52 protein-coding genes and 1 riboswitch (2 of these 53 only partly in view) are annotated in these 55813 nt (G+C 67.7%); of the genes, 8 read left to right on the top strand and 44 right to left on the bottom strand.

The annotated features are described in order from the left end of the window. The 21 genes from HPS01S_RS12820 to HPS01S_RS12720 form a co-directional block, all read right to left on the bottom strand. Nucleotides 1-138, bottom strand: the 5' portion of a protein-coding gene (locus HPS01S_RS12820) for a methylated-DNA--[protein]-cysteine S-methyltransferase (protein ID WP_066156519.1). Its footprint begins 414 nt before the window's first position; 138 of the gene's 552 nt are visible here — the first part of the coding sequence; its start codon is at nt 136-138; its stop codon lies beyond the left edge, outside the window. 8 nt (nt 139-146) lie between these two features. Then, nucleotides 147-1052 carry an SDR family oxidoreductase gene (locus tag HPS01S_RS12815; RefSeq protein WP_066156515.1) on the bottom strand — a complete coding sequence of 302 codons (906 nt, stop codon included), beginning with the start codon at nt 1050-1052 and terminating at the stop codon, nt 147-149. A 25-nt stretch (nt 1053-1077) separates the two neighbouring features. After that, nucleotides 1078-1569 carry a GNAT family N-acetyltransferase gene (locus HPS01S_RS12810; protein WP_066156513.1) on the bottom strand — a complete coding sequence of 164 codons (492 nt, stop codon included), beginning with the start codon at nt 1567-1569 and terminating at the stop codon, nt 1078-1080. Next, nucleotides 1566-2501, bottom strand: coding sequence for a glutathione S-transferase family protein (locus HPS01S_RS12805; protein WP_066156510.1), 936 nt, complete (start codon nt 2499-2501; stop codon nt 1566-1568). The genes HPS01S_RS12810 and HPS01S_RS12805 overlap by 4 nt, the downstream gene beginning before the upstream one ends. 25 nt (nt 2502-2526) lie before the next feature. After that, a complete protein-coding gene (locus HPS01S_RS12800) occupies nt 2527-4179 on the bottom strand; it encodes an isovaleryl-CoA dehydrogenase (protein ID WP_066156507.1) in 1653 nt (550 codons plus the stop codon). Between the two features lie 111 nt (nt 4180-4290). Further along, nucleotides 4291-5307, bottom strand: coding sequence for an NADP-dependent oxidoreductase (locus HPS01S_RS12795; protein ID WP_066156504.1), 1017 nt, complete (start codon nt 5305-5307; stop codon nt 4291-4293). Between the two features lie 20 nt (nt 5308-5327). Beyond that, a complete protein-coding gene (locus tag HPS01S_RS12790; protein ID WP_066156501.1) occupies nt 5328-6125 on the bottom strand; it encodes an SDR family NAD(P)-dependent oxidoreductase in 798 nt (265 codons plus the stop codon). Beyond that, nucleotides 6125-6550 carry a PaaI family thioesterase gene (locus tag HPS01S_RS12785; protein ID WP_066156499.1) on the bottom strand — a complete coding sequence of 142 codons (426 nt, stop codon included), beginning with the start codon at nt 6548-6550 and terminating at the stop codon, nt 6125-6127. Before HPS01S_RS12785 ends, HPS01S_RS12790 begins: the two co-directional genes overlap by 1 nt. Further along, nucleotides 6551-7342 (bottom strand): SDR family oxidoreductase, encoded by a 792-nt coding sequence (locus HPS01S_RS12780; protein ID WP_066156497.1) that lies wholly within the window; start codon nt 7340-7342, stop codon nt 6551-6553. It lies immediately after the preceding gene. Nucleotides 7343-7367: 25 nt separating this feature from the next. Further along, nucleotides 7368-9191, bottom strand: coding sequence for an acyl-CoA dehydrogenase (locus tag HPS01S_RS12775; protein WP_066156495.1), 1824 nt, complete (start codon nt 9189-9191; stop codon nt 7368-7370). Nucleotides 9192-9216: 25 nt separating this feature from the next. Beyond that, the gene (locus HPS01S_RS12770; RefSeq protein WP_066156493.1) at nt 9217-10182 is read right to left on the bottom strand and encodes a Bug family tripartite tricarboxylate transporter substrate binding protein; all 966 of its coding nucleotides are present in this window, start codon (nt 10180-10182) and stop codon (nt 9217-9219) included. Between the two features lie 31 nt (nt 10183-10213). Next, nucleotides 10214-10537: an AtuA-related protein gene (locus tag HPS01S_RS12765; RefSeq protein ID WP_066156490.1), complete on the bottom strand. Its 324-nt coding sequence runs from the start codon at nt 10535-10537 to the stop codon at nt 10214-10216. Next, complete coding sequence (locus tag HPS01S_RS12760; RefSeq protein ID WP_066156486.1) at nt 10534-11889, bottom strand: acyclic terpene utilization AtuA family protein; 1356 nt, start codon at nt 11887-11889, stop codon at nt 10534-10536. The genes HPS01S_RS12765 and HPS01S_RS12760 overlap by 4 nt, the downstream gene beginning before the upstream one ends. A 35-nt stretch (nt 11890-11924) precedes the next feature. Next, nucleotides 11925-13100 (bottom strand): acetyl-CoA C-acyltransferase, encoded by a 1176-nt coding sequence (locus tag HPS01S_RS12755; protein WP_066156483.1) that lies wholly within the window; start codon nt 13098-13100, stop codon nt 11925-11927. Nucleotides 13101-13133: 33 nt separating this feature from the next. After that, nucleotides 13134-15242 (bottom strand): 3-hydroxyacyl-CoA dehydrogenase NAD-binding domain-containing protein, encoded by a 2109-nt coding sequence (locus HPS01S_RS12750; RefSeq protein ID WP_066156480.1) that lies wholly within the window; start codon nt 15240-15242, stop codon nt 13134-13136. Between the two features lie 103 nt (nt 15243-15345). Next, nucleotides 15346-16041, bottom strand: coding sequence for an ABC transporter ATP-binding protein (locus HPS01S_RS12745; RefSeq protein ID WP_066156477.1), 696 nt, complete (start codon nt 16039-16041; stop codon nt 15346-15348). A gap of 12 nt (nt 16042-16053) precedes the next feature. Further along, entirely contained in the window at nt 16054-16848 is a 795-nt protein-coding gene (locus HPS01S_RS12740; protein WP_066156655.1) for an ABC transporter ATP-binding protein, read from the bottom strand. 41 nt (nt 16849-16889) lie between these two features. After that, on the bottom strand, nt 16890-18182 hold the full coding sequence (locus HPS01S_RS12735; RefSeq protein ID WP_066156470.1) for a branched-chain amino acid ABC transporter permease: 1293 nt from the start codon (nt 18180-18182) through the stop codon (nt 16890-16892). A gap of 6 nt (nt 18183-18188) precedes the next feature. Then, complete coding sequence (locus tag HPS01S_RS12730) at nt 18189-19211, bottom strand: branched-chain amino acid ABC transporter permease (RefSeq protein ID WP_066156467.1); 1023 nt, start codon at nt 19209-19211, stop codon at nt 18189-18191. A gap of 210 nt (nt 19212-19421) precedes the next feature. After that, nucleotides 19422-20654 (bottom strand): branched-chain amino acid ABC transporter substrate-binding protein, encoded by a 1233-nt coding sequence (locus HPS01S_RS12725; RefSeq protein ID WP_066156464.1) that lies wholly within the window; start codon nt 20652-20654, stop codon nt 19422-19424. A gap of 138 nt (nt 20655-20792) precedes the next feature. Beyond that, nucleotides 20793-22436, bottom strand: coding sequence for a 3-(methylthio)propionyl-CoA ligase (locus tag HPS01S_RS12720; RefSeq protein WP_066156462.1), 1644 nt, complete (start codon nt 22434-22436; stop codon nt 20793-20795). Between the two features lie 210 nt (nt 22437-22646). Between HPS01S_RS12720 and HPS01S_RS12715 the strand changes: the two genes are divergently transcribed. The 4 genes from HPS01S_RS12715 (at nt 22647) to HPS01S_RS12700 (ending at nt 25861) form a co-directional block, all read left to right on the top strand. Beyond that, nucleotides 22647-24245 carry an MFS transporter gene (locus HPS01S_RS12715; protein ID WP_066156459.1) on the top strand — a complete coding sequence of 533 codons (1599 nt, stop codon included), beginning with the start codon at nt 22647-22649 and terminating at the stop codon, nt 24243-24245. Nucleotides 24246-24315: 70 nt separating this feature from the next. Further along, entirely contained in the window at nt 24316-24735 is a 420-nt protein-coding gene (gene msrB, locus HPS01S_RS12710; RefSeq protein WP_066156456.1) for a peptide-methionine (R)-S-oxide reductase MsrB, read from the top strand. Then, the gene (gene cysK, locus HPS01S_RS12705; protein WP_066156453.1) at nt 24732-25652 is read left to right on the top strand and encodes a cysteine synthase A; all 921 of its coding nucleotides are present in this window, start codon (nt 24732-24734) and stop codon (nt 25650-25652) included. Before msrB ends, cysK begins: the two co-directional genes overlap by 4 nt. Next, entirely contained in the window at nt 25649-25861 is a 213-nt protein-coding gene (locus tag HPS01S_RS12700) for a SlyX family protein (RefSeq protein ID WP_066156450.1), read from the top strand. Before cysK ends, HPS01S_RS12700 begins: the two co-directional genes overlap by 4 nt. A gap of 72 nt (nt 25862-25933) precedes the next feature. On the opposite strand, the gene HPS01S_RS12695 is transcribed toward HPS01S_RS12700, so the two are convergent. The 4 genes from HPS01S_RS12695 to HPS01S_RS12680 all read right to left on the bottom strand — a co-directional run bounded on the left by HPS01S_RS12695 (nt 25934) and on the right by HPS01S_RS12680 (nt 29194). Continuing rightward, entirely contained in the window at nt 25934-26683 is a 750-nt protein-coding gene (locus HPS01S_RS12695; protein ID WP_066156447.1) for an ABC transporter ATP-binding protein, read from the bottom strand. 3 nt (nt 26684-26686) lie between these two features. After that, a complete protein-coding gene (locus tag HPS01S_RS12690; RefSeq protein WP_066156444.1) occupies nt 26687-27490 on the bottom strand; it encodes an ABC transporter permease in 804 nt (267 codons plus the stop codon). A gap of 93 nt (nt 27491-27583) precedes the next feature. After that, on the bottom strand, nt 27584-28162 hold the full coding sequence (locus tag HPS01S_RS12685) for a TMEM165/GDT1 family protein (RefSeq protein WP_066156441.1): 579 nt from the start codon (nt 28160-28162) through the stop codon (nt 27584-27586). A 17-nt stretch (nt 28163-28179) separates the two neighbouring features. Further along, nucleotides 28180-28347: riboswitch (yybP-ykoY riboswitch) on the bottom strand. A gap of 25 nt (nt 28348-28372) precedes the next feature. Further along, complete coding sequence (locus HPS01S_RS12680; RefSeq protein ID WP_066156438.1) at nt 28373-29194, bottom strand: hypothetical protein; 822 nt, start codon at nt 29192-29194, stop codon at nt 28373-28375. 67 nt (nt 29195-29261) lie between these two features. On the opposite strand from HPS01S_RS12680, the gene HPS01S_RS12675 reads away from it, so the two are divergent. Further along, on the top strand, nt 29262-31562 hold the full coding sequence (locus HPS01S_RS12675; protein ID WP_066156435.1) for an ATP-dependent DNA helicase: 2301 nt from the start codon (nt 29262-29264) through the stop codon (nt 31560-31562). 28 nt (nt 31563-31590) lie between these two features. Here HPS01S_RS12675 and HPS01S_RS12670 read toward each other — a convergent pair whose 3' ends face one another. Beyond that, nucleotides 31591-32010 carry an Lrp/AsnC family transcriptional regulator gene (locus tag HPS01S_RS12670; RefSeq protein ID WP_066156652.1) on the bottom strand — a complete coding sequence of 140 codons (420 nt, stop codon included), beginning with the start codon at nt 32008-32010 and terminating at the stop codon, nt 31591-31593. Between the two features lie 128 nt (nt 32011-32138). Here HPS01S_RS12670 and ocd point away from each other — a divergent pair, with 128 nt between their 5' ends. Then, on the top strand, nt 32139-33218 hold the full coding sequence (gene ocd, locus HPS01S_RS12665; RefSeq protein ID WP_066156431.1) for an ornithine cyclodeaminase: 1080 nt from the start codon (nt 32139-32141) through the stop codon (nt 33216-33218). A gap of 10 nt (nt 33219-33228) precedes the next feature. On the opposite strand, the gene HPS01S_RS12660 is transcribed toward ocd, so the two are convergent. From HPS01S_RS12660 to HPS01S_RS12645, 4 genes are read right to left on the bottom strand one after another with little or no spacing between them, the layout of a single operon-like run. Continuing rightward, nucleotides 33229-35586 (bottom strand): nitric oxide reductase activation protein NorD, encoded by a 2358-nt coding sequence (locus HPS01S_RS12660; RefSeq protein ID WP_066156428.1) that lies wholly within the window; start codon nt 35584-35586, stop codon nt 33229-33231. 16 nt (nt 35587-35602) lie between these two features. Further along, the gene (locus HPS01S_RS12655; protein ID WP_066156425.1) at nt 35603-36406 is read right to left on the bottom strand and encodes a CbbQ/NirQ/NorQ/GpvN family protein; all 804 of its coding nucleotides are present in this window, start codon (nt 36404-36406) and stop codon (nt 35603-35605) included. 15 nt (nt 36407-36421) lie between these two features. Then, the gene (locus HPS01S_RS12650) at nt 36422-36775 is read right to left on the bottom strand and encodes a ribulose bisphosphate carboxylase small subunit (RefSeq protein WP_066156649.1); all 354 of its coding nucleotides are present in this window, start codon (nt 36773-36775) and stop codon (nt 36422-36424) included. 32 nt (nt 36776-36807) lie between these two features. Beyond that, a complete protein-coding gene (locus tag HPS01S_RS12645) occupies nt 36808-38229 on the bottom strand; it encodes a form I ribulose bisphosphate carboxylase large subunit (protein WP_066156645.1) in 1422 nt (473 codons plus the stop codon). A gap of 116 nt (nt 38230-38345) precedes the next feature. On the opposite strand from HPS01S_RS12645, the gene HPS01S_RS12640 reads away from it, so the two are divergent. Continuing rightward, nucleotides 38346-39239: a LysR family transcriptional regulator gene (locus HPS01S_RS12640; RefSeq protein ID WP_066156422.1), complete on the top strand. Its 894-nt coding sequence runs from the start codon at nt 38346-38348 to the stop codon at nt 39237-39239. On the opposite strand, the gene HPS01S_RS12635 is transcribed toward HPS01S_RS12640, so the two are convergent. Next, nucleotides 39226-40524, bottom strand: a complete 1299-nt coding sequence (locus HPS01S_RS12635) for a hemolysin family protein (protein WP_066156419.1) — start codon at nt 40522-40524, stop codon at nt 39226-39228. The genes HPS01S_RS12640 and HPS01S_RS12635 overlap by 14 nt on opposite strands. Nucleotides 40525-40533: 9 nt before the next feature. Here HPS01S_RS12635 and HPS01S_RS12630 point away from each other — a divergent pair, with 9 nt between their 5' ends. Continuing rightward, nucleotides 40534-41364 carry a symmetrical bis(5'-nucleosyl)-tetraphosphatase gene (locus HPS01S_RS12630; RefSeq protein WP_066156416.1) on the top strand — a complete coding sequence of 277 codons (831 nt, stop codon included), beginning with the start codon at nt 40534-40536 and terminating at the stop codon, nt 41362-41364. A gap of 11 nt (nt 41365-41375) precedes the next feature. On the opposite strand, the gene HPS01S_RS12625 is transcribed toward HPS01S_RS12630, so the two are convergent. The 13 genes from HPS01S_RS12625 to HPS01S_RS12565 all read right to left on the bottom strand — a co-directional run. Next, a complete protein-coding gene (locus HPS01S_RS12625) occupies nt 41376-42842 on the bottom strand; it encodes a DEAD/DEAH box helicase (protein ID WP_066156413.1) in 1467 nt (488 codons plus the stop codon). 68 nt (nt 42843-42910) lie between these two features. Beyond that, nucleotides 42911-43810, bottom strand: coding sequence for a KPN_02809 family neutral zinc metallopeptidase (gene ypfJ, locus HPS01S_RS12620; protein WP_066156411.1), 900 nt, complete (start codon nt 43808-43810; stop codon nt 42911-42913). Between the two features lie 113 nt (nt 43811-43923). Beyond that, complete coding sequence (locus HPS01S_RS12615) at nt 43924-45027, bottom strand: fatty acid desaturase (RefSeq protein WP_066156408.1); 1104 nt, start codon at nt 45025-45027, stop codon at nt 43924-43926. A gap of 170 nt (nt 45028-45197) precedes the next feature. Continuing rightward, the gene (gene dcd, locus HPS01S_RS12610) at nt 45198-45767 is read right to left on the bottom strand and encodes a dCTP deaminase (protein WP_066156404.1); all 570 of its coding nucleotides are present in this window, start codon (nt 45765-45767) and stop codon (nt 45198-45200) included. Nucleotides 45768-45804: 37 nt separating this feature from the next. Beyond that, the gene (gene guaD / locus HPS01S_RS12605) at nt 45805-47079 is read right to left on the bottom strand and encodes a guanine deaminase (RefSeq protein ID WP_066156401.1); all 1275 of its coding nucleotides are present in this window, start codon (nt 47077-47079) and stop codon (nt 45805-45807) included. Nucleotides 47080-47153: 74 nt separating this feature from the next. Further along, on the bottom strand, nt 47154-48227 hold the full coding sequence (locus HPS01S_RS12600) for a BMP family ABC transporter substrate-binding protein (protein ID WP_066156396.1): 1074 nt from the start codon (nt 48225-48227) through the stop codon (nt 47154-47156). A gap of 73 nt (nt 48228-48300) precedes the next feature. Further along, nucleotides 48301-49845 carry a glycosyltransferase family protein gene (locus HPS01S_RS12595; protein ID WP_066156393.1) on the bottom strand — a complete coding sequence of 515 codons (1545 nt, stop codon included), beginning with the start codon at nt 49843-49845 and terminating at the stop codon, nt 48301-48303. A 71-nt stretch (nt 49846-49916) separates the two neighbouring features. Then, a complete protein-coding gene (locus HPS01S_RS12590) occupies nt 49917-50924 on the bottom strand; it encodes an adenosine deaminase (RefSeq protein ID WP_066156390.1) in 1008 nt (335 codons plus the stop codon). Between the two features lie 14 nt (nt 50925-50938). Then, on the bottom strand, nt 50939-52006 hold the full coding sequence (locus tag HPS01S_RS12585; RefSeq protein WP_066156387.1) for a Rieske 2Fe-2S domain-containing protein: 1068 nt from the start codon (nt 52004-52006) through the stop codon (nt 50939-50941). 129 nt (nt 52007-52135) lie between these two features. Then, complete coding sequence (locus HPS01S_RS12580; protein ID WP_066156384.1) at nt 52136-53290, bottom strand: BMP family ABC transporter substrate-binding protein; 1155 nt, start codon at nt 53288-53290, stop codon at nt 52136-52138. A gap of 66 nt (nt 53291-53356) precedes the next feature. Beyond that, nucleotides 53357-54277: an ABC transporter permease gene (locus HPS01S_RS12575; protein ID WP_066156381.1), complete on the bottom strand. Its 921-nt coding sequence runs from the start codon at nt 54275-54277 to the stop codon at nt 53357-53359. 12 nt (nt 54278-54289) lie between these two features. Continuing rightward, complete coding sequence (locus HPS01S_RS12570) at nt 54290-55345, bottom strand: ABC transporter permease (protein WP_066156378.1); 1056 nt, start codon at nt 55343-55345, stop codon at nt 54290-54292. Then, a protein-coding gene (locus HPS01S_RS12565; RefSeq protein ID WP_066156373.1) for an ABC transporter ATP-binding protein crosses the window boundary here: on the bottom strand, nt 55332-55813 show its final stretch. Its footprint extends 1066 nt past the window's final position; the window shows 482 of its 1548 coding nt (coding positions 1067-1548); the start codon falls outside the window, past its right edge; its stop codon occupies nt 55332-55334. Before HPS01S_RS12565 ends, HPS01S_RS12570 begins: the two co-directional genes overlap by 14 nt.

Below are 55813 nucleotides of genomic sequence, written 5' to 3'. Positions count from 1 at the left end.
GCTGCGCAGCAGGCGTCGGCGCGTGCCCTCGGGCGTGGGCTCGGGCAGCTGCACTGCCGTGATGCCCGCCGGTCCCCAGGCCATGCCGCACACGCCAATGGCGGTGTCGAACAGCGTGTGGCCGGTGGCGCTGTCCATGGCCTGTGTCAGCCGGCGCGCAGCGCCTGGCGCAGCCCTTCGCCGATTTCGGGCCGTTCGGCAAACGGGTCGGGCGGGTTGGTGCCTGCCACTATGGCGTCGAAGCGGCTCTGCGCGTTGCCCAGCGCCTTGGGGTGGCTGTAGATGTAGAACTGGTCGTGCCGCATGGCGTGGAACACCATCTCGGCCACCTGGGCGGCGGTGATCTTGCCGGAGCTGACCGCCTTGTCGCTCATGGCCTGGCCGATCAGCTGGCTCTGCGTGGGCTTCTCGTCGGCCAGGCCGGCGGGCTTGTTGCGGTGGCTCTGGCTGATGCCGGTGGGCACGAAGTACGGGCAGAGCACGCTGGCGCCCACCTGGTCCGTCACCAGCTTCAGGTCCTGGTACAGCGTTTCGCTCAGGCTGACCACCGCGTGTTTGCTGACGTTGTAGATGCCCATGTTGGGCGGCGTCAGCAGGCCGGCCATGCTGGCGGTGTTGACGATGTGGCCGCGGTACGCCGGGTCGGCCTTGGCGGCGGCCAGCATCATGGGGGTGAACAGGCGCACGCCGTGGATCACGCCCCAGACGTTGACGCCCAACACCCATTCCCAGTCCTTGACGGAGTTCTCCCAGACCAGGCCGCCCGAACCCACGCCCGCGTTGTTGAAGACGAAGTGCGGCGCGCCAAAGCGTTGCTGCACGGCCTGGGCCAGGGCCTCCATCTGCTCGGCGCTGGACACGTCGACCTTGCGCGCCAGCACCTGTGCCCCGGCGGCTTCGAGTTCGGCCTGGGCCTTGTCGAGCGCGTCGGGCTGCACGTCCACCAATACCAGGTTCATGCCCAGCTTGGCGCCGATGCGGGCGCATTCGAGGCCGAAGCCGGAGCCGGCGCCGGTGAGCACGGCGGTCTTGCCTTGGAAGTCTGAAATCACGTGTTGGTCTCCTGTGTGGTGTGGTTCAGCGACGGACCATCTCGATGTGCGGGATGCCGTCCTCGATGTAGGGCTTGTCGTCCGACACGAAACCGTGGCGGTTGTAGAAAGCTTCCAGGTGCGCCTGCGCGCCGATGCGGATGGGCTGCGGGCCCCAGAGCTGTTCCAGCAGGCGCACCGATTCGGCCATCAGCGCGTGGCCGATGCCGCCACCGCGCGCGGCCGGCGCGGTGACCACGCGGCCGATGCTGGCCTCCGCAAAGGCCACACCCGGGGGAACCAGGCGGGTGCTGGCGTGCAGGCGGGCTGTGCCGTCTGCATCCACCACCTCGCCTAGAACGTGCAGGCACTGCGCGTCCAGCCCGTCCATGTCCAGGAACACGCAGGCCTGTTCCACCACAAACACCTCGCTGCGCAGGCGCAGCAGGCGGTAGAGGGTGTCGGCGCTCAACGCGTGGAACGGCAGGCAGCGCCACTGGAGGTCCGGGGTGCGGGGATAAAGGGTGGTTCCGGTCAAGCTTTCACTTCCTTCAGTACATATCCGATGCGTGGGAAATGTACGTGCAGGCGGCCGGCCCGGTCGTCGGTGCGCGCGAGCGTGTAGTGGGTGCGCGTGGCGGCGACCAGCGTGCCTTCGGTGGTCTCGGTGCCGAAGCTCTGCGCCGCCACCGTCACGCGGCTGCCCAGGGCGATGCCGTGGTCGTCCTGGAAGGCCTCCTGGGGCAGCGGCGCGGGCTCGGCCGCGGCGGCGATGGCAATCGCCTCGGTGGACGTGAGCTTGGCCGGCTGGCCGTGGCCGATGGCGGCCATGCGGTCCATCCAGGCCAGCACGCCGGGCGTGGCGTCCAGGATGCCGGCCATGGCTGGGTTGACCACGCGCGTGAACCACAGCGGGTGGTAGGCCGCAAAGTCGGCGATGCACGGCTTCTCACCCAGCAGGTAGGGTTGCTCGTGCAGCATGTTCGCCAGGCGCCGCAGGTGGCTGCGGTAGGCGCTGGTGGCGTCGCCCGGGCGCAGGCGGGTCATGCCCGCGCTCATCGCACCGCGGTCGGCCGCAAAGGCCTGGGCCGCTTCGGGCGGCTGCTTGGCGAACATGGCGGCCGCGCCCTTGGGACTGAGCGTGTAGCCCATGGCTGGCCAGAACAGGTCCGTGTCGGCCCACTGAGCCACGATGCGGGCAATGCCCTTGAGGTGTTCGGGAAACAGCGCGGGCTCGGGCTTCAGATGCTCCAGCACCGTGGCGATCAGCGACGTGTCGCACCAGATGTCGGCGCCGATCTGCAGCAGCGGCGTGCGGCGGTAGCCGCCGGTCAGCGCCACCACGTCGGGCTTGGGCATGACGCTGGGGATGTACACGCTCTGCCAGGCCAGGCCCTTGAAGCCGAGCATGAGCCGCGCCTTCTCGGCGAAGGGCGACATCGGGTAGTGGTGGAGGATGGGCGTGGTCATGCGGGGCTCCGTCGGTGATGGGGTTTCAGCGCGGCTGCGCGCGGGCGATGATGGTGGCGAAGTCCGTGCCGGCGCCCAGCGAGCCGAAGCTGTGGCCCCAGTGCCCGTCCAGGCGCGAGTCGCAGAAGGCGGCGAACACCGCGGGCGGCGCGGTCTGTGCGAGCAGCGCGGCCTGCACGGCCAGGGCCACGTCCTGTGCGAGCCGGCGGGCTTCGATCTCGGTGGCCATCAGCTCCACGCGCGTGGGCAGGCTGGCGGCGAGCTGGTCGAGTGCGGGGTGCATGCCTTTGGCGGGGGCGAGTTCGTGCGCCAGTGCGGCAGCTGCGTCGGCCTTGCGCAGGGCGCGCAGCAGATCCAGCGCCATGATGTTGCCGGCGCCTTCCCAGATCGAGTTCACCGGCATCTCGCGGTAGATGCGGGCCATGATGCCCTCGCCGCCCTCTTCCACATAGCCGTTGCCGCCCAGGCATTCCATGGCTTCCTGCGCGAAGTGGCTGCCGCGCTTGCAGATCCAGAACTTGGCGACCGGGGTCAGCAGGCGCTGCATCACGCGCTCGTGTTCGTCCGTCGCAGCGCGGTCGAAGCTGCGCGCCAGGCGCAGGGCCAGCGCGGTCGCGGCTTCGGATTCGAGCGCCAGGTCGGCCAGCACGTTCTGCATCAGCGGCTGCTCGATCAACTTCTTGCCGAAGGCGCTGCGCTGGCTCGTGTGGTTGAGTGCGAGCGACAGCGCATGGCGCATGAGCGCGCTGGTGCCCAGGGCGCAATCGAGACGCGTCATCGTGCCCATGGCCAGGATCTGCGGCACACCCCTGCCCTCCTCACCCACCAGCCAGGCGGTGGCGCCCGCGAACTCCACCTCGGCACTCGCGTTGGCCTTGTTGCCCAGCTTGTCCTTCAGGCGCTGGATGAACAGCTGGTTGAGCGAGCCGTCCGGCAGCACGCGCGGCAGGAACAGGCAACTCAGGCCGCTGGGCGTCTGCGCGAGGATCAGGAAGGCGTCGCACATGGGCGCCGAGAAGAACCACTTGTGGCCGGTCACGGTGAAGCGCGGGCCCCAGGCATCCGACCCGTCGGGCACCGCCTGCGTGGTGTTGGCGCGCACGTCCGAGCCGCCCTGCTTCTCGGTCATGCCCATGCCCATGGTCACGCCGGGCTTGTCCTTCCACAGCCTGAGCGCCGGGTCGTAGGCGCGGCTGGTGAGCTGCGGCGCCCAGTCGGCGTAGATGGCCGGGTTGTCCTTGAGCGCGGGCGTGACCGCGTAGGTCATGGAGATCGGGCAGAGGATGGACGGCTCCAGCTCGGTGAAGAGCATGAAGGCTGCCGCCCGGTTCACATGCGCGGTGCCCGAGGCCTGTTCGGCGTCGGAGAACGGCGTACCGTGCAGGCCCGAGGCCGTGGCCGCCGTCATCAGCGCGTGGTAGCTTGGGTGGAACTCCACCTGGTCGATGCGGTGGCCGAAGCGGCTGTGGCTCTTGAGCTGCGGCGTGAACACATTGGCCAGCCGCGCGTGCTGCTGCATCTCGGCGCTGCCCACCTGCTGGCCCAGGGCGCTCAGGTGGGTGGTGACCAGCGCAGGCGCGTTGAACTTCAGCGCGTCCTGCATCGGCCGGTTGCCGTCGAACAGGTTGACGTCGACCAGCGGCTCGGGCTGGTTGAAGACTTCGTGGGTCGTGTTCATGAAGACACCTCCAACAAGAGCGATGACTTCGGTCGAGGCCACCGCGGAACCGGCTTTGCCGGGCCGCCAGTGGCGCCCCCTGGGGGGTGACGCCGCAGGCGGCGCGGGGGGTTACACAAGTTTCACGAGTTGCTTGCCGAAGTTCTTGCCCTTGAGCAGGCCCATGAACGCCTCGGGCGCGTTCTCCAGGCCTTGGGCGATCGTCTCGCGCGGGCGCAGCTTGCCCTGCGCCACCAGCGTGCCCAGTTCGGTCAGCGCCTCGGGCCAGACCTCCATGTGCTCGCTGACGATGAAGCCTTCGACCTTCAGGCGGTTGATCAGGATCAGCGCCGGGTTGGCCAGGGGCAGCGGCTGGCCGTCGTAGCCAGCGATCATTCCGCAGACGGCGATGCGGCCGAAGGCGTTCATGCGCAGCAGCACCGCGTCCAGCACCATGCCGCCCACGTTCTCGAAGTAGCCGTCGATGCCATTCGGGCACTCCTGCTTGAGCGCTTTGGCCAGGCTGTACATGTCCTTGTGCAGCTTGTAGTCGATGCAGGCGTCGAAGCCCAGTTCGTTCACGGCGTAGGCGCACTTGTCGGGCCCGCCCGCGATGCCGACCACGCGGCAGCCGCGCGCCTTGGCCAGCGCACCGAAGGCGCTGCCCACCGCGCCGGTGGCGGCGCTGATGACCATGGTCTCGCCGGCCTTGGGGTTGATGATCTTCACCAGGCCGTACCAGGCCGTCACGCCCGGCATGCCGACCGCGCCGAGGTAGTAGGACAGCGGCACATGCGTGGTGTCGACCTTGCGCAGCGCGCCGGGCTGCAGCGCGTCGACCACGCTGTACTCCTGCCAGCCGCCCATGCCGACCACGCGGTCGCCGGTGAGGAACTTCGGATGGCGCGACTCGACCACCTCGCCGACCGTGCCGCCGATCATCACTTCGCCCAGCGGCTGCGAGGCGGCGTAGCTCTTGCTGTCGTTCATGCGCCCGCGCATGTAGGGGTCCAGGCTCAGGAAATGGTGGCGCACCAGCACCTGCCCGTCCTTGAGCGGCGGGGTTTCGGTGGTGACCAGCTTGAAGTTGTTCACGGTGGCTTCGCCCTCGGGGCGGTTGTCGAGCAGGATCTGGCGGTTGGTGGCCATGGGAAGTCTCCTTGGAATGTTCAGGGGGCGGGGCGGCGCAGTGTGGGCAGGCCGACGCCGGCGGCGTCGAAGCCGCCGTCGACCGCCAGCACCTGGCCGTTGACGTAGCTGGCCTGCGGGCTGCACAGGAAGCCGACCGCGTTGGCGATCTCTTCGAGCGAGCCGTAACGGGCCAGGGGGATGGTGTCGTGGTAGTCCGCGCGGATGGCGGGCGTGTGCACCTTCTTCGCCATCTCGGTTTCCACCGGGCCGGGCGCGATGGCGTTGACGCGGATGCCGGCGTTGCCGTACTCCACCGCCTGCTGGCGCGTGAGGTGGATCAGCGCGGCCTTGGAGGTGCCGTAGGCCACGCGCAGCGTGCTGGCGCGCAGGCCCGAGATGGACGCGATGTTGACCACCGCGCCACCACCGTTCTTCAGCATCAGCGGCGCACAGGCCTGCACGCAGAGGAAGGGGCCGTCGAGGTTGGTCGCCATCACCCAGCGCCATTCGTCGAAGCTGGTCTCGCCAATCGGCTTGAAGGTGGCGACGCCCGCGTTGTTCACCAGGGCGTCGAGCCGGCCGAAGGTCTGTTCGATGCGCTGCACCGCGGCCGCCACCTGCGCCGGGTCGGACACGTCGCCGTGGATCACCAGCAGGTCGCTGGCGCGGGCGCCGAGTTCGGTACGCAGGGTGGCTTCCGTTGCCGTCAGCGTCGGCGCGTCGTTGTCGATCACCGCGACGCGGTAACCCTGGTGGAAGAACCAGCGCGCGATGGCCAGGCCGATGCCGCGGGCGGCACCGGTGACGAAGGCGACGGGTGTGGCGGAATTGCTCATCAGTCGGTCTTGAGGGGGTTCAGTTCGTGGGTGGACTTGCCCACCGGCAGGCGCGGCACGAACTTGAAGGTGCCGGTGGCGTGGGCGCAGAGCTTGCCCGCTGCGTCCACGATGCGCCCCTCGGTGAAGGCCATGGTCGGGGTGCGGTGCAGCAGCGTGCCGTGCGCCGTGAGCGCGCCCTTGGCGGGGCGCATGAAGCTGGTCTTCATCTCCACCGTCACGCAGCCCATGGCCGGCTCCACCGAACGCGCCGCGTGCGCCATCACCACGTCCAGCAGCGTCATGCTGGCGCCGCCGTGCACCACGTTGAACGAGTTCTGGTGTTCGGGCCTGGGGTCGAAGCAGATCGTGGCCTCGCCGCCCTCGAACTTCTGCAGTTCGAAGCCGAGCAGTTCGACGAAGGGGATGTGGACCGAGAACTTCACTCAGCCTCCCGTGATGACCGAGACGCCGCCGTCGACGGCGAGCCACTGGCCGGTGATGTGCTTGCCAGCGTCGGAGGCATACAGCACGGTCAGGCCCTTGAGGTCTTCGTCGTCGCCCAGGCGGCCCAGCGGCGCGTGCGCGGCCAGCTGCTCCTCGCCCATGGCCTTGAGCGTGCCCTGCGTCATCTTGCTGGGGAAGAAGCCCGGGCAGATGGCGTTGACGCGGATGCCGTGCGGACCCCACTCGGCGGCCAGCGCGCGGGTGAAGTTGATGACCGCGCCCTTGGAGGTGTTGTAGGCGATGGTGTTCATGCCGCGCGGGTTGCCACCCAGGCCGGCGATGGACGCGGTGTTGATGATGCTGCCCTTCTTGCGCGGGATCATGCTGCCCTTGGCGATCAGCTGGCTCAGCAGGAAGTAGCTGCGCACGTTGAGGTTCATCACCTTGTCCCAGGCTTCCAGCGGGTGGTCTTCGGCCGGTGCGCCCCAGGCCGCGCCGGCGTTGTTGACCAGGATGTCCACGTCGCCCACGCGCTGCAGGGTTTCGCTGGTCAGGCGGCGGATGTCTTCCTCGTGCTGGCAGTCGGCGGCGATCCAGCGCGCGTCGATGCCGGCGGCCTGCAGTTCGGCCGTGGCCTCTTCGAGGTCGGTCGCCTTGCGCGAGCTGATCACCACGCGCGCGCCGGCCTCGCCCAGGGCGTGGGCCATCTGCAGGCCCAGGCCGCGCGAGCCGCCGGTGATGAGCGCCGTCTGGCCCTTGAGGTCGAACAGTTGCTGGATGTTGCGGGTCATCAAAGTCTCCTTGGAATGGGAAGGTTCAGAAAGCGTCTTCGGCCAGCTCGGCGCAGATCAGGTCGCGCGTGCGCACCACCTGCAGCCAGGCGCCGATCTTGGGCAGTTCGTAGTGGAAGAAAAAGCGTGCGGCGGCCAGGCGGCCGGTGCGCGCCGAGCTGTCGTCGGCGGCGTGCGCGGCCAGGGCCACGTCGAGCCAGATCCAGGCCAGCACCGTGTGGCCGAAGGCTTGCAGATAGGGCACGGCGTTGGCCAGGGCCTCGGTCGGGTTGGCGGTGGCCCAGGCGGCCTTGGTGGTGGCGCCAACATCCTGCAGGGCCTGGCCCAGCGCGTTGGCGTGCGCAGCCAGTTCGGGCACCTGGATCGCGCGTTCGATGGTGGCGTTGATCCGCCCGGCCAGCAGCGCCAGCCCCTTGCCGTTTTCCATCAGCACCTTGCGGCCCAGCAGGTCCATGCCCTGGATGCCGTGCGTGCCCTCATGGATCATGTTCAGCCGGTTGTCGCGCCAGTACTGTTCCACCGGAAAGTCGCGCGTGTAGCCGTAGCCGCCGTGCACCTGGATGGCCAGCGAGTTCGCCTCCAGGCACCACTCGCTGGGCCAGCTCTTGGCGATCGGCGTCAGCACCTCCAGCAGCAGTCGCGCATCATCGGCCGCCTCGGGCGCGCCGGTGTGCTGTTCGTCCACCAGACGGGCGCAATAGAGTTCCAGCGCGAGCGCGCCTTCGGCGTAGCTCTTCTGCGCCAGCAGCATGCGCTTGACGTCGGCGTGTTCGATGATACGGACCTGGGGCGCAGCCGCATCCTTTCCGCCCGCGCCCATGGGCCGCCCTTGCGGCCGGTTCTTCGCATAGTCCAGGCTCGCGTGGTAGCCCGCCATGCCCAGCATGGTGGCCGCCATGCCCACACCGATGCGGGCCTCGTTCATCATGTGGAACATGCACTGCAGGCCCTTGCCGGGCTGGCCGACGAGGTAGCCCACAGCGCCGGATTCACCCCGCACCAGGTACCTGCCTTCGCCGAAGTTCAGCAGCGTGTTGGTGGTGCCGCGCCAACCGCACTTGTGGTTGAGCCCGGCCAGCGCCACGTCGTTGCGCTCGCCGGTCAGGTTGCCGTCGGCGTCCACCAGCTTCTTGGGCACGATGAACAGCGAGATGCCGCGGGTGCCAGGCACCAGCTTGCCGTGCTCGTCGGGGATCTTGGCCAGCACCAGGTGGATGATGTTCTCGGTCAGCTCGTGTTCACCGGCCGAGATCCACATCTTGTTGCCCTTGAGACGGTAGCGCGGGCCGAGCGGATCGCTCTCAAAACCGGCCCCATCGGGCACCGCGCGCGTCGCCACATCGCTCAGCGACGAACCGGCCTGCGGTTCGGACAGGCACATGGTGCCCGACCAGCGGCCCGAGAACTCGTTGAGCGCAAACACCCGCTTCTGCGCTTCGCTGCCGTGCGCCATCAGCAGGTTGGCATTGCCCACGGTGAGCAGGCCACTGCCGATCGAGACCGAGGCCATCGCGAAGAAGGCGTTGGCCGCGGCTTCCACCGTGTAGGGCAGCTGCATGCCGCCGATGTCGTAGTCCTGCGCCGCGCTGAGCATGCCGCTCTCGGCGTAGGCCTTCTGCGCATCGTGCGTGGCCTGCGGCAGGATCACCTTTTCGCCGTCGAAGTGCGGCTCCTGCGTGTCGACCAGGCGGTTGAAGGGCGCGTACTTCTCGCGCGCGATGCGCTCGCAGGTGTCGAGCACGGCGTCGAAGGTCTCGCGGCTGTGGTCGGCAAAGCGCTCGCGCTGGTTCAGGCGCTCGACCGACAGCCAGTCGTTGAGCAGAAAGTCGATGGTGGGGCGCAGGCTCATGGTCGGCGAGAACGGTAGGGTTGGCTTATTGCGGTTCGATCTTGGCGTCCTTGATGGCCTTGGCCCACTTGGCGGTTTCGTTCACACCGCGCTTGGCCAGGTCCTCGGGCGTGCCCGGCTCCACCGCAAAACCGATGCCGGCGAATTTCTCCTGCACCTCCTTGCTGTTGGCCGCGGCGTTGGCCGCCTTGTTGAGCTTGGCGATCACGTCGGCGGGCGTGCCGGCGGGCACATACATGGCGAAGTAGGCGATCAGCTCGTAGTCCTTGAGGCCCAGGGCTTCGTTGACCGTGGGCAGCTCGGGCACGGCCGGCGAGCGCCTGGTGGAGGTGACGGCCAGGCCACGCACCTTGCCGGCCTTGACCTGCGGCAGCATCACCGCGAAGTCGGCGCTGAACATCTGCACCACGCCGCCGATCAGGTCGGTCATCGCGGCAGGGCCGCTCTTGTAGGGCACGTTGGTCAGCTCGATGCCCGCCATGCCGGCGAGCATCTCGGTGGAGACCAGCTGCGAGGTGCTGGCGCTGGCGAAGTTGATGCTCTTGGGCTTGGCCTTGGCCAGGTCGACCAGTTCCTTGAGCGTCTTCGCCGGCACGTCCGGGTTCACCGCGATGATCAGCGGCACCGAGCCCATGTAGGCCACGGGCGCGAAGGCCTTGTCCTGGTCGTAGGGCAACTGCTTCATCAGGCTCTTGAGCGCCGCGTTGGTGCTGTTGGTGCCGATGAGGATGGTGTAGCCGTCGGGCGCGGCCTTGGCCACCGCGTCGGCGCCGAGCATGCCGTTCACGCCGGGCTTGTTATCGATCACGATGGGCTGGCCCAGGGCCTCCTGCATCTTCTGCGCGAAGGCGCGGCCGATCTGGTCGGTGGCGCTGCCGGCGGCAAACGGCACCACGGCCTTGATGGGTTTGTCCGGGTAGGTCTGCGCGAGGGCCGCGGTGCAGGCCAGCGTGGCCGCGGCGGCGGCGATGACTCGGGTCAGGGTTCGCATCGTCTTGTCTCCTTGTGGTGTGAATCGGAACTCAGTCGTCCAGCGGCAGGTCCAGGACCGCCGCGCTCAGGGTCTTGCCGTGGGCGTCCAGCGCCAGCGACCGTGTGACGCCCCCGGCGAGGGCATCATGCATCACGAAGTGCACGGCGTGCAGCTGTGGCAGCACGAAGCGCTGCACCTCGCCGCCCACCACGCCCGCGAAAAACGCCTGCACGCGTTCCGCCGTCAGCAGGCGTTCGAGCAACGGAAAGTCTGCCGGGTCCAGCGCGATCACGCTGAGCGTGGCGCGGTTGCCCTTGTCGCCGGAGCGGGCCAGGGCGATGTCCCTCAGGATGCGGCGAGGTGCGTTGCTCATGCGGCCCACTCCAGCACCTCCACCCGGGTCTGCACCGCCTCGCGCGGGATCAGCGTGGAAGCCACCGCCACCACCTCGCGCACCGACTGTGTGACGCCGCCACCGGCCGCCGGGCCGTTGAGGTAGAGCGCCTCCACCTCCTGGCCCACGCGCTCGGCTTGGGCGCGGGTGTCGCAGCGCACCGCCAGCCGCACCCGCACTTCATACGGCTCGCGGTCGGCACCCAGCCCAGCGCCGTGCATGGCGTTGACGCCGATCAGTTCGGCGCGGTGTTCGCACCCGGCGAGCGAAGGCAGCAGCCCCGTGTCGGCCAGGCGGTGGCGCAGGATGTCCAGCGCCAGCTCGCCGCGCGCGCGGGCGCCCGGCCCGGCATAGGAGATCTGGCCTTCGCCGATGAAGCCGTCGCTGTAGCCCAGGCTGACCTTCAGCTGGTCGGGCCTCGCTCGACCGCTGGCGCCGTCCACGCGCACGCGGTCGTCGCCCAGTTCGGTGAAGCGCACGCCCGAAAAGTCGCCGGTCACATCCGCCTGCAGGTAGGCCGCCGGGTCTTCCACCTCGTACAGCAGCTGCGCCGTGCAGCTGAGCCGGTCCACCCGGCCACCGGTGCCCGGCAGCTTGGTGATCACCACGCCGCCGTCGGCCTCCACCTCGGCGAGCGGAAAGCCCACGCGGTGCAGCTCGGTCACATCCACCCGGCCTGGGTCGGCCAGGTATCCGCCGCTGACCTGGGCCGCGCATTCGAGCAGGTGGCCAACGGCCAGGCCTTTGCCGAGCAGCGGCCAGTCGTCGGCCGCCCAGCCGAAGTGCTGCATCAGCGGCGCGAGAAACAGCGAGGGGTCGGCCACACGGCCGGTGACGACCAAGTCAGCCTTCGCTGCCAGCGCCGGCAGCAGCGCGTCGGCGCCCAGGTAGGCATTGGCCGAGATCAGCCGTCCGTCCAGCGAGCGCACCGTGTCCGCATTGTCGAGCAGCGGCGCGTCGTTTTTCTGGACCCAGTCCAGCACGTCGTCGCCCAGAACCACCGCCACGCGCAGGCGCGGCAGCTGCAGTTCGCGCGCCACCGCCAGCGCAGCATGCCCCGCAGCCAGCGGGTTCGCCGCGCCCATGTTGGTGATGATGGTGGTGCCCTGCTGCAGGCAGGCGGGCAGCACCGCCCGCAGGCGCGCCGCTAGCAGCGGGTCGAAGCCCTGCGCCGGGTCGGCGCGGCGGCGCAGCTGCGCCAGCGCAATCGTGCGCTCGGCCAGGCATTCGAACACCAGGGCGTCCAGCTGCCCTCGCCGGGCCAGATCGACAGCCGGGTCGATGCGGTCCCCGGCGTAGCCTGCGCCTGCGCCGATCCGGTAGGGCCTCATGTGCTGAGTCTCCTGCTCGGACCGGCGGCGCGGGTTTACAGGACTTCGAAGATGCCGGCCGCGCCCATGCCGCCGCCGATGCACATGGTCACGCAGACGCGCTTGGCGCCGCGGCGCTTGCCTTCGATCAGCGCGTGGCCGGTCAGGCGCTGGCCCGACACGCCATAGGGGTGGCCCACGGCGATGGCGCCGCCGTTGACGTTCAGGCGGTCGGCCGGGATGCCCAGCTTGTCGCGGCAGTAAATCACCTGCACCGCGAAGGCTTCGTTGAGTTCCCAGAGGTCGATGTCGCTCATCTTCAGGCCCAGGCGCGAGAGCACCTTGGGAATGGCGAACACCGGGCCGATGCCCATTTCATCGGGCTCGCAACCGGCGACGGCAAAGCCCAGGAAGCGGCCCAGCGGCTTCAGCCCTTTCTTCTCGGCCAGGGTTTCGTCCATCAGCACGCAGGCGCCCGCGCCGTCGCTGAACTGGCTGGCGTTGCCGGCCGAGACCAGACCACCCGGCAGCGCCGAGCGCAGGCCGTGGATGCTGTCGAAGGTGGTGCCGGGGCGGATGCCCTCGTCGTTCTCGACCGTGACCTGCTTGGTCATCAGGCCCATGACCTTGTCGGCGACGCCGGCGGTGACGGTGATGGGGGCGATCTCGGCCTTGAACAGCCCGGCTTCCAGCGCGGCCGCGGCCTTCTGCTGGCTGGCGGCGCCGTACTCGTCCATGGCGTCGCGACCGATGTTGTAGCGCTTGGCCACCTGTTCGGCGGTCTGCAGCATGTTCCAGTAGATCTCGGGCTTCTGTTTTTCCAGCGCCAGGTCCTTGAGCATGTGCTGGTTCATCTCCTGCTGCACGCAGGAGATGCTTTCCACGCCACCGGCCACATAGACCGAGCCTTCGCCCGCGATGATGCGCTGGGCGGCCAGGGCGATGGTCTGCAGGCCGGACGAGCAGAAACGGTTGACGGTCATGCCCGAGACGGTGATGGGCAGGCCGGCCTTGAGGGCGATCTGGCGCGCGATGTTGGCGCCGGTCGCGCCTTCGGGGTTGGCGCAGCCCATGATCACGTCTTCGACTTCGGCGGCGTCGATGCCGGCGCGCTGCACGGCGTGCTGCACCGCGTGGCCACCGAGCGTGGCACCGTGGGTCATGTTGAAGGCGCCCTTCCAGCTCTTGGTCAGGGGCGTGCGGGCGGTGGAAACGATGACGGCGTTGGTCATGATGGGTTCCTCAAATCTTGATTCGTGCGGTCATCAGAAGGTCTTGCCCTCTGCAGCCAGCTTGGCGAGCAGGGGTGCGGGCGTCCAGAACTTCGCGTCGTCCAGCGGGTTCTTCGCAAAGCGCTTCATGGCCTGCACCACGTTGAACAGGCCGACCTCGTTGGCGTAGTTCAGCGGGCCGCCGCGGTGCACCGGGAAGCCGTAGCCGAAGATGTAGACCACGTCGATGTCGCTGGCCTTGTTGGCAATGCCTTCTTCCAGGATATGCGCAGCCTCGTTCACCAGCGAAAACACCAGGCGCTGCACGATCTCTTCGTCGGAGATCTTGCGCGGCGTGATGCCCAGTGCCTTGCGGTGCTCCTCGATCATCTGCACCACCTCGGCGTTCGGGATGGCGTCGCGCTTGCCTTCGACGTAGTCGTACCAGCCCTTGCCCACCTTCTGGCCGAAGCGGCCTTTCTCGCACAGCAGGTCGGCGGTCTTGCTGTACTTCATGTCCGGCTTTTCCAGGTAGCGGCGCTTGCGGATCGCCCAGCCGATGTCGTTGCCGGCCAGATCGCCCATGCGGAACGGCCCCATGGCGAAGCCGAACTTCTCGATCGCCTTGTCCACCTGCTCGGGGGTGCAGCCTTCGTCCAGCAGGAAGCCACCCTGGCGCCCGTACTGCTCGATCATGCGGTTGCCGATGAAGCCGTCGCAGACGCCGGACACCACGGCGGTCTTCTTGATCTTCTTGGAGATGGCCATCACGGTGGCCAGCACGTCCTTGGCGGTCGCGTCACCGCGCACCACTTCCAGCAGCTTCATCACGTTGGCCGGGCTGAAGAAGTGCATGCCCACCACGTCCTGCGGGCGCTTGGTGAAGTTGGCGATCTTGTTGACGTCCAGCGTCGAGGTGTTGGAGGCCAGGATGGCACCGGGCTTCATCACACGGTCGAGTTCCTTGAACACGGCTTCCTTGACACCGATCTCCTCGAACACGGCCTCGATCACCAGGTCGGCCGAACCGATCTCGTCGTAGCTCAGCGTGGTGCTCAGCAGGCTCATGCGCTGCTCGTACTTGTCCTGCTTGAGCTTGCCCTTCTTGACCTGGGCTTCGTAGTTCTTGCGGATGGTCGCGATGCCTCGGTCCAGCGCTTCCTGCTTCATCTCCAGGATCTTCACCGGGATGCCGGCGTTGAGGAAGTTCATGGAAATGCCGCCGCCCATGGTGCCGGCGCCAATGACGGCCACCGACTGGATGTCGCGCTTGGGCGTGTCTTCCGGCACGTCGGGGATTTTGCTGGCGGCGCGCTCGGCGGTGAACAGGTGGCGCAGCGACTTGCACTCGGGCGTCCACATCAGGTTGATGAAGATCTCGCGCTCGAACACCATGCCGTCGTTGAACTTCTTCTTGGTCGCGGCTTCGACGGCGTCCACGCACTTGGCAGGCGCGGGGAAGTTCTTGGCCATGCCCTTGACCATGTTGCGCGCGAACTGGAAGTAGGCGTCGCCGTCCTTGTGCTTGCAGGGCAGGTTGCGCACCAGCGGGAAGGCGGAGCCGTCGGAGTGTTTGGCGGCCATCTCGCGGGCGAAGGCCAGTGCTTCCTCGGCCAGCGACTCGGGCGAAGCGGCCAGCTTGTCGAACAGCTTCTGGCCGGGCAGCTGGGCCAGCATCTCGCTCTTGACGGGCTCGCCGCTGACGATCATGTTCAGCGCGGCTTCCACGCCCAGCACGCGCGGCAGGCGCTGCGTGCCACCCGCGCCGGGGATCAGGCCCAGCTTCACTTCGGGCAGGGCCACGTTGCAGCCGGGGGCGGCGATGCGGTAGTGCGCGCCGAGCGCGAGTTCCAGGCCGCCGCCCATGCACACGCTGTGCACCGCCGCAACCACTGGCTTGGTGGTGTTCTCCACGCGCAGGATGACGGAGAGCAGGTTGGGTTCCTGGATCGCCTTGGGCGAGCCAAACTCGCGGATGTCGGCACCGCCCGAGAAAGCCTTGCCGGCACCGGTCAGCACGATGGCCTTGACCGCTGCGTCGTTCTCGGCCTTCTCCAGCCCTTCGACGATGGCCTGGCGGGTGGACAGGCCCAGGCCGTTGACCGGCGGGTTGTTCAGCGTGATGACGGCGACGTCGCCGTGGACCTGGTACTCAGCGGTCATGGGGTCTCCTCTGGGGTGAAACGGGAAAACAGTTCAAAAACGAACGGTCGTGCGATTTTAGGAAAATTGTGCAGCGCGACAAGCGCCACTTGTCGCTTGCGGGTCAGACCTCAAGCCATTCCTTGCGGGTGTAGGGATCGGCACGGAGCGAATCCGGCGTGCCCTCGAACACGATGCTCCCGTGGCCCATCACCAGCGCCCGGTCCGAGATCGCCATCGCGATGGTCAGCTTCTGTTCGATCAGCAGCACCGAGATGCCGCGCGCCTTGAGCTTCTGCAGGTACTCGCCCACCAGTTCCACGATCTTGGGCGCCAGGCCCTCGGTGGGCTCGTCGATGATGATCAGGTCGGGGTCGCCCATCAGCGTGCGGCACAGGGTCAGCATCTGCTGCTCGCCGCCAGAGAGCACGCCGGCCTCGGTGTGCTGCCGCTCCTTCAGGCGCGGGAACATGGCGTACATGTCGTCGAAGCTCCAGCGCGAGCCCTTGCCGCTGCCCTTCTGGCCCAGCAGCAGGTTCTGGTGCACCGTGAGCTTGGGGAAGATGTCTCGGTTCTCGGGCACGTAGCCGATGCCGCGGTGCGCGATCTCGAAGGGCTTGTGGCCGCGGATGGCCTGGCCTTTCCAGTCGATCGTGCCTTCGCAGTCGACCAGGCCCATGATGGCCTTGGCGGTGGTGGAACGGCCCGAGCCGTTGCGGCCCAGCAGCGCGACGATCTCGCCCTGCCCCACTTCAAAGCCCACGCCGTGCAGCACATGGCTCTTGCCGTAGTAGGCGTGGAGGTTCTGGATCTTCAGCATGGCATCCCTCCTTCAGTGACCGGCCGAGGCGGCCTGCTCGTCGGCCAGCACCGAGCCAAGGTAGGCCTCCTGCACCCTGGGGTTGGCGCGCACCGCCTCGGGCGTGTCGAAGGCAATCACCTCGCCATAGACCACCACCGCGATCTTGTCGGCCAGGCCGAACACCACGCCCATGTCGTGCTCCACCGTCAGCAGGGTCTTGCCCACCGTCACCTCGCGGATCAGCTCGATGAAGCGGCTGGTCTCGCTCTTGCTCATGCCGGCCGTGGGTTCGTCCAGCAGGATCACGTTGGCGCCACCGGCGATGGTGATGCCGATTTCCAGCGCGCGCTGCTCGGCGTAGGTCAGGTTCATCGCCAGGGTGTCGCGCTTCCTGTCCAGCCGGATCATCTTCATCAGCTCTTCGGCCCGGTCGTTGGCGTCGGTCAGGTCGGCCAGGAAGCGGAACAGCGTGTAGCGGTAGCCCAGGCTCCAGAGCACGCTGCAGCGCAGGTTCTCGAACACGCTGAGCTTGGGGAAGATGTTGGTGATCTGGAAGCTGCGCGAGAGGCCCAGGCGGTTGATCTCGAAGGGCTTCTTGCCGTCGATGCGGGTGCCGTTGAGGACCACCTCGCCGCTGCTGGGTGCGAAGCGGCCCGAGATCAGGTTGAACAGCGTGGACTTGCCCGCGCCGTTGGGGCCGATGATGGCCACGCGCTCGCCGGCGCGCACGGCCAGGTTGGCGCCGCGAATGATCTCGGTCTTGCCGAAACTCTTGCGCAGATCGCGCAGTTCCAGCGCATAGCCACCCGAATGCACATGGCTCATGGCCTGCTCGTGCGGCCGCACGGGGGTGTTGGTCGCGGTGCTCATTCCGTCTCCCGGCGCTTGATCTCTTTTTCGATGTCGGTCTGGATGGCCGACCACTGGGCGGCAAACTGGCGCCGGGCAATCTCGAACACGCCCAGGCAGGTCAGCGTGACGAACACCGCGCCGAACCAGGTCGTGCCGGCGCGCGTGTCCAGCTCCACGCCAAGGTACTTCACCGTGTCGCCCAGGGCCGCGTTCAGCTGCAGGTGGTAGATCATCTCGACCATCGAGCCGGCCCCCAGCAGCACCAGCACCGCTGCCACGCCCAGCACTACATAGGACACCCAGATCTCACGCAGCCGGCCAAAGGACGCCACGCGCAGGTTCATCATGATCAGGCTGGCGATGCCGCCCGGCGCGTACATCACCATGAACAGGAAGATCAGGCCCAGGTAGAGCAGCCAGGCCTTGGTCAGCTCCGACAGCAGCACCGCGGCCAGCACCATCAGCACGCCTCCGATGATGGGGCCGAAGAAGAAGGTGGCGCCGCCCAGGAAGGTGAACAGCAGGTAGCCGCCGGAGCGCGCCGCACCCACCACCTCGGCCGTCACGATCTCGAAGTTGATGGCGCCCAGGCCGCCGGCGATGCCGGCGAAGAAGCCCGCGATCATGAAAGCCAGGTAGCGCACCTTCTGCGTGTTGTAGCCGATGAACTCGACCCGCTCCGGGTTGTCGCGCACGGCGTTCAGGATGCGGCCCAGCGGCGTGCGCGTGAAGGCGAACATGAGCGCCACACAGACGAAGGTGTAGACCGCGATCAGGTAGTACACCTGCACCGGCGGGCCGAACGTGATGCCCATGAAGGGTTCACCCACCACACGGTTGCCCGAGACGCCGGCCTCGCCGCCGAAGAAGTCGGAAAACATCAGCGACATCGCGAACACCAGTTCGGCCATGCCCAGCGTGATCATGGCGAACGGCGTGCCCGCCTTCTTGGTCGTCACGTAGCCGAACAGGACGGCAAAGAACAGGCCGGCGAAACCGCCCACCACCGGTATCAGGCTGACCGGGATCGGCCACTGCCCGTCCGACACCGCGTTGAGCGCATGGATCGCGACATAGCTGCCCAGGCCGGTGTAGACCGCATGGCCGAAGCTGAGCATGCCGCCCTGCCCGAGCAGGATGTTGTAGGACAGGCAGGCGATGATGGCGATGCCCATCTGCGTGAGCATGGTGACCGACAGGTTGCTGGTGAACAGCAGCGGTGCCACAGCCAGCACGATGGCGAACAGCGACCAGACGATCCAGCGGCCGACGTTCCAGGGTTTGAATTCGTAGTGCGTCTTGCTCATGGTCGTTCAACCCTCCCGGGTGCCCAGAAGACCCTTGGGCCGGAAGATCAGGATCAGCACCAGGAACAGGTAGGGCAGGATCGGCGCCACCTGCGACAGCGTGAGCTTGAGCACCGCGTTGTTCAACGCTGCGTCGGACAGCTGCATGCCCAGCTGCTGCGCCACGCTCACGAAGGAATGGTCCATGCCCACCGCGAAGGTCTGGATGACGCCGATCAGCAGCGAAGCCAGGAACGCGCCCGACAGCGAGCCCATGCCGCCCACCACCACCACCACGAAGATCACCGAGCCCACCGAGGCGGCCATGGCCGGCTCGGTCACGAAGGTGCTGCCACCGATCACGCCCGCAAGACCGGCCAGCCCCGTTCCGGCGCCGAACACCAGCATGAACACCCGCGGCACGTTGTGGCCCAGGGATTCGACCATTTCGGGGTGCGTCAGCGCCGCCTGGATCACCAGGCCGATGCGTGTGCGCGTGAGCAGCAGCCACAGCGACACCAGCATCAGCACCGCGATGCCCATCATGAGAGCCCGTGTGGCCGGGAACGGCGTGCAGATCACGCCCTCGGCGCTGCAGACCGCCTGACCCGCGGCGCCAAGCATCATGCCCAGGCTGTCATCGGCGTGGTGCACCAGCGTGAACGCCGGCCCACGCAGCACATCGGGCGGCACGAACTCGACCGCCGTGCGGCCCCAGACCAGCTGCACCAGCTCCAGGACGATGTAGGACAGGCCGAAGGTGACCAGCAGTTCGGGCACATGACCGAACTTGTGCACCTTGCGCAGCGACAAGCGCTCGAACAGCGCCCCCAGCAGGCCCACCGCCAGCGGCGCGACCACCAGCGCCGGCCAGAAGCCGATCAGCCCCGAGAGCGTGTAGCCGATGTAGGCGCCGACCATGTAGAAGCTGGCGTGCGCAAAGTTGAGCACGCCCATCATGCTGAAGATGAGCGTCAGCCCCGAGCTCAACATGAACAGCAGCAAGCCGTAGCTCACGCCGTTGAGCATGGAGATGATGAAGAACTCCATGAAACAGGCCTTTCGAGGGCGAAGCGGTTGGGAGAGGGGAAACGGAAGCGGACCGAGTATGGCCGCTCAGGCCACCGGTTTCACGCCGTCCACACGACACTCGACGGCGGAGCGAGGTGCCTGCTTCCAGAACGCGGCGGAACCGGCTCCGCCGGGCCGCTCGCGTTGCCCCCTGGAGGGGGTGACGCGAAGCGGCGCGGGGGTGTCAGCTCAACCCGGCCGCTTCATCTGGCAGCTGGTCGGCGTGCTGGACACGTAGGACGGGAACTCCTTGACCGGGGCCAGCGTCATGCCCGTGTTTTCCGGGCTGTAGGGGTACTTTTTGTCGGCCTTCTGCCAGACCGTCAGGTACAGCGGCTGCTGCAGCTGGTGGTCAACCTTGCGCATCTCGACTTCACCGTTGTAGTTAGCGACCTTCAGGCCTTCCATCACAGGCGCGACCTTCACCGGATCGGTGGACTTGGCCTTGGCGATCGCCTGACTCAGCACGTTCAGCGCGCTCGGGATCGCGCCAGTGAACATGTCGTCGTTGTACTTGGCCTTGAAGTCGGCCATCCACTGGCCCATCTGCCCGCCCATGTTGTAGTGCGAGTAGGCCACCTGGAACACCCGGCCCTCGCCACCCTGGCCGAGCGCCGTGGGCGTGCCGGTCACACCGGTGTAGTAGGTGTAGAACTTGCCGGTGTAGCCGCCTTCGTTGGCCGCCTTGACCAGCAGTGCGAGATCGGAACCCCAGTTGCCCGTGATCACCGTGTCCGCGCCCGAGGCCTTGATCTTGGCGATGTAGGGCGCGAAATCGCGCACCTGGGCCAGCGGGTGAAGGTCCTCGCCGACGACCTTCACATCCGGGCGCTTGCGTGCCAGGTTTTCCTTGGCGAACTTGGCGACCTGCTGGCCGTGCGAGTAGTTCTGGTTGAGCAGGTAGACATTCTTGACGTCCTTCTGGTCCTTCATGAAGGTCGTCATGGCCTCCATCTTCATGGAGGTGTCGGCGTCGAAACGGAAATGCCAGTAGCTGCACTTGCTGTTGGTGAAGTCCGGATCGACCGCGGCGTAGTTGAGGAGGATCACCTCTTTGCCGGGGTTGCGCTCGTTGTGCTTGTTGATCGCATCGATCAGCGCGCCGGCCACCGAGGAGCCGTTGCCCTGGGTGATGTAGCGCACGCCCTGGTCCAGCGCGGCCTTGAGAGCATTCAGGCTCTCGGCCGGGCTGAGCTTGTTGTCGAAGGCCACGATCTCGTACTTCACGCCGGCCGGGTTGTTGGCGCTGAACTTCTCGGCAAAGAACTGCCAGCTGCGCATCTGGTTCAGGCCCAGCGGGCCCATCAGGCCCGTCTGAGGATCGATCAGCGCGATCTTGACCGTCTCGCCCTTCTGGGCGTGGGCGGCTCCGAGTGCCAGAAGGAGGACGGCGGCGGCGACGGTCTGCTGTGCGAACTTCACGTGAGGTCTCCTTGAGATGGTGAAAACCGCAGCGTAGCGCCGTACCTCTGCACGCCGCTCAGGGAATGCCCTATGCGCTATCGCACAGGCGACTCTGCTTGCACTTCCGTAGCGCAGCAGGTCGCCTGCGCGACGTTTTCAGAGGCCCGGCAACTTGTAACCGGCGAGCTGCTGGCGCAGCGTCATCTTCTGCATCTTGCCGGTCGCACCCAGCGGGATCGCGTCGACAAAGACCACGTCGTCGGGCACCTGCCACTTGGCGATCTTGCCTTCGTAGAAGGCCAGCAGCTCGTCGCGCGTGACCTCGGTGCCGGGCTTCTTCACCACCACCACGATGGGCCGCTCGTCCCACTTGGGGTGCTTCATGCCGATGCAGGCGGCCATGGCCACGGCGGGGTGCGCCATGGCGATGTTCTCGACGTCGATGGAGCTGATCCACTCGCCGCCGGACTTGATCACGTCCTTGCTGCGGTCGGTGATCTGCATGAAACCGTCGGCATCGATGGTGGCCACGTCACCGGTGGGGAACCAGCCCCGGCCGGCCGCGTCGTACTGCAGCGGGTCACCGCCCTCGCCCTTGAAGTAGCTGGCGATGATCCAGGGGCCGCGCACCAGCAGGTCGCCGTAGGCCTTGCCGTCCCAGGGCTGCTCTTCGCCCAGCTCGTTGACGATCTTCATGTCCACGCCGAAAACGCTGCGGCCCTGCTTGAGGCGCACCTTCATCTTCTCGTCGGCCGGCAGCGCGACCTGCGCGTTCTTGAGCGTGCAGACCGTGCCCAGCGGGCTCATCTCGGTCATGCCCCAGGCGTGCAGCACCTCGACACCGTACTGGTCGTTGAAGGCCGCGATCATGGCCGGCGGGCAGGCCGATCCACCGATGACGGTGCGCTTGAGCGTGCTGAACTTGACGCCGTTCTGCTGCATGTGGCCCAGCAGCATCTGCCACACCGTGGGCACGCCCGCAGCCATGGTGACCTGCTCGCCTTCGATCAGTTCGTAGACCGACTTGCCGTCCAGCGCGGGGCCGGGGAAGACCAGCTTGCAGCCCACGGCCGCGGCCGAATACGGCAGGCCCCAGGCGTTGACGTGGAACATGGGCACCACGGGCAGGATGGCATCGCGCGCCGAGCAGCCCAGCGCATCGGGCAGCGCAGCGCCGTAGGCGTGCAGCAGCGTGGAGCGGTGCGAGTACACGGCGCCCTTGGGGTTGCCGGTGGTGCCGCTGGTGTAGCACATGCTCGATGCGCAGTTCTCGTCGAACTCGGGCCAGGTGTAGGTGTCGGCTGCCCCGCCGATCCAGGCCTCGTAGCTGAGCAGGCCGGGGATACCGGTGTCGGCCGGCAGCTTGTCGGCGTCGCACAGTGCAATCCAGTGCTTGACGCCCGGGCACTTGGCGTGCACGGCCTGCACCAGGGGCATGAAGCTCATGTCGAAGCACAGGGCGCGGTCATCGGCGTGGTTGACGATCCAGACCAGCTGCTCGGGGTGCAGGCGCGGGTTGAGCGTGTGCAGCACACGGCCCGAGCCGCTGACGCCAAAGTACAGCTCCAGATGGCGGTAGCCGTTCCAGGCCAGGGTGCCCACGCGGTCACCGAACGACAGGTGCAAGCTGTCCAGCGCGTTGGCCACGCGGCGGGCTCGGGCAGCGACCTGGCCCCAGGTGGTGCGGTGGATGTCGCCCTCGACCCGCCGCGAGACGATTTCGGTGCTGTGGTGGTGGCGGTCCGCATGGACGATGAGGTTGGAAATCAGCAGCGGTTGGCTTTGCATCTGGCCCAGCATGGGGTATCTCCTGTGTGTGCCGCCCAAAAAAGAACGGTCGTTCGTTTTGAAACCCCACATCATGCCCGAAACCGGGCGGGCTTCCCAGCATGGACGGGCGGTCTGTGCGTCTTCCGCGGGACTCCGCGAGGGCGCTTCTGCGTACTTCCACGTAGGCCTGGCGCCGCGTCCTGTGACAGAGTCGAAGCCTGCCACTCTTTCCTCCTGCGCATGCCCGACTCCCCTCCCGACACCTCGCCGGTGGCACCGCTGAAGCATCTGGACTTCCGCATGCTGTGGTTCGCCTGGCTGTTTGCCAACGTCTGCATGTGGATGAACGATGTGGCGGCGGCCTGGATGATGACGTCCCTGACCGAAAAGCCCATCTGGGTGGCCCTGGTCCAGACCGCGTCGACCCTGCCGGTCTTCCTGCTGGGTCTGCCCAGCGGCGCACTGGCCGACGGACTGGACCGCAAGCGTTACTTCCTCGTCACACAGCTCTGGGTCGCGACCGTCGCTTCGGTGCTGAGCGTGCTCGTGTTCCTGGACATGGTCACGCCCGTGGTGCTGCTGGCCCTGACCTTCGCCAACGGCGTCGGTCTGGCCATGCGCTGGCCGGTGTTCGCCGCCATCGTTCCCGAACTTGTACCGCGCCAGCAGCTGCCGGCGGCCCTGGCCCTGAACGGGGTGTCGATGAACGCGTCCCGCATCCTCGGACCGCTGCTGGCCGGCGCCCTGATCGCCAGTGCCGGCAGCGCCTGGGTTTTCCTGCTGAACGCCGTGCTGTCCCTCGGGGCCGCGGTGATCATCAGCCGCTGGCAGCGCGAGCACGTGCCCAACCCGCTCGGCCGTGAGCGCCTGTTGTCCGCCATGCGGGTGGGCCTGCAGCATGTGCTGCAGTCCGAGACGCTCAAGGGCGCGCTGCTGCGCATTGCCATCTTCTTCTTCCATTCCACCGCGCTGATGGCCCTTCTGCCCCTGCTGGCCAGGGGCATGGACGGCGGTGGCGCGGGCATGTTCACCCTGCTGCTGGCCTCCATGGGCGCCGGCGCCATCGCCTCCACCGCGTTTCTGCCGCGGCTGCGCAAGCGCTACAGCCGCGACGGCCTGGTCTTCCGCGGCGCCGCGCTGCAGGCCGCCTCGATGGCGGTGATGGCGGTGGTCACCTCGCCCTGGCTCGCGGTGCCGGCCATGTTCCTGGGCGGCGCGGCCTGGATCACCACCGCCAACACCCTGAGCGTGACCATGCAGATGAACCTGCCGGACTGGGTCCGCGCGCGGGGCATGTCCATCTACCAGATGGCCATCATGGGCGCCAGCGCCGCGGGCGCCGCGCTGTGGGGCCAGATCGCCACCGCCACGGACGTGCGCACCTGCCTGGCCATCGCCGCGGTGTCGGGCCTGCTGGTCATGTGGGGGGTCAACCGCTTCCGGCCGGACACCAGCCAGCCCGCGGACCTCACACCCAGAAGGGTTTTTTCGCTGCCGACCAACGACGCGCCGCCCTCGGACGGGCGGGTGCTGATCACCATCGAGTACCAGATCGATCCGGCCAGGATCGCCGAATTCCGGGAGCTCATGCTCACCGAAGGCCGCAGCGGCCGGCTGCGCCATGGCGCCCTGTCCTGGGAACTGCTGCACGACCTCAACGACCCGGGGCGCTTTGTCGAAATGATCGTGGACGAATCCTGGACCGACCACCTGCGGCGTTTCGAACGCGTCACCGCCGCGGACGAGGCGCTGCGGCTGCGCAAGCTGGCCTTCCACATCGGCGAGGCGCCGCCGCTGGTGCGCCGCAGCCTGATGGAAACAACGGTGGATCAGGGCTGAAGCCTGCACGCTCGCGGCCCTGCAGGCACAATGCCCGCTCCACCCCATCCAGTGGTTCCGGAGCACCGCCATGAGCAACTTCCCGATCCAGAAAACCGAGGCCGAGTGGCGCGAGCTGCTTGCCGAGAAAGGCGCCGAACCCGCGGCCTTCCAGGTCACGCGGCACGCCTACACCGAGCGCCCGTTCACGGGCAAGTACGAGCAGGTCTGGGCCGACGGCAGCTACCACTGCGTCTGTTGCGGCAACCACCTGTTCGACTCGGGCACCAAGTTCGACGCCGGCTGCGGCTGGCCCAGCTTCTGGAAGGCCATTCCCGGCGCCATCACCGAGATCACCGACCGCAGCCACGGCATGGTGCGCACCGAAACCGTCTGCAGCCAGTGCGGCGCCCACCTGGGCCACGTGTTCGAGGACGGCCCCGCGCCCACCGGCCTGCGCTACTGCATGAACTCCGCCTCCATCGACCTGCAACCCAAGGACCCGACATGAAAGCCCAGAACATCCTCCAGACCATCGGCGGCACGCCGCACATCCGCATCAACCGCCTGTTCGCCGGTGCCAGCCAGAGCGTGTGGATCAAGTCCGAGCGCAGCAACCCGGGTGGTTCGATCAAGGACCGCATTGCCCTGTCCATGGTCGAAGACGCCGAGGCCTCGGGTGCGCTCAAACCGGGCGGCACCATCGTCGAGCCCACGTCGGGCAACACCGGCATCGGCCTGGCCATGGTGGCCGCGGTCAAGGGCTACAAGCTCATCCTCGTCATGCCCGACAGCATGAGCATCGAGCGCCGCCGCCTGATGCTGGCCTACGGTGCCAGCTTCGACCTGACGCCGCGCGAAAAGGGCATGAAGGGGTCGATCGCCCGCGCGCAGGAAATCGTGGCCAGCACGCCCGGCGCCTGGATGCCGATGCAGTTCGACAATCCGGCCAACATCGAGGTGCATGCCCGAACCACGGCGCAGGAAATCCTGGCCGACTTCCCCGACGGGCTGGACGTGCTGATCACCGGCGTCGGCACCGGCGGCCACCTCAGCGGCTGCGCCCAGGTGCTCAAGGCGGCTTGGCCCCAGCTCAAGGTGTTCGCGGTGGAGCCCGTGGCCTCGCCGGTGATCTCCGGCGGCAGCCCGGCGCCCCACCCGATCCAGGGCATCGGCGCCGGTTTCATCCCGACCAACCTCAAGACCGAGCTGCTCGACGGCGTGATCCAGGTCGACGCGGAACCGGCGCGCGAGATGGCGCGCCGCTGCGCGCGCGAGGAAGGCATGCTGGTCGGCATCTCCTCGGGCGCCACGCTCCAGGCGATCGCGCAGAAGTTGCCCGAGTTGGCGGCCGGTGCGAAGGTGCTCGGCTTCAACTACGACACCGGCGAGCGCTACCTCTCGGTCGACGGCTTCCTGCCGGCATGAACACGGCCGACAGCGAGCGGCTGACGCAGCTGGAAATCAAGATCAGCTACCTGGACGATCTGGTCGAGACGCTCAACACCATGGTGGCCCGGCAGCACGACCAGATCGCGATGCTGATCCACGAGGTCGCCCAGCTGCGGCAGCGCAACGACGAGTCGCAGCCTGCGGGGTTCCGCAGCCTGCGCGACGAGCTGCCACCGCATTACTGAGGCCCCCACGCTCCGCCGCCGCGCGGGGGCGGATCCGGCTTGGGGCGGCCCGGCGCCGGATCGTCTGAGCGCTCAGCGTCCGGTGGCCGCGAAGTGGGCGGCCAGTGCCTCGTCGCGTGTCATCTCGCGCACGTTGCCGTGCTCCAGACGGAAGAAGCGGTTGCAGTAGCGCTCGATCAGCTCGTCGTTGTGGGTGGCGAAGACGAAGATGCCGACCTTCTCGATCAGGCTCTCCATGCGCCGCTTGGCGTTGACCTGGAACTCGGCATCGCCCATGCCGAAAATCTCGTCGACCAGCAGGATGTCGGGCTGCACGGTGGTGGCTACCGCGAACATCAGGCGGGTCGACATGCCCGACGAGTAGGTGCGCACCGGCAGGCGCAGGAAGTCGCCGAGCTGGCAGAACTGCTCGATGTCCGGCACATGGGCCTCAATCTCCTTGAGGCTCATGCCCAGCAGCACGCCCATGCGCGTGATGTTCTCGTAGCCCGAGAGTTCGCCGTCGATGCCGGCGCCCAGTTCCAGCATGGTCGAGACCCGGCCTTCGCGCACGATCTGGCCAGAGATCGGGGTGTAGACCCCCGCCAGGGTGCGCAGCATGGTGCTCTTGCCGGCACCGTTGTGGCCCATCAGCGCCACCGCATCGCCGTCGCGCAGGTCGAAAGACACGTCCTTGAGCGCGGTCACCACGCTCACCTGCCCGGCCTCGCTCTCGATGCGTCCGCCAGTGCTCACACGCATGATCTGGTTGCGCAGCGAGAAGCTGCGGCTGTTGTAGATCGGGTACTGGACCGTCACGTTCTTCAGGGTCAGCCGTGCCATGGTTCAGATCCAGAACGCGATGCGGTCGCGCTTGTTGTTGAACAGCCAGAACGCCAGGCACAGTCCGACGGCCAGGCCGCCCAGGTTGGACCAGATCACGAAGTCCGGCGGCGCGTGCCCCAGCAGCGGCGAGCGCACCAGCTCGATGGCGTGCGACAGCGGGTTGAACCAGAGGATCGCCTCGCTGAACGGCAGGTAATTGGGCCGGTAGAACACCGGGCTGATGAACATCAGCAGGGGCAGGACCGCACCGATGATGTATTCCAGGTCGCGGAAGCGGGCGCCCAGGATGCTGACCACCACACACACCCAGTAGAGGTTGAGGGTCAGCAGCAGCATGGCCGGCACGACCAGCAGCGTGTGCCAGCTCACGGGCACGCCGTACACCAGCGCCACGATCAGGAAGATGGGCAGGTTGTGCACCAGGTTCACCATGTGGCGCAGCACCAGCTGGGGTGGGTAGATCGACAGCGGCAGGCTGAGGTTGCGGATCACCGAGGCCTGGCGCGCGTAGACCGTGCTCGATTCGCTCAGCACGCCGGCGATGAACTGCCACAGGATGAGGCCCGCGGTGAGCGTCGGCACGAACTGCGCCGCCGGCACCTTCATCAGCTCGCTCCAGAGCAGGCCCAGCCCCATGGAGCCGATGGCGGTTCCCAGCGTCAGCCAGAGCGGCCCGAGCACGCTGCGCTTGTAGCGCGCGCGCACGTCGCTCAGCGCCATGAAGCTGACGATGGGCCAGCTCTTAAGCCCCGCGGCAATGTCCCGCACCGCTGGCGCCTGGCGCCAGTCCCCGACTGAACCCATGGTGTCCTGATTCCTGCGCGGTATACCCACGCTCTGCCTTGAAATGCCGGGCGCGAGGCTACCATGGGCGCCCCACAACCCGGCTGGCGCTCATCAGAAACCGAGACTGGAGCCTGCGCCCAGCAGGGTCGCCACCCCCAGCATGGCGAAGATGCCGGCGGCGATCGAGTGCACCAGCTTCATCGGGATCCTGTTGGCCAGGCGGTCGCCGACAAACACCGCCGGCACGTCGGCGATCAGCATGCCCAGGGTGGTGCCGATCACCACCAGCAGCGGTGTCGCGTAGTGCGCGGCCATGGCCACCGTGGCGATCTGTGTCTTGTCGCCCATCTCGGCCAGGAAGAAGGTGATCAGCGTGGCGCCGAACACGCCCAGCTTCTGTGCCACCTGGGTTTCCTCTTCCTCGATCTTGTCGGGGATCAGTGTCCAGACCGCCATGCCGATGAACGAGGCTCCCAGCACCCAGCGCAGGACTTCTGGACTCACCTGCGCCGTGATCCAGGCGCCCAGCGCACCGGCCAGGCCGTGGTTGACGATGGTCGCCAGCAGGATGCCGGCGATGATGGGCAGCGGTTTCTTGAAGCGCGCGGCGAGGATGAAGGCCAGCAGTTGCGTCTTGTCGCCGATTTCGGCGAGCGCGACAACTCCGGTGGAGACGAGCAGGGATTCCATGTGGGGAAACTTTCACGGGCCGGCACAGAACGCGTTTGACCACGACGCACCCCGGCCTCATGCGGAGCATCGTGGTCAAAGGTCTTGCCAGGTGCGGGACTGCCTGCGCCATGTCCGGGAACGGACAAGTGTGTTGACGCGGGCCTCTTCAAGGTGAAGAGCGGCTACTCCCCAATGACCGGGCGATTGTAGCCGGCGCCGCGCGCGCTCTCAGAGCGCCTGTTGCGACGGGTCGTCCTCGCGCCAGGCCGGCCCGGCCTTGGCCAGCGCCATCCACACGTGGAACGGCAGCCGCTCCACCGCACGCCGGGGCGCCTCGCGCGCCACCCGCAGCGCACCGCGCTCGACCAGCATCACGCCGCACTCGGCCGGAACTTCGTCGGGCGCACCGATGGGTCGCCCCTTGGTGTCTTCCCCCAGCACGTACCAGCAGGCGCCGGCCATGCCCAGGTAGGCCGCGCGCTTGGCCGGCTTCTTGAGGTCGCCCAGCAGGTCCGAGCGGTGCACCTTGATCTCGTGCACCACCGGCTCCAGGTAGGCCTCCACCGAGGAGTTGCGGATCGAAAACACGTCGGGACAGGCCATGCACCAGCCGTGCGCCGGGGGTGGCTCGGGCGCGGCCAGCTCGGTCCAGAGCCCCTGCGCCGCCGGCTCGGCGGCCATCGGTTCGGGCAACTCTCCCGTCAGCAGTTCCATGGGCAGCGCGACCCGCAGCGCCAGCCCCCGCCAGGCCAGGCGCCCGGACCGCGCCATCGCCGTCGCCACCTGCTCCACCAGGGCCTCGTGGGCCGAGCGCGCCGCCTTGTTGCCGGCGAACACCCGCGCCAGCACCTGGATGCCCGCCTCGGTGACGCGCAGCGTCTCCCGCCCCTGGTCCAGCCGCCGCTCCAGCAGCCCCGCGGCCAGCAGCTCCACCTCGACCATGTCCTGGCAGGGCCAGCCGGCCGAGCGGTGGATCTCGCGCAGGCGCCGGTGGTGGATGCGCGTGAGCGCGGGGCCCGGACCGGGCGGGGAATCGGGTGCGGCGTCCATGATGAACTGACTATATATCCAGTACGATGACCAGCTCCCTCTGGTGTTTCCCTTGGTTCATCCGCCCATGTTTCCGGTCGTCGACATCGCCGTGTCGGTGCGCACGCTGTGCCACTTCACCGCGCGCAGCGGCGACCTCGACCTGCGCTTCACGCCCTCGCCGACCGGCGTCGAAGGCATCGCGGGGCACCAGACCGTGACCGCGCGGCGCGGCGCCGGCTACCAGCGCGAACTGGCGCTGAGCGCCCGCTTCGGCCCGCTGGTGGTGCAGGGCCGGGCCGATGGGTTCGACCCCGTGGCCCGGCGCGTCGAGGAGATCAAGACCCGCCGCGGCGACGCCGGTCGTGTGCCGGCCAACCACCAGGCCCTGCACTGGGCACAGGCCCGCGTCTACGGCTGGATGCTGTGCGAGCAGCTGTCACTGGCGCAGATCGAGGTGGCCCTGGTCTATTTCGACATCGACAGCGGGCAGGAAACGGTGCTGACCGAGACCTGCACCGCCGATGCGCTGCGGGACTTCTTCGAGGACCTGTGCGAGCGGTACTTCGCCTGGGCCTGGGCCGATCAGCTGCACCGGCATGCAAGGGACGAGGCCCTGACGGCGCTTGCGTTTCCCTTTCCCTCGTTCCGCACCGGGCAGCGCGAACTGGCGGCCGATGTGTACCGCGCCAACACCCGCGCGCGCCACCTGCTGGCCCAGGCCCCCACCGGCATCGGCAAGACCATGGCCACGGTGTTCGCCAGCCTGCGCGCCATGCCCGACCAGGGCACCGACCGCCTGCTCTTCCTCACCGCCCGCACCACCGGCCGGCAGCTGGCGCTGGACGCGCTGGAGCGGCTGGGCGCTCCCACGCGCCTGCCGCTGCGGGTACTCGAACGCCTGGCGCGCGACAAGGCCTGCGAGCACCCGGACAAGGCCTGCCACGGCGAGTCCTGCCCGCTGGCGCGCGGCTTCTACGACCGCCTGCCCGCCGCGCGCGAGGCGGCGGCGCAGGCCGCCTGGCTGGACCGGGACCGCCTGCGCGCACTGGCGCTGGCACACGGCGTCTGCCCCTACTACCTCGGCCAGGAGATGCAGCGCTGGTGCGACGTGCTGGTGGGCGACTACAACCACTGGTTCGACGTGGGCGCGCACTGGTTCGCACTGGCCGAAGACCAGGGCTGGCGCACCGCGCTGCTGGTGGACGAGGCGCACAACCTGATCGACCGCGCGCGCAGCATGTACAGCGCCACACTGAACGCGCACGAGTTCCTGCGCCAGCGGCACGAGGCGACCCCGGACATCCGCAAAGCCATGGACGCCCTGCACCGGCGCTGGAGCGCCTTCGCCCGCGACCTCCCGCCGGCCGAGGGCACGCAGGCGCTGGCCGACGGCCTGCCGGACGACTGGGCCACCACCCTGCAGAACACCTGCAACACCCTGCTCGATCTGCTGGCCGCGCAGCCCGGCCCCGCACCCGACCCTGCACTGCAGAACTGGGTGTTCGAGGCGCTGCATTTCGTGCGCATCGCCGAAGGTTTCGGTGAGCACTCGCTGTGCGAAGCGGGGCCGTGGGCGGCACCACCGGGCGGGCGTGGCCGGCGGCTGCCGACGCTGCGCATCCGCAACGTGGTGCCGGCGCCCTGGCTCGAATCGCGCTGGGCGGCGGCGCACAGCGCGACCCTGTTCTCCGCCACGCTGGCCCCAGTGGGGCATGTGGAGGAGATGCTCGGATTGCCGGCCGACGCCGCCCATGTCGACCTGCCCTCGCCGTTCGCGGCCGAGCAGCTGCGGGTGCTGATCGCGCCCTGGATCTCGACCCGCTACGCCGACCGCTTGCGCTCGCTGGACGCACTGGTGGACGTCATCGGCGCGCAGTTCCACGAGCGCCCCGGCAACTACCTGGCTTTCTTCAGCAGCTTCGAGTACCTGGACCTGGCCCGGCAGCGGCTGGCGCAGCGCCACCCGGACCTGCCGCACTGGGCGCAGACACGCGGCATGGAGGAACCCGAGCGCGACGCCTTCGTGGCCCGCTTTGTCGAAGGCGGCCAGGGCGTGGGCTTCGCGGTGCTGGGCGGCGCCTTCGGAGAAGGCATCGACCTGCCCGGCGAGCGGCTGGTGGGCGCCTTCATCGCCACCCTGGGCCTGCCCCAGGTCAACGCCGAGAATGAGCGCATGCGCGAGCGCTTGCAGCAGCGCACCGGCCACGGCTACGACCACACCTACCTGTTCCCGGGCCTGATGCGGGTGGTGCAGGCGGCCGGCCGGGTGATCCGCTCCGAACAGGACCGGGGCTGCGTCTGGCTGCTGGACGACCGCTTCGCCCGCGCCGAGGTGCGGCGCCTGCTGCCGTCCTGGTGGCGGGTCGAGGTGGCGCCCCGACCCTGACGGCGGCCTCGACCGTGGCGGCGCAGGGTCAGCGGTACGAAGTCAGCAGGATGCTGGTTTCCGTGCCGCGGATGCCGCTGAGCAGGCGGATGCGCTCCAGCGCCTGCGACAGCTCGGCCATCGAGCCCACCGCCAGCTCGGCCAGCAGGTCCCAGCGGCCGTTGGTGTCGTGCAGGGCCGCCACAGACGGCTCGCCCAGCAGGCTGGCGATCACCTCGCGCGTGCGGTTGCCTTCCACCTGAACACCCATCCAGGCGCGGATGCGCTCGGGCTGCGCCTCGGGTTTGAGGCGCACGGTGTAACCCACGATCACCTGGGTGTCTTCGAGCTTGCGCAACCGGTTGGTGACCGTGCCGCGCGAGACCTGCAGCTTGTGGGCCAGGTCGGCCACCGAGAGGCGCGCGTCCTGGCGCAGCAGGGCGATGAGGCGTTGGTCGAGGTCGTCCATGATCAAAACGTCAGCAAAATCTGTCGATGTGACCGATTTTCTGCCGTTTCAGTACAAGTTTGGCGGTTTTCATTGCCTCTGCCCTCCGCCACACTGCCAGCTCCCCCTGTGCTGCCCGGAGACAAGCCATGAAAACCACCGTCCAGAACCCCGATCTCGCCCGCTTCGTGGAAGCCGGCACGCTCTACTTGGGCGCCCCCGAAGCCGCCGAGCTGGTGCGCCGCCACGGCGTGGCCGCCTGCATCGAGGCCATCGCCGCGAACATCCGCGCCGACTTCCTGCGCTGGGCCGATTTCGACAAGACCGCCCGCGTGGCCGCGCATTCCGACGTCGGCGTGATCGAGTTGATGCCCGTGGCCGACGCGCAGCGCTACAGCTTCAAGTACGTCAACGGCCACCCCGGCAACACCCGCCTGGGTCTGTCGACCGTGATGGCGTTCGGCGTGCTGGCCGACGTGGCCACCGGCGCACCGCTGTTCCTGAGCGAACTGACCCTGACCACCGCGCTGCGCACAGCCGCCATGTCGGCCCTGGCCGCGAAGGTGCTGGCGCGCCCCGACAGCCGCGTGATGGCGCTGATCGGCAACGGTGCGCAGAGCGAGTTCCAGGCCCTGGCCTTCCAGCACCTGCTGGGCATCACCGAGCTGCGCGTGTACGACGTGGACCCGGCCGCCAGCGCCAAGCTGGTGGGCAACCTGCAGGGCAGCGGCCTGCGCGTCACCGTCTGCGCCAGCACGGCCGAGGCGGTGCGTGGCGCAGACATCGTCACCACCGTCACCGCCGACAAGCGCAACGCGCTCATCCTCACGCCCGAGATGATTCAACCCGGCATGCACCTGAACGCCGTGGGCGGCGACTGCCCGGGCAAGACCGAACTGCACGGCGACATCCTTCATGCGTCCAAGGTGTTCGTGGAGTACGAGCCGCAGTCGCGCATCGAGGGCGAGATCCAGCACCAGCCGGCGGACTTCGCCGTCACCGAGTTCTGGCAGGTGCTGCGCGGCGAACGCAGCGGTCGCGACAGCACCGATCAGGTCACCGTGTTCGACTCGGTCGGCTTCGCGCTGGAAGACTTCTCGGCCCTGCGCTTCATGCAGCAAACCGCCGAGCATCTGGGCCTGGGCGAGCGCATCGCCCTGGTGCCGCCGCTGGCCGATCCCAAGAACCTGTTCGGCTCGCTGCGAGCCACAACCGCTGTGGCGGCCTGAGCTCCGCCGCTCAGCGCGTCAGCCCGGCGTACAGCACCGGCAGCTTCTCGGGCAAGCGCTCCACCTTGTCCACCACCAGGTAGTGGCGCGCGCCGAAGATGCGGCTGACGTACTGGTCGGCGCGCGGGTCCAGGCTCATGCAGTAGGTCGTCACGCCGTTCCGGCTGGCCTCCTCCACCGCCTTCTTGGTGTCGTGCCGCAGGTACTGCGGGTCGCGCACGTCCACGTCGGCCGGTTCGCCGTCGGTGATGACGAGCAGCAGCTTCTTGCTGCTGCGCTGCGCCTTGAGCGCGGCCGTGGCGTGGCGGATGGCGGCGCCCATGCGGGTGGACAGCTGCCCTTGCATGCCGGCCAGGCGCGCCTTGGCGGTGTCGTCGTAGGGCTGGTCGAAGTCCTTGAAACGCCAGTAGTTCACGTCGTGCCGGCCGTCGGAGCAGAAGCCGTGGATGGCAAACGGGTCGCCCACCTTCTGGATCGCGTCTGCCAGCAGCGCGCAGGCCGAGCGGGTGAGGTCGAGCACCGTGTGTTCCTGCCCGGCCACCTTGTCGTTTGTCGATTGGGAGAGATCCAGAAGAACAAGGACCGAGATGTCGCGCGTCTTGCGCACGCTGCGCATCATGATGCGCGGATCGGGCTGGCGACCCATGCGCATCTCGATCACCGAGGACAGCGCGGCGTTGAGGTCGATCTCGTCGCCGTCTTCGAGCTTGCGGATGCGCTGCACACCCTGCGGCTGCATGGCGTCCAGGATGTGCTTCATGCGGCCGATCAGGCGCCGGTGTTCGACCAGGATGCCGTCGATCACCGCCGCGTCGCCGGCTTTGGGTCGGCGCTCCTGCACCGTGGCCCAGGCCGGTCGTTCGAGCTGGATCAGGTGGTCCCACTCGCCGTAGTGCACCGGCGGCAGCACCGGCTCGCGGCCTTCGCTTTCGTTGAAGGACACGCCCAGGTCTTCGTAGGGAAACAGCTCGGTGCCGAGCACCCAGATCTCCTGCGCGTCGTCGCCCGCGCCCTCCACTTCCAGCTCGTTGACGAACTCCATCAGGTTGACCGGCTTGCGCAATTGCTGCGGCGGCTCGTAGCCGGCGGCGATGGAACGCTCGAAGTCGAATCCGTCGAAGGCCCAGAAGTAGCGGTTGTCGTCGCGGTAGGCCGCGGTCTGCACGTCGGTGCGCGGCTGGAACGCTGGCCCCTGCGTGAGTTCGCGGTAGCTGTGCGCCAGCTGCACGCCGATGTCCCACGACACGGTGTTGTCGTGCGGGTCGGCCTGGAGGCGCAGCGTCGCCTCGGCGAACAATGTGCGGCCCTGGGCGATCCAGGGGTGGGCGTCCTCATACGCCGGATCGAGCAGCGCGCGCGCCAGGCGGCCCAGCCAGTCGCCGGCGGTCTTGTCTTGGGTGGCCTGCGCGGTGTGCAGGCTGGCCCACAGCGGGCGCAGGCCCGGGAACCGCGCCAGCGTCAGCGCCTCGATGCGCGCGTCCTCCACCACACCGATCAGCGCCATCTGCCAGGGACTGAGCGATTCGGCCGAGATCGGCCGGCGCGTGAACACCACGTGGGCCGCGGCGTGCGCGGCGGCGGCGCGGTAGAGCTCGGTCGCATCCACCGTGCCGCTGTGGCCGTCCACCGCGTCATACGCGTCGGGCAGGTGGATGAAATAGTCCTCGATGAAAGGGCGGTAACCGTCACGGGATTCAAAATCCCCCGCCGTCGGGCGCATGAAGAAGTCGCGGCCCCAGAGCGCGCGCAGGTACATGTTGATGCGCCGCTGCACGTCCACCAGCAGCGTGCCTTTGCGCTCCTTCTGCAGCATGGCCAGCGACTCTTTGGACTGCAGGCCGAAGTAGGCGATCTGTTCCTCGTAGTTGGTGCGGTGCGCCTGCGCGCCCCAGGTGGACCAGCGCCGCAGGCCGCCCAGCGTGAGCTGGCCAAACAGCGCGTCGAGCTGCCCCAGCATGGGCCGCAGGCCGCGCGGCGCCTGCGCCACCAGGGTGTTGAGGAACTGCAAGTACTGCAGGAACAGCGCACCGTCGGCCAGGCGGCGTGCGGCGGTGGGCGCGGTGGCCAGCACCAGCTCGATCACCGCGCCCGAGGTCTTGGACGCGAGCAGCAGCGCGGTGGTCGCGAGTTCGCCCACCACGTCCTCGCCGATCTCTTTGGCCACCTGCGGCGCGCCATCGATCCAGGCGTTGACCAGTTCGTGGCCACGGCCGAGGCCGCGCAACGCGGCGGCGCCCTTGACATAGTTGTCGAGCCCGCGCGCCGAGAACACTTTGGTCGCATCCGGCCAGCAACGCTCCAGCAGCTCCAGCGAGCCCGGGTCCAACTGGTCGGTCCACTCGGCGTGGTCGTGCAGGTGGGCGCTCATGGCCGACCTTCTCAGATCAGAAGAACGTGGCGACCGCCGCGTCGAGCGCGTCGCGCATGTCCGGGTCGTCCGTGATCGGACGCACCAAGGCCACACGGCACGCGGCCTGCGCGGCCACGCCCTGCGCGATCAGACTGCCTGCGTAGATCAGCATGCGGGTGGAGATGCCTTCGTCCAGGCCGTGGCCCTTGAGGTTGCGCGCGCGCTCGGCGATGCCGACCAGCTTGCCGGCCACGTCGGCGCTCACGCCAGTCTCGTGCGCCACGATCTCGGCCTCGACCGCGTGTTCGGGGTAGTTGAAGTCAAGACCACCGAAGCGCTGCTTGGTGGACTGCTTCAGGTCTTTCATCAGGCTCTGGTAGCCCGGGTTGTAGGAGATGACGATCTGGAAATCCGGGTGGGCCTTGACCAGCTCGCCCTTCTTTTCCAGCGGCAGCACGCGGCGGTTGTCGGTCAGCGGGTGGATGACCACGGTGGTGTCCTGGCGCGCCTCGACCACCTCGTCGAGGTAGCAGATGGCGCCGTGGCGCGCGGCGGTGGCCAGCGGGCCGTCCTGCCAGCGGGTGCCGTTGGCGTCGAGCAGGAAGCGGCCGACCAGGTCGCTGGCCGTCATGTCTTCGTTGCAGGCCACGGTGATCAGGGGCTTGTTCAGCTTCCAGGCCATGTGCTCGACGAAGCGCGTCTTGCCGCAGCCGGTGGGACCCTTGAGCATCATGGGCATGCGCACCGAGTACGCGGCTTCGAACAGCTCGACCTCGTCGGCGACGGGTCGGTAGTAGGGTTGCTGCGAGACTCTGTAGGCATCCAATGTTTCGCTCATGGGCCCCCTCCCGGTTCAGACCGTCTTGCCTCGATAGATCACCATCGATGCGCCCTGCGACTGCGAGAAGTTGTCGTAGCCGATCAGGCGCACGTGGTTGTCCGGGTTGGCCTTGTGGCAGGCCTCGGCCTCGGCCAGGATGCGGTCGATGTCGGTCTCGCCGAACATCGGCAGCTTCCACATGTACCAGTACGAGTCCATCAGGTACTGCGGCTCGGTGTGTTCGATGGCCGGGTTCCAGCCCTTGCCGACGATGTACGCCACCTGCTTGCGAATCTCGTCGTTGCTCATGGCGGGCAAGTAAGAGAAGGTCTCGAACTTGCGGCTGGCGGGGTCGGAGAGGCGGCTGTGGTAGTCCTGCATGCTCATGGTGGTGTCCTTTGCGTTGATGGGGTGCGGGTTCACTTGTGGGCGATGTCGAGCTTGTCCACGGTGTCGAACTCGAACTTGATTTCTTTCCAGGTCTCCATGGCGATGCGCAGTTCGGGCGAGTGCTCGGCGGCCTCCAGCAGCACGGCCTTGCCCTCCTTCTCTACCGCCACGCCTTCGTTGCGCGCCTTCACGCAGGCTTCGAGCGCCACGCGGTTGGCGGCGGCGCCGGCCGCGTTGCCCCAGGGGTGGCCCAGGGTGCCGCCACCGAACTGCAGCACCGAGTCGTCGCCGAAGATGTTGACCAGCGCCGGCATGTGCCAGACATGGATGCCGCCCGAGGCCACCGGCATCACGCCGGGCATGGAGCCGAAGTCCTGGTCGAAGAAGATGCCGCGGCTGCGGTCTTCCTTGATGAAGCTGTCGCGCATGATGTCGATCCAGCCCAGGGTCGAGGCGCGGTCGCCTTCGAGCTTGCCCACCACGGTGCCCGAGTGCAGGTGGTCACCGCCCGAGAGGCGCAGCACCTTGGTCAGCACGCGGAAGTGGATGCCGTGGTGCGGGTTGCGGTCGAGCACGGCATGCATGGCGCGGTGGATGTGCAGCAGCATGCCGTTGTCGCGGCACCAGTTGGCCAGACCGGTGTTGGCGCACAGGCCGCCGGTCAGGTAGTCGTGCATGATGATCGGCGCGCCCAGTTCCTTGGCGTATTCGGCGCGCTTGTACATCTCTTCCGGCGTGGGCGCGGTCACGTTCAGGTAGTGGCCCTTGCGCTCGCCGGTCTCGCGCTGCGCCTTCTCGATCGCCTCCTGCACGAAGTCGAAGCGCTGGCGCCAGCGCATGAAGGGCTGGCTGTTGACGTTCTCGTCGTCCTTGGTGAAGTCCAGGCCACCGCGCAGGCATTCGTACACGGCGCGGCCATAGTTCTTGCCCGACAGACCCAGCTTGGGCTTGATGGTGCAGCCCAGCAGCGGGCGGCCGTACTTGTTCATGATGTCGCGCTCGACCTGGATGCCGTGGGGCGGTCCGCCGCAGGTCTTCACGTAGGCGATCGGGAAGCGCACGTCTTCCAGGCGCAGGGCGCGCAGGGCCTTGAAGCCGAACACGTTGCCCACCAGCGAGGTCAGCACGTTGACCACCGAGCCCTCCTCGAACAGGTCGATCGGATAGGCCACGAAGGCGTAGAAGCAGGTGTCGTCGCCGGGCACGTCCTCGATGCGGTAGGCGCGTCCCTTGTAGTAGTCCAGGTCGGTCAGCAGGTCGGTCCAGACCGTGGTCCAGGTGCCGGTGGACGACTCGGCGGCGACGGCGGCGGCCACTTCCTCGCGGTCCACGCCGGGCTGCGGCGTGATCTTGAAACACGCGAGGATGTCGGTGTCCTTGGGGGTGTAGTGGGGCTCCCAGTACGTGCTGCGGTACTCCTTGACGCCCGCGTTGTAGGTTTTCGTCGCCATCTGCATTGCTCCTGGTTGGGTGGGAATGGAGCGGATTCTTGACCTCCTGAACAATAAATAAAAGTAAAATGTTCTGACGATGATGTTCTGATTTTCAAATCATACTGGACACCCCCGTGAGTCTGCGGCACGCCACCCTGCACCAGTTGCGCATCTTTCACGCCGTCGCGCAGAACGGCAGCTTCGCGCGCGCCGCCGAGGCGCTGCACCTCTCGCCACCCACGCTGTCGCTGCAGGTCAAGCAGCTGTCGGAATCGGTGGGCCAGCCGCTGTTCGAGCAGTTGGGCAAGAAGATCTACCTGACCGCTGCCGGCCGCACGCTGGCTGCGGCCTGCGAGGACATCGAGGCGCGCATGGAACGGCTGGGCGAAGACCTCGCCGCGCTTCAGGGGGTCGAGCGCGGCAGCGTCAAGCTGGCCATCCTGACCACGGTGAAGTACACCGTGCCCAAGCTGCTCGGCGGCTTCTGCGCGGCGCACCCGGGCATCGACGTGGCGATGGTGGTGGGCAACCGCGAGAAGCTGCTGCAGCGCCTGGCGGGCAACGAGGACGACCTCTACATCATGGGCCAGCCGCCCGATCAGATGGACGTGGTCAGCGAGGCCTTTGCCGACAACCCGCTGGTGCTGGTGGCGCCGCCCGACCACCCCCTGGTGGGCAAGAAGCGCATCGCCCCCGAACGGCTGAGAAGCGAGCCGTTTATCCTGCGCGAGCCCGGTTCGGGCACGCGCCTGACGTCGGAGAAGTTCTTTGCCGACCACGGCATCACGATGAAGAACCGGCTGGAGGTGGGCAGCAACGAGGCGATCAAGCAGACCGTGGCCGGCGGCCTGGGCCTGGCCGTGCTGTCGGCCCACACGGTGACGGCGGAGCTTGCGCTGGGCGAGCTGGTTCAGCTGGACGTGAGGGGCTTCCCGCTCATTCGCCGCTGGCACGTGGTGGTGCCGCGCGGCAAGCGCCTGTCAGCAGCGGCGCAGGCTTTCAAGGACTGGCTGTTCACCCATCGGTGAGGGGCTGGGCCAAGGGGCTGATGCGCACCTGGTCGATGCGCCGGCCTTCGAGCTTGATCACCTCGAAGTGCCAACCCGCGCAGTCGACGCCCTCGCCCTGCGCGAGCAACTGGCCGGCCTCGGCCTGCATCAGGCCGGCCACGGTGTTGTAGCGGCCCTTGTCCTCGTCCGGCAGCTCATCAATGTCCAGGCGGGCCTTGAGCTCGGCCACGGGCATGGCACCGTCCACGCGCCAGGAGCCGTCGGCCTGGGGCGTGGCCCAGGCGTCCACCGGCCGCTCGGGCGACAGCTCGCCAGTGATCGCCTCGAGCAGGTCCATGGGCGTCATCAGCCCCTGCACCACACCGTACTCGTCCACCACGAAGGCCATACGCGTGGCCCGCTCGCGGAACTGTTCCAGCAGTTCCATGCCGGTCAGGGTCTCGGGCACGAAGGTGGCGGGCTGGGCATGTTCACCGATGGTTCCGGCCGTGCCCGCCTCGCGCAAGGCCAGCAGGCGGGGCAGGTGGATCACACCCACCACATCGTCCAGCCCGCCGCGGCACACCGGGTACCACGAGTGCCCGACCGACCAGGCCTGGGCCGCGGCGCCCTCAATGCTGTCGGCGGCGTCCAGCCAGTGGATGTCGGCGCGCGGCACCATGATGGAGATCAGCTGCCGGTCGTCGAGCAGGAACACGTTGCGCACCATCTGGTGCTCGTGCGCCTCGATGATGCCGGCGTCCACCCCCTCTTCCAGGCTGGCGTTGATTTCCTCTTCGGTCACGATCTGCTGCGCGCTGGTGTCGATGCGCAGCAGCTTGAGCACCCACTGCGTGGTGTGCGTGAGCAGCCAGACGAAGGGCTTGGCCCCCTTGGCGACGTAGGCCATCGGGCGCGAGACCCAGCGGGCCACGGTTTCGGGGTACAGCTGACCGATGCGTTTGGGCACCAGTTCCCCGAACACGATGGTCACGAAAGTGATGACCGCCACCACGATCGCAGTGGCCACGCCCTGGGCGGTGCCATCAGCCACGCCGAAAGTGCGGATCCAGGCCGACAGATCGTCGCTGAACGCCGCCTCGCCGACGATGCCGTTGAGCATGCCGATGGAAGTGATGCCCACCTGCACCGACGACAGGAACTGCGTGGGGTGTTCCAGCAGATGCAGCGCTGTCTGTGCGCCCTTGTCGCCCACCTCTGCCATCGCCACCAGGCGCGCCTTGCGGCTGGCCGCCAGGGACATCTCGGACATTGCGAACGCGCCGTTGAGCAGCGTGAGAAAGATGATCAGCAGGGTATCCATAATCGGGCGATGGCACTTTACCTGATCGGCGATGTGCAGGGCTGCGACGACGCCCTGGCCCGCCTGCTCGACGAGATCGCGTTTTCACCCAGCCGCGACACGCTGGTGCTGCTGGGCGACCTGGTCAACCGCGGACCGCAGTCGCTGGCGGTGCTGCGGCGCATGATGTCGCTGGAGGGCTGCGCCGACTGCCTGCTGGGCAACCACGACCTGCACCTGCTGGCGGTCGCGCACGGCGTGCGCCAGCCGCACCGCAGCGACACGCTGGACGACATCCTGCAGGCCCCCAGCCGGGCCGCCCTGCTCGACTGGTTGCGCGCACGCCCCCTGGCGCTGCAAAGGCAGGGCTGGCTCATGGTGCATGCGGGTGTGTTGCCACAGTGGGACGCGGCGCAGACGCTGGCCCTGGCGGCCGAGCTCGAGGGCGAGCTGCGCGGTCCGGACTGGGGCGTGTTCCTGCACAACATGTACGGCAACCGGCCCGACCGGTGGAGCGAGCAGCTCCACGGGCTCGACCGGCTGCGCGTGATCGTGAACGCGCTCACGCGGCTGCGGTTCTGCAGCGCCGACGGTGTGATGGAGTTCGAGACCAAGGACAGCGCGGCATCAGCGCCTGCGGGCTTCATGCCGTGGTTCGATGTACCGCAGCGGCGCACCGAGGGCACCCGCATCGCCTTTGGGCACTGGTCCACCCTGGGCGAGGTGCCGCGCCACGATCTGCTGGCGCTGGACACCGGGTGCGTGTGGGGCGGCTGCCTGACCGCGGCCCGGATCGGGTCCGACGGCGATGCCGAACGCATCAGCGTGCGCTGCGCGCAGGCCCAGAAGCCGGGCGCCTGAGCCCCGCGGGCTCAGGTGTTTTCCGCCGGAGCCGAAGCCTTGAACAGCGCCGGCACCTTCTTGCGGGACTTGATGTTGGGGGACAGGCGGCTGGTGGCCGCCGGTTTTGCCGCGGCCTCCCAGGACGGCTTGGCGTCTGCCGCCAGGGCGGGCTCATAGGGCTTGTCGAACAGCGGGTCAGCAGGCGCACGCGCCGGACGCGATGCACGGCGTTCTTCGCGCGGTTCACGGGGCTCGCGCGCTTCGCGGGCCTGGCGGATCTCGCGGCGACCTTCGTCGTCGCCCTCGCGCCAGGCGCGCTGGCCGTCGTTGAAACGGCCCGCCGGCTTGCGGTCGGACTCCAACTCCAGCGCTTCGAGCTCAAGCTTCCTGCCGATCAGCTTCTCGATGTCGGCCATCAGGCGCGTGTCCTTGCCACTGACGAAGGACACGGCCAGGCCCGAGGCGCCGGCGCGGCCCGTGCGGCCGATGCGGTGCACGTAGTCCTCGGCGTTGAACGGGATGTCGAAGTTGAACACCGCCGGCACGTCCTTGATGTCCAGACCGCGCGCGGCCACATCGGTGCAGACCAGCAGGTCGACTTCACCCTTCTTGAAGGCATCCAGCGCCTTCAGGCGCTCGTCCTGGCTCTTGTCGCCGTGCAGGGCCGTGGTCTTGAGACCCTCACGCTCCAGCGAACGGGCCAGGCGCGCGCAGCCGAGCTTGCTGTTGACAAAGACGAAGGCCTGCGTCACACCGCGCTCCTTGACGATCTGCTTGAGCGTCTGGCGCTTGTCGTCGTCGTCCACGCGGTAGAAATGCTGCTCCACCGTGGAGGCCGTGGCGTTGGAGCGGGCCACCTCGATGGTGATTGGGTCCTGCAGGTAGCTGCTGGCCAGGCGCTTGATCTCGGGCGAGAACGTGGCCGAGAACAGCAGCGTGGTGCGGGTCTTGGGCAGGTAGCTCAGGATGCGCTGCAGGTCGGGCAGGAAGCCGATGTCCAGCATCCGGTCCGCCTCGTCCAGCACCACGTACTCGACTTGGTTGAGCACGCAGTTCTTGGCCTCGATGTGGTCCAGCAGACGGCCCGGCGTGGCCACCAGCACCTCGACACCCTTCTTGAGCTCCAGCGTCTGCGGCTTCATGTCCATGCCGCCGAACACCACCGTGCTGCGCAGCTGGGTGTGCTTGGCGTACTGCTTGATCTGGTCGGCCACCTGGTCGGCCAGTTCGCGCGTCGGCAGCAGCACCAGGGCGCGCACCGGGTGGCGTGCGGGCGAGGTGGAGGCGTTCTCGTGCTTGAGCATGCGCTGCAGCAGGGGCAGCGAGAAGGCCGCCGTCTTGCCGGTGCCGGTCTGCGCGGCACCCATCACGTCGCGCCCTTGCAGCACGACCGGAATGGCCTGCGCCTGGATGGGTGTCATGCTCTCGTAGCCCATTTCCGCGATGGCGCGGGCGAGGTTGGGCGAGAGCTGGAGTTCGGAAAAGGATTGGGTCATGGACTTTCAGGTTAGCCACCTATTGTCTCACTTTGACCCTTGATTGCCCAAATGTTGGGCAGCGGCACTCAGAGGGCCCGCGTGTTGAAGGTGTCGCAGGCCTGCACGCTGCCGGTTTCCAGCCCCTTGTGGAACCAGCGCTGGCGCTGTTCGCTGGTGCCGTGGGTGAAGCTGTCCGGCACCACCTGCCCTTGGCTCTTGCGCTGCAGGGCATCGTCGCCGATGGCGGCCGCCGCATTCAGCGCTTCCTCGATGTCGCCGGGTTCCAGGATGGCCTTGTTCTTGTGGTTGTGATGCGCCCATATGCCGGCAAAACAGTCGGCCTGCAGCTCCAGCCGCACCGACAGCGCGTTGTATTCGCGCTCGCTGACACGGCGCCGGGCCTGCTCCATCTTTTCCGTCAGGCCCATCTGGTTCTGCACGTGGTGCCCCACCTCGTGCGCGATCACATAGGCCTGGGCAAAGTCGCCCGGCGCACCCAGCTGGCGCCGCAGGGTGTCGTAGAAGCTCAGATCGATGTAGACCTTCTGGTCGCCCGGGCAGTAGAACGGTCCCATGGCGGACTGCCCCGTCCCGCAGGCCGTGGGTGTCGCGCCCCGGAACAGCACCAGCCGGGGCTGCTGGTACTGGGCACCACCCTGCTGGAACATGGCGGTCCAGACATCCTCGGTGCCAGCCAGCACGGAGGAGACGAAGCGCCCCATCTCATCGTCCGGCCTGTCGGTGCTCCCCGCCGGTGCCGTCTGAGCAGGGCCGGACACCAGCTCACCACCGTCGCCCAGCGCCCCCAGTATGGTCAGCGGGTTGATGCCGAAGATCCAGCCCGCGATCAGCGCGATCACGATGGTGCCGAACCCGATGCCCCTGCCGCCCACCCGGCGCGGCGCACCACCACCGAACATGCCGCCTCCCGGCTGGTTGCGGCGGTCCTCGATGTTGTCCGACTGGCGGTTGTTTTCCCATTTCATCGCGCTGCTCCTCGGGCCGCCTGTGGCGGGGCCATTGCCACATTATGCAAACGAAAGCAGCAACAAAAAGCGCTGCCGAGGCAGCGCTTGAGAAAGTACCGGGGCTGAGGATTTCAGGCCACAGCCGGCTTGAAATCGCTGGTGGGACGGCCCTGAAAATCAGTCCAGCAGCGGCGCGTGAAGTCGTAGAGCTTGCACTTGCGCGCGGTCTCGAAGTACCAGCGCCAGGAGAAGCGCTGGATGATGATGCGGCCGGGCAGCGTGTCCTCCAGCAGCTTCTGGGCGTTCTTGAGCTTGTACAGCGGCACGCTCATGTCCACATGGTGCGCCGTGTGTTCCATGATGTGGTGCATCAACGCGCCGATCTTCATCGGGAAGGTCAGGTGCACGGTGGTGGACACAAAGGGCGCGGCCTTGGCCCAGGCGTGCTTGTCGTCGTGCCACTGCACCGCCGTGTGGGTGTGGTGCACGTAGACCACGAAGCCGATCATCGCGTTCCAGAACAGGAACGGGATGACAAAACCGTAGCCCACCAGGGCCCAGGCGGACTGTTCGGTGGCGTAGGCGGCACCGATCAGTGCGGCGATCCACAGCGCGGCGTAGACGGTCACGAACACGCCGTCGCGCGTGAATTCGGGGCGGCTGGTGCCCATGTAGGTCTTGCGCGGGAAATACATGCGGTTCCACCACATCTCGACCAGGTAGTACAGCGCAGGACCCCAGCCGCTGCGGTAAATGCGCTCCATGAGGCGGCGACCCGGGGTCAGCCCCTCGAATTCTTCCTTGGTCAGCGGGGCCCAGACAAAGTCCACGCCCTTGAGGTTGGTGTAGCCGTGGTGCACCACGTTGTGGCCGACTTCCCACAGGCTGTAGGGGGTGAGCGAGGGCACCATGGCAATGCGGCCCAGGATGCGGTTCAGGCCCCGGTGCGGCGTGTAGCTCTGGTGGCAGGCGTCGTGGCCGATGATGAACAGGCGCCCGATCACGAAGCCCGCGGCCAGGCCGCACAGCAGCTTGGCCCACCAGGCGTCCAGCAGCACCGTGCCGACGATGAGCGCCAGGAAGACCGCCCAGTCGACGGCCAGCAGAACGATGCCCATGGCCGTGCGCTGCTCGGCGATCGGCGTCAGCCAGCCCCGGATCACCTTGCGGTGAGGCAGGGGCTGCCCGAGGGGAATCGGTTCAGGCGAAGAAGCGGCGGAGGTGGATTCGGACATGCTGGTCGAGAAAAGCGGGCGCCCGGCAGACGGGCATCATTTGGAAGGGCAATTTCGCACCGGATTGGGGTGGAATCGGACAAACCTCTTGATTTTATCGGGCAGCGATGAAACCTGCCTGACAAAAGTCAAGCCGAAAATATGGGTTTTTCCGTCTAGAGAACGCCGTCTCAGGTTTTGGGCAAGGTCACGCCCACTTGCCCCTGGTACTTGCCGCCCCGGTCCTTGTAGCTGGTCTCGCAGACCTCATCGCTCTCGAAGAACAGCACCTGGGCACAGCCTTCACCAGCGTAGATCTTGGCGGGCAGGGGCGTGGTGTTGGAGAACTCCAGCGTCACATAGCCTTCCCACTCGGGCTCGAAGGGCGTGACGTTGACGATGATCCCGCACCGGGCATAGGTGCTCTTGCCCAGACAGATGGTCAGCACGCTGCGCGGAATGCGGAAGTACTCCACGGTGCGCGCCAGAGCGAAGCTGTTGGGCGGGATGATGCAGACATCGGAGTTGATGTCGACGAAGCTCTTCTCGTCGAAGTTCTTCGGGTCCACCACGGTGCTGTGGATGTTGGTGAAGACCTTGAATTCGGGTGCGCAGCGGATGTCGTAGCCGTAGCTGCTGGTGCCATAGCTGACGATCTTCTGGCCCGCGGCGTTCTGCCGGATCTGGCCCGGCTCGAAAGGCTCGATCATGCCGTGCTGCTCGGCCATGCGGCGGATCCATTTGTCGCTCTTGATGCTCATGCTGCGTGCTCCGGAGGTAAGCCGCAGATTGTAAGGATCACGCCGTCACGGTCTTTGCGACAAGGCGGTCGTCGCCCAGCACGATCAGCGCAAACAGCAGCTCATCCAGTGAATCGGCCTGTGCGGTCTTGCGCTCCAGCAGCGGCGTGGCCTTCGGATCCAGAACCACGAAATCGGCTTCATGACCCGGGGTGAGGTTGCCCACCACCCCCTCCAGGCCCAGTGCGCGCGCAGCGCCGGCCGTGTGCTGCCACCAGAGCTGGCCGGGCGTCAGGCTCAGGCCCGGCTTGGTATGGCCCTCGCGCCCCACGTAGTAGGCCGCCAGCATGGTGTGGAAGGGCGAGAAGCTGGTGCCACCACCGACATCGCTGGCAAGGCCGTAGCGCATGCCGGCCGCGTCGGCGGCGGCGTAGTCGAAGAAGCCGCTGCCCAGGAACAGGTTGCTGGTGGGGCTGACGGCCGCCGCCGCACCGGTCTCGCGCATGAGGATGCGGTCGTGCGCATCCAGGTGGATGCAGTGGGCATAGACCGCACGGTCGCGCAGCAGGCCGAAGTCGCCGTACACGCCCAGGTAGCTGCGGGCCTGCGGGTACAGCTCGGCCACCCATTTCACTTCGTCGCGGTTCTCCGCCACATGCGACTGGATCCACACATCGCTGTATGTCGCCGCCAGCTCGCCGGCACCGCGCAGCTGCGCGTCGCTGCTGGTGGGGGCGAAGCGCGGGGTGATGGCGTAGCCCAGGCGGTCGACACCGTGCCAGCGCCGGATCAGTGCCTCGGTGTCGGCCAGGCTCTGCCCGGTCTGGTCGCGCACACCGTCGGGGCTGTGGCGGTCCTGCAGCACCTTGCCGGTGATGAAGCGCAGACCGCGCGCCTGGGCGGCTTCGAAGGCGGCGTCCACCGAGACCGGGTGCGAAGTGGCAAACGTCAGCGCGGTGGTCACACCATGGCGCGCCAGTTCGTCGAAGAAAAACTCGGCCACGCCACGGGCATAGGCCTTGTCGGCAAAACGGCTCTCGTGCGGGAAGGTGTAGTTCTCGAGCCAGGGCAGCAGGCCGGAGGCCGGTGCACCGATCACGTCGGTCTGCGGGTAGTGCACGTGCAGGTCGATGAAACCGGGCGCGATCAGGTGGCCGCGCAGGTCTTCAACAGCGACACCGGCCAAGCGGTCGATGAGTGCGTCGTGGCTGCCCGCGGCGCGCACCACCTTGCGACCGGTGGCATCGGGGCCGACGACCAGCAGGCCGTCGCTGTCGTAGAGCGGCAGGCCTTGGTCATCGAATCTCAGGAGGGCGGCACGGTAGGCTTTCATCGCCCCCGGAGCTTAGCGGCTCCAGGGACCGGCAGCATAGCGCCTGCCACATAGTCACCATTTGGCGGCGCGGGTCATCGCGGCAGCTTCGTAGCCACGCCCTCGACCAGCCAGTTCATGCCCAGGATGGCGCCATCGTCCAGCGACTGGCCGGCGGCGATCATGGTCTTGCCCTCGTTGTCCTTCACACCCGTCTTGCCCCCAGCGAATACCGTCAGCCGGCCGTTGGCCATGTCTTTCTGACGCGCCAGCACCTCGGCCTGCACGGCGGCCGGCACCTTGCTGCCGAAGCTGTCGACGCGGATCATGCCCTCGCGCACACCGCCCCAGACCTGTGCGCTCTTCCAGCTGCCGTCCAGCACGGCCTTGACGCGGCGGGTGTAGTAGTCGCCCCACTGGTGGGTGACGGCAGCGACCTGCGCGTCCGGCGCGACCTTGCGCATGTCGGAGTGGTAGGCCACGGCCAGCTTGCCGCGCTCCTGCGCGGCCACCATCACCGCATTGGAGCCGGTGTGGAAGGCCAGTACCTCGGTGCCCTGGTTCATCAGGCTCATGGCCGCGTCGCGCTCGCGCGGCGGGTTGAACCACTCACCGAGGAACACGACGCGCACGGTGGCCTGGGGATTCACCGAACGCATGCCCAGGGTGAAGGCGTTGATGCCCTGCAACACCTCGGGAATCGGGAACCCCGCCACGTAACCGGCCTGCGTGGCCATGCGGCCGGCGGCAATGCCGGCGAGGTAGCGGCCTTCGTAATAGCGCGCATTGGACGCCGCCACGTTGGGCGCGGTCTTGTAGCCAGTGACCGACTCGAACTTCACGTTGGGGAACTCGCGCGCCACTTTCAGCGTGGGTTCCATGTAGCCGAAACTGGGCGTGAAGATGATCTGATTCCCCTGCATCGCCAGGTCGCGGATCACGCGCTCGGCGTCCGGGCCTTCGGCCACGTTCTCGACGTAGCTGGTCTTGACCTGGCCAGGCAGCGCGGCCTCCACGGCCAGGCGGCCCTGGTCGTGCTGGCGCACCCAGCCGGCGTCGGTGAGTGGCGCGACGTAGACGAACGCGGCCTTGACCGGCGCCGTGGATTGGGGAAAAGCGGGGGAGAAAAAACAGGCGGCCGCGAGCGCGGCAGCGAGGTTTTTGTACATGGTGGTCCTCTACATGGCTTCCGGAAGACAAAAAAAGCGAGCCGGGGAAGCACCGGCTCGCTGGAACGTGATTTTACCGGTGTGCTGCCAGCCCCGGGTCGGACCGTGGCGGTCCGAGGTCGTACAGGTAGGCCGTGGTGCCGGGGCCGTCCAGTTGTTCGATCAGCGCTCCCCGGCGGTCCGCGTGGTCGAGGATGAAACGCTGCTCGTTGACCCTGACGCGCGGCCGGCAGTGGTTGCAGTTGTGGCTGAAGACGAACCAGGTCCGGCCCGCGCCCAGCGCACGATCGATCTCGCTCAGGTAGAGCGCCGGCTCCCAGCGGTGAAAAGTCCCTTCAACAAACTCGCCGGTTTCGAACCCGTACCGCGCTGCGTAGAAGGAGAACGCGGGCACCGCGCCGTAGTACACATAGATCTGGTCCCCAACGCGCCGGTGGTCAGCCACCTCCTTCATCAGCGGCTTGATCTCCTCCATCACCGGGTGGTCCCGCAGATGCTGCCTGTCAAGGTCAACGGCATGGAACAGCAGCAGGCTGGCCAGTCCGAGGTACACGCTGCCTGCCAGCCCCGGGTGCCGGTCGGGCAGCCATTGACGGCAGCGCTCCACCCCTTCGGCCAGCGCCAGGGCAGCGGCGGGCATCATGAACAGCAGGAACCGCCCGTGGAACGGGTAGCGCGACAGCGCCGAGGCGACCAGCGTGGCCACCAGCGTGAGCACCATGGCCAGGGCCAGGGGCCGTCGGCGCACCCAGAGCGACGCGCCCCCAACCAGCAGCAACAGCGACGGCACCGCGCCCGCGTGAAAAGAGAACAGATGGTTCAGAACGCCCGACAGGCTCGCCCGGTACCAGCCCCAGTGCGACCAGGGCGGCAGCGGCGCGAAGCTGCGGCGCCAGAAGTCGATGAGGGACGGGTTGGCCGCCACATGACGAAGGTGCAGCAGGTACAGCACCGCGAAGCTGATCGCCCAGGCGGTGGCCACGCCGCCCCAGGAGCGGAGAAACGACGGGGCGCGCAGCTCGCGCCAGTGCAGCGACACCACCGCGCCGCCCAGCCCGGCCAGCACGAATACCGACGGATGGGAAAACCACACCGCCAGCGCACCGGACAGGGCCAGCCGTGTGCGCGCCCGCGACTCGGCTGGCTGCTTCAGTGCCTCGCCGAAACACCACATCAGATACGCCGCCACCAGCGCATCCAGCGAGTACTGCTTGAGTTCGCTGCTGTAGCGCACATGCTCGGGCGCCAGCGCCACCAGCGCCAGGGCCAACCAGGCGAAGGGCCTGCTGCCGTCCTGGCGCGCCAGCAGGAACACCATCGGCAGCAGGGCCAGACCGGCCAGGAGAGGGACCACCCGCAACAGGTCGTCGGAGCCACCCAGCAGGTGGTGGATCAGCCACTGGAGCAGGAGGAATCCGAGTGGTGCGGCCTGGTCGTACAGCAGCGGCTGCACCAGACCGGACAGGCTCTGGCGCTGGATGTTCACCCCCAGCATCGCCTCGTCGAGCCAGAGGGAACGCCCGGGCGCAAAGTAGTCCAGCCTGAGGAACAGGGCCCAGGCCAGCACGGCCAACACAGGCAGCCATTGCCACGGCAGCCCCGTCTTGCGAATCGTCACCGCCCCACTCCTTCGCCAAACGAATGGGCGAAATTGTGGGTCGCGACACTTTGGAAACGCTTAAGGCGGCCTCAGCCCACAGCGCACGCGGCGATGCGGTCGAACATCTCACTCCGGCGCTGCTCGGAGACAAAGCTGGCCTCCACGCTGTTGCGCGCCAACTGGACCACGTCCTCGCGGCTGAGGTCCAGGGCCTGCACCGTCTGTTCGAAGTTGGCGTTCATGTAGCCGCCGAAATAGGCTGGATCGTCCGAATTGACCGTCGCGCACAGGCCAGCGTCCAGCATCTTCTTCAGCGGGTGGTCGCGCAGGTCGTCCACCACGCAGAGCTTGAGGTTGGAGAGCGGGCACACGGTCAGCGGCATCCGGGTGTGGGCCAGCTCGGCCATCAGCAGCGGGTCCTGCAGCGCGGCCACGCCGTGGTCGATGCGCTGCACCTTCAGCAGGTCGATGGCCTGCCACATGTACTCGGGTGGTCCCTCCTCGCCCGCGTGGGCCACGAGCTTCAGACCCAGCTCGCGGCAGCGCGCGAACACACGCTCGAATTTCTCGGGCGGGTGCCCGACTTCGCTCGAATCCAGCCCGACGCCGATGAAGTGCCCGCGGTACGGCAGCGCCGCCTCCAGCGTGGCGAAGGCGTCTTCCTCGCTGAGGTGGCGCAGGAAGCACAGGATCAGCGCCGAGCTGATGCCCAGCTCGAACTCCGCCCGCTTGCACGCGCCGGACAGCCCCTCGATCACCGTCGCCATGGGCACGCCGCGCGCGGTGTGGGTCTGCGGGTCGAAGAACAGCTCGGTGTGGACGACGTTGTCGGCCTTGGCGCGCAGAAAGTAGGCCCAGGCCATGTCGTGGAAGTCCTGCGGCTTCAGCAGCACGCTGGCACCCGCGTAGTAGATGTCCAGGAAGCTCTGCAGGTCGGTGAAGGCGTAGGCCGCGCGCAGCGCCTCCACGCTGGGGTAGGCCAGCGGCACGCCGTTGCGCTGCGCGAGGGCAAAGATCAGTTCGGGTTCGAGCGAACCTTCGATGTGGATGTGCAGTTCGGCCTTGGGGATGGCACGGGCGAGTTCGATGGCGTTCATGGGGTCCTTTCGGTTCAGCACACACCCAGCGAGATGCCGGTGCGGGCCAGGTAACGGCGGTAGGCGCTGGACATGCGGTCGGCGGGGCCATGCACTTCGGGGATGGCGCCGTCCTTGCCGATGGGCAGGCGCCGGGGCTGCTGCGATTCGACGATGGGCTTGTCCTGCGCGAACACCGCGTCCTGGAAGGCGCGCAGCTCTTCGTCGTCGCTCAGGTCGCCCAGCGTGGCCATGGCGAACCAGGCGGTGCAGGCTTCCGATCCGTCGGGGCGGATGAACAGTGCGATGGCATTGCTGACCGGGTCGCCCTCGGCCGCGTCCTTGCGCAGGATGGCCGCGAAGGGGTGTGGCACCTCGTAGCGGTAGGCCACCCAGCCGCCCTCTTCCGCGCCTGCGTAGCCCCTGGGCTGCCAGGCCTTGCATTCGCGCGCATGCACACCGTCGGCGTCCTCGTCCACCCGGCCAGTGTCCACCTGCGCGTGGCTGCGCGCACCCAGCCAGCCTTCGTGCACGAAGCCGAAGTGGCTCAGGTCCAGGAAGTTCTCCACCAGCCGCGGCGCGCTGGTCTCCACCGCGTAGGGTCCGCAGACCACCTGCCGCCACAGGGGATCGTCCCAGGGCTCGAACGCGGGCGGCTGCGCCAGCGAGGCGGGCAGCTGCGAGAGGTCGGGCCGCTCCAGCCGCACCCACACCAGGCCATGGCGCTCCTGCGCCTCGAACGCCTGGGCGCAGTGCGCGGCGGGGGGCTCGAAGGCGGGGGCTGCCGGCACGTGCACGCAGCGCCCCACGGACACCGGCGCACCGTGGTGGCCTTGCGCCGCGGCGCCATCGCCCGCGAACTGCCAGCCGTGGTAGGGGCACTCCAGCCGCGCGCCGTGCAGGTGCGTGAGCACCCGCCCCAGCGACAGCTTCGCGCCCCGGTGCGGGCAGCGGTCGGCCCAGGCGTGCACCACGCCGGGCTGTCCCTCGTGGCCATGCTCGCGCCACAGGACGACGTCCTGCCCCAGCAGCGACACCGCCTGCGGCGCATCGCGCAGGTGGATGCCCGCGATAACCGGGTGCCAGAGTTGTCTTTCGATCACATGACCTCCAAGAAAAAAAGCCGCTGCGGGTGCAGCGGCTTTGGGCCAGGGCACCGCAGGTCCGGCTGTGCCGGCCTGCAGGTGCCGCCCCCTGGAGGGGGTCGCGCCTTCGGCGCGGCAGGGGTGGGCTCAGTTCGGCAGCTTGCCTTCAACGCCCTTGACGTAGAACTTGATGCCGCCGAGGAACTTGTCATCGGCCACAGCGTCCTTGGCCAGCACTTCCTTGCCGTCCTGACCCACGATCGGGCCCTTCCAGATGGAGAAGGAACCGTCCTTCAGGCCGGCCTTGATGGTGTCGATCTTGGCCTTGGTTTCGGCCGGCACGTCTTCGGCGATGGAGACCATGTCGATCGCGCCTTCCTTGTGGCCCCACCACACGCCACCGGTGGCCCAGGTGCCTTCCAGCGCGTCCTTGACGGACTTGATGTAGTACGGCCCCCAGTTGATGACAGCCGAACCCAGGTGGGCCTTGGGACCGTAGGCGGTCATGTCGGAGTCCCAGCCGAAGGCGCGCTTGCCCATCTTCTCGGCGGTCTGCAGCACGGCCGAGGAGTCGGTGTTCTGCATCAGCACGTCGGCGCCACCGTTGATCAGCGAGGTGGCTGCTTCGGTTTCCTTCGGCGGATCGAACCAGCCGTTCACCCAGACCACCTTGGTCTTGACCTTGGGGTTCACCGACTGCGCGCCCAGGGTGAAGCTGTTGATGTTGCGGATCACCTCGGGAATTGGGATCGAGGCCACGACGCCCAGGGTATTGGACTTGGTCATGGAACCGGCGATCACACCCGCCATGTAGGCGCCTTCGTAGGTGCGGCTGTCGTAGGTGCGCAGGTTCTCGGCCGTCTTGTAGCCGGTGGCGTGCTCGAACTTCACGTCCTTGAAGTCGGGTGCGACCTTGAGCATGGGCTCCATGTAGCCGAAAGTGGTGCCGAAGATCAGCTTGTTGCCCTGGCTGGCCAGGTCGCGGATCACGCGCTCGGCGTCGGCGCTCTCGGGCACGTTCTCGACGAAGCTGGTCACGATCTTGTCGCCGAACTCGGCTTCGAGGGCCTTGCGGCCGTTGTCGTGGGCGAAGGTCCAGCCGCCGTCACCGACGGGACCGACGTAGGCGAAGGCGACCTTCAGCGGCTCGGCCTTGGGTGCCTCCGCGGCGGCCGGGGCCGGTGCGGGCGCAGCCGCCGGCGCGGCCGCCTCTTCCTTCTTGCCGCAGCCGATCAGGGCCGCGCTGGCCACAGCCGTCAGGGCCGCCAGCTTGATCAGGGAACGCTTGTTCAGGTCGGTCATGGAAACCTCTTGGTGGGTTGGGAGTGAAATGAAACGAACAGTGAATGATTATGAACCGGCACCAGCTCAGGAGCCCGGGTAGAACGGCTTGCCGATCGAGGCCGGCATGTTGACGCGGATCCAGGTCGGGTTGCGCGAGATCAGGACCAGCACAACGATGGTGGCGAGGTAGGGCATCATGGTCAGGAACTGGCTCGGCACATTGACGCCCATGCCCTGCAGGTGGAACTGCAGCATGGTCACGCCACCGAACAGGTAGGCCCCAAGCAACACGCGTGCCGGGCGCCAGGTGGCAAAGGTGGTCAGGGCCAGCGCGATCCAGCCCTTGCCGGCGATCATGCCCTCCACCCACAGCGGGGTGTAGACGGTCGACACGTAGGCGCCGGCCAGACCGCACAGCGCGCCGCCGGCCATCACGGCCAGCAGGCGGATGCGGCGCACCGGGTAACCCAGCGCGTGCGCCGATTCGGGGCTCTCGCCCACGCTGCGCAGCACCAGACCGGCGCGCGTGCGGAACAGGAACCAGATCAGCCCGAAGACCAGGCCCACGCAGACGTAGACCATGGGGTGGTGCCGGAACAGCGCGCTGCCGATGAAGGGGATGTCGGCCAGCAGGGGGATCGCGAAGGTCGATTGCTCGGGCAGCTTTTCCTGCACGTAGGACGTGCCGGCGAAGGCCGAGAAGCCGGCCCCGAACAGCGACAGCGCGAGCCCGGTGGCGTACTGGTTGGTGTTGAGCCAGATCACCAGCCCGCCGAAGATGGCCGCCAGCAACGCGCCCGCCGCCATGCCGGCGGCGAAGCCGGCCACCGTGCTGCCGGTGTGCACCACGGTGGCAAAGCCCGCCAGGGCGGCGCAGAGCATCATGCCTTCGGCCCCCAGGTTGACGATGCCGGCCTTCTCGTTGATCAGCAGGCCCAGCGAGGCGATGGCCAGCACGGTGCCGGCATTGAGCGAGGCGGCGATGAGGAGTGCGGTGGATTCCATGTCAGCGACTCCTTATTTCTTCCACACGACGCGGTAGGCAATCAACGTGTCGCAGGCCAGCAGCGCGAACAGCAGCAGACCCTGGAACACGCCGGTGATGGACTTGGGCAGGCCCAGGCGCGATTGCGCGAGCTCCCCGCCGATGTAGAACATGCTCATCAGGATGGCCGAGAACACGATGCCCACCGGGTGCAGGCGGCCGACGAAGGCCACGATGATGGCCGCGAAACCGTATCCCGCCGGCACATAGGGCGTGAGCTGTCCGATGGGACCGGCCACCTCCAGCGCCCCCGCCAGCCCGGCCATGCCACCGGAGGTGAGCAGCGCGATCCACAGTGCCTTGCGCGAGGAGAAGCCCGCGTAGCGCGCCGCCGCCGGCGCCAGACCGCCCACCTGCTGGGCAAAGCCCGAGTAGGTGCGGAACAGGAACACCCAGACCGCCGCCACTCCGGCGAGCGCCAGCAGCAGGCCCACGTTCACCCGCGAGCCCTGCATGAGCTTGGGGATCTGCGTGACCGACTCGAAGGTCTTGGTCTGCGGGAAGTTGTAGCCCATGGGGTCTTTCCAGGGGCCATAGACCAGGTAGTTGAGCACTTGTATGGCCACATAGACCAGCATCAGGCTGACCAGGATCTCGTTCGCGTTGAAGCGGTCGCGCAGCAGCGCTGTGATGCCGGCCCACAACATGCCGCCGACGATGCCCGCCACGATGATGGCCGGCACGATCCAGCCGCCGGTGGTCTTGTCGGCGGTCAGCGCCACGCCAGCCGCGAAGATGGCGCCGATCAGGTACTGGCCCTCGGCGCCGATGTTCCAGACATTGGAGCGGAAACACACGGCCAACCCGAGCGCGATGATCAGCAGCGGCGTGGCCTTGACCATCAGCTCGGACAGCGCGTAGGTGCTCTTGACCGGCTCCCAGAAGAACACCTGCAGCCCGCGCACCGGGTCCTTGCCCAGGGCTACGAACAGGATCACACCGATGACCACGGTGATGGCCAGCGCCAGCAGCGGCGAGGCATAGCCCCAGCGCGCCGAGGGCTGGGGACGGACTTCAAGCCGCAGCATGGGCAGACTCCTCGTTCTTGTTGTGGTGGTGTGCGGCGTCGTCCCACAGGCCCGACATCCATTCGCCGATGCGCGGGGCCGTCGCGTCGGCGCGGTCGATGCTGGGCGACAGGCGCCCCTTGGCGATCACGTGCAGGCGGTCGCTGATCTCGAACAGTTCGTCCAGCTCCTCGCTGACCACCAGCACCGCGCAACCGGCGTCGCGCAGCCGGAGGATCTCGCCGCGGATCTGCGCCGAAGCGCCCACGTCCACGCCCCAGGTGGGCTGGCTGACGATGAGCAGTTTCGGCCTGGCCTCGATCTCGCGGCCGACGATGAACTTCTGCAGGTTGCCGCCCGAGAGCGACTTGGCCGCCGCGCCCGGCCCGTTGGCCTTGACCTTGTAGCGGGCGATGATGTCCTCGGCCTGCGCCTTGAGCGCGCCCAGCTTGAGCCAGCCGCCCGCGCCCACGGCGTCGCGGCGCGAGA

The sequence above is a fragment of the Hydrogenophaga pseudoflava NBRC 102511 genome, assembly GCF_001592285.1.
GTDB classification, from domain to species: Bacteria; Pseudomonadota; Gammaproteobacteria; order Burkholderiales; family Burkholderiaceae_C; genus Hydrogenophaga; species Hydrogenophaga pseudoflava.
This window is presented reverse-complemented; position numbering and strand designations above follow the sequence as displayed.

Bases quoted from the DNA above. Each gene is read 5' to 3' on its own strand.
- HPS01S_RS12805 (WP_066156510.1), bottom strand. From the start codon at position 2,501: ATGACCACGCCCATCCTCCACCACTACCCGATGTCGCCCTTCGCCGAG.
- HPS01S_RS12800 (WP_066156507.1), bottom strand. From the start codon at position 4,179: ATGAACACGACCCACGAAGTCTTCAACCAGCCCGAGCCGCTGGTCGAC.
- HPS01S_RS12795 (WP_066156504.1), bottom strand. From the start codon at position 5,307: ATGGCCACCAACCGCCAGATCCTGCTCGACAACCGCCCCGAGGGCGAA.
- HPS01S_RS12790 (WP_066156501.1), bottom strand. From the start codon at position 6,125: ATGAGCAATTCCGCCACACCCGTCGCCTTCGTCACCGGTGCCGCCCGC.
- HPS01S_RS12780 (WP_066156497.1), bottom strand. From the start codon at position 7,342: ATGACCCGCAACATCCAGCAACTGTTCGACCTCAAGGGCCAGACGGCG.
- HPS01S_RS12775 (WP_066156495.1), bottom strand. From the start codon at position 9,191: ATGAGCCTGCGCCCCACCATCGACTTTCTGCTCAACGACTGGCTGTCG.
- HPS01S_RS12770 (WP_066156493.1), bottom strand. From the start codon at position 10,182: ATGCGAACCCTGACCCGAGTCATCGCCGCCGCCGCGGCCACGCTGGCC.
- HPS01S_RS12765 (WP_066156490.1), bottom strand. From the start codon at position 10,537: ATGAGCAACGCACCTCGCCGCATCCTGAGGGACATCGCCCTGGCCCGC.
- HPS01S_RS12760 (WP_066156486.1), bottom strand. From the start codon at position 11,889: ATGAGGCCCTACCGGATCGGCGCAGGCGCAGGCTACGCCGGGGACCGC.
- HPS01S_RS12755 (WP_066156483.1), bottom strand. From the start codon at position 13,100: ATGACCAACGCCGTCATCGTTTCCACCGCCCGCACGCCCCTGACCAAG.
- HPS01S_RS12750 (WP_066156480.1), bottom strand. From the start codon at position 15,242: ATGACCGCTGAGTACCAGGTCCACGGCGACGTCGCCGTCATCACGCTG.
- HPS01S_RS12745 (WP_066156477.1), bottom strand. From the start codon at position 16,041: ATGCTGAAGATCCAGAACCTCCACGCCTACTACGGCAAGAGCCATGTG.
- HPS01S_RS12740 (WP_066156655.1), bottom strand. From the start codon at position 16,848: ATGAGCCATGTGCATTCGGGTGGCTATGCGCTGGAACTGCGCGATCTG.
- HPS01S_RS12735 (WP_066156470.1), bottom strand. From the start codon at position 18,182: ATGAGCAAGACGCACTACGAATTCAAACCCTGGAACGTCGGCCGCTGG.
- HPS01S_RS12730 (WP_066156467.1), bottom strand. From the start codon at position 19,211: ATGGAGTTCTTCATCATCTCCATGCTCAACGGCGTGAGCTACGGCTTG.
- HPS01S_RS12720 (WP_066156462.1), bottom strand. From the start codon at position 22,436: ATGCTGGGCCAGATGCAAAGCCAACCGCTGCTGATTTCCAACCTCATC.
- HPS01S_RS12715 (WP_066156459.1), top strand. From the start codon at position 22,647: ATGCCCGACTCCCCTCCCGACACCTCGCCGGTGGCACCGCTGAAGCAT.
- msrB (WP_066156456.1), top strand. From the start codon at position 24,316: ATGAGCAACTTCCCGATCCAGAAAACCGAGGCCGAGTGGCGCGAGCTG.
- cysK (WP_066156453.1), top strand. From the start codon at position 24,732: ATGAAAGCCCAGAACATCCTCCAGACCATCGGCGGCACGCCGCACATC.
- HPS01S_RS12700 (WP_066156450.1), top strand. From the start codon at position 25,649: ATGAACACGGCCGACAGCGAGCGGCTGACGCAGCTGGAAATCAAGATC.
- HPS01S_RS12695 (WP_066156447.1), bottom strand. From the start codon at position 26,683: ATGGCACGGCTGACCCTGAAGAACGTGACGGTCCAGTACCCGATCTAC.
- HPS01S_RS12690 (WP_066156444.1), bottom strand. From the start codon at position 27,490: ATGGGTTCAGTCGGGGACTGGCGCCAGGCGCCAGCGGTGCGGGACATT.
- HPS01S_RS12685 (WP_066156441.1), bottom strand. From the start codon at position 28,162: ATGGAATCCCTGCTCGTCTCCACCGGAGTTGTCGCGCTCGCCGAAATC.
- HPS01S_RS12680 (WP_066156438.1), bottom strand. From the start codon at position 29,194: ATGGACGCCGCACCCGATTCCCCGCCCGGTCCGGGCCCCGCGCTCACG.
- HPS01S_RS12675 (WP_066156435.1), top strand. From the start codon at position 29,262: ATGTTTCCGGTCGTCGACATCGCCGTGTCGGTGCGCACGCTGTGCCAC.
- HPS01S_RS12670 (WP_066156652.1), bottom strand. From the start codon at position 32,010: ATGGACGACCTCGACCAACGCCTCATCGCCCTGCTGCGCCAGGACGCG.
- ocd (WP_066156431.1), top strand. From the start codon at position 32,139: ATGAAAACCACCGTCCAGAACCCCGATCTCGCCCGCTTCGTGGAAGCC.
- HPS01S_RS12660 (WP_066156428.1), bottom strand. From the start codon at position 35,586: ATGAGCGCCCACCTGCACGACCACGCCGAGTGGACCGACCAGTTGGAC.
- HPS01S_RS12655 (WP_066156425.1), bottom strand. From the start codon at position 36,406: ATGAGCGAAACATTGGATGCCTACAGAGTCTCGCAGCAACCCTACTAC.
- HPS01S_RS12650 (WP_066156649.1), bottom strand. From the start codon at position 36,775: ATGAGCATGCAGGACTACCACAGCCGCCTCTCCGACCCCGCCAGCCGC.
- HPS01S_RS12645 (WP_066156645.1), bottom strand. From the start codon at position 38,229: ATGGCGACGAAAACCTACAACGCGGGCGTCAAGGAGTACCGCAGCACG.
- HPS01S_RS12635 (WP_066156419.1), bottom strand. From the start codon at position 40,524: ATGGATACCCTGCTGATCATCTTTCTCACGCTGCTCAACGGCGCGTTC.
- HPS01S_RS12630 (WP_066156416.1), top strand. From the start codon at position 40,534: ATGGCACTTTACCTGATCGGCGATGTGCAGGGCTGCGACGACGCCCTG.
- HPS01S_RS12625 (WP_066156413.1), bottom strand. From the start codon at position 42,842: ATGACCCAATCCTTTTCCGAACTCCAGCTCTCGCCCAACCTCGCCCGC.
- ypfJ (WP_066156411.1), bottom strand. From the start codon at position 43,810: ATGAAATGGGAAAACAACCGCCAGTCGGACAACATCGAGGACCGCCGC.
- HPS01S_RS12615 (WP_066156408.1), bottom strand. From the start codon at position 45,027: ATGTCCGAATCCACCTCCGCCGCTTCTTCGCCTGAACCGATTCCCCTC.
- dcd (WP_066156404.1), bottom strand. From the start codon at position 45,767: ATGAGCATCAAGAGCGACAAATGGATCCGCCGCATGGCCGAGCAGCAC.
- guaD (WP_066156401.1), bottom strand. From the start codon at position 47,079: ATGAAAGCCTACCGTGCCGCCCTCCTGAGATTCGATGACCAAGGCCTG.
- HPS01S_RS12600 (WP_066156396.1), bottom strand. From the start codon at position 48,227: ATGTACAAAAACCTCGCTGCCGCGCTCGCGGCCGCCTGTTTTTTCTCC.
- HPS01S_RS12590 (WP_066156390.1), bottom strand. From the start codon at position 50,924: ATGAACGCCATCGAACTCGCCCGTGCCATCCCCAAGGCCGAACTGCAC.
- HPS01S_RS12580 (WP_066156384.1), bottom strand. From the start codon at position 53,290: ATGACCGACCTGAACAAGCGTTCCCTGATCAAGCTGGCGGCCCTGACG.
- HPS01S_RS12575 (WP_066156381.1), bottom strand. From the start codon at position 54,277: ATGGAATCCACCGCACTCCTCATCGCCGCCTCGCTCAATGCCGGCACC.
- HPS01S_RS12570 (WP_066156378.1), bottom strand. From the start codon at position 55,345: ATGCTGCGGCTTGAAGTCCGTCCCCAGCCCTCGGCGCGCTGGGGCTAT.